This window comes from Pseudomonas fluorescens (assembly GCF_001902145.1).
Taxonomy (GTDB): Bacteria; Pseudomonadota; Gammaproteobacteria; order Pseudomonadales; family Pseudomonadaceae; genus Aquipseudomonas; species Aquipseudomonas fluorescens_BV.
On sequence record NZ_MRST01000027.1, the window covers coordinates 504,106 to 558,662 of the forward strand.

Annotated in this window: 58 protein-coding genes, 4 tRNA genes, 2 pseudogenes and 1 riboswitch (1 of these 65 running past the window's edge); of the genes and pseudogenes, 32 read left to right on the plus strand and 32 right to left on the minus strand. The window is 59.1% G+C overall.

Annotated elements, in window-relative coordinates; all coding sequences use genetic code 11:
- A protein-coding gene (locus tag BUE92_RS25330) for an EAL domain-containing protein (RefSeq protein WP_073526919.1) crosses the window boundary here: on the plus strand, positions 1–938 show its end. 2,362 nt of this gene lie to the left of the window's left edge; only the last 938 of its 3,300 coding nucleotides appear in the window; its start codon lies beyond the left edge, outside the window; its stop codon occupies positions 936–938.
- Here the strand turns inward: BUE92_RS25330 and BUE92_RS25335 are convergent.
- The 10 genes from BUE92_RS25335 to uvrB all read right to left on the minus strand — a co-directional run bounded on the left by BUE92_RS25335 (position 898) and on the right by uvrB (position 8,303).
- A complete protein-coding gene (locus tag BUE92_RS25335; RefSeq protein WP_073526920.1) occupies positions 898–1,857 on the minus strand; it encodes a tRNA dihydrouridine synthase in 960 nt (319 codons plus the stop codon). The two genes, BUE92_RS25330 and BUE92_RS25335, sit on opposite strands and share 41 nt — an antisense overlap.
- 55 nt (positions 1,858–1,912) lie before the next feature.
- The gene (locus BUE92_RS25340; protein WP_020300953.1) at positions 1,913–2,347 is read right to left on the minus strand and encodes an acyl-CoA thioesterase; all 435 of its coding nucleotides are present in this window, start codon (positions 2,345–2,347) and stop codon (positions 1,913–1,915) included.
- Positions 2,348–2,385: 38 nt separating this feature from the next.
- Positions 2,386–3,219, minus strand: a complete 834-nt coding sequence (locus tag BUE92_RS25345; RefSeq protein WP_073526921.1) for an alpha/beta hydrolase — start codon at positions 3,217–3,219, stop codon at positions 2,386–2,388.
- Between the two features lie 15 nt (positions 3,220–3,234).
- A complete protein-coding gene (locus tag BUE92_RS25350; RefSeq protein WP_073526922.1) occupies positions 3,235–3,774 on the minus strand; it encodes a TetR/AcrR family transcriptional regulator in 540 nt (179 codons plus the stop codon).
- Between the two features lie 184 nt (positions 3,775–3,958).
- Positions 3,959–4,034: transfer RNA gene (locus BUE92_RS25355), tRNA-Glu, on the minus strand.
- An 81-nt stretch (positions 4,035–4,115) separates the two neighbouring features.
- Positions 4,116–4,191: transfer RNA gene (locus BUE92_RS25360), tRNA-Ala, on the minus strand.
- A gap of 50 nt (positions 4,192–4,241) precedes the next feature.
- Positions 4,242–4,317 (minus strand) — tRNA-Glu (locus tag BUE92_RS25365).
- Positions 4,318–4,396: 79 nt separating this feature from the next.
- Positions 4,397–4,472, minus strand: a tRNA-Ala gene (locus BUE92_RS25370).
- A gap of 147 nt (positions 4,473–4,619) precedes the next feature.
- Complete coding sequence (gene gltX / locus BUE92_RS25375; protein WP_032896132.1) at positions 4,620–6,101, minus strand: glutamate--tRNA ligase; 1,482 nt, start codon at positions 6,099–6,101, stop codon at positions 4,620–4,622.
- Between the two features lie 186 nt (positions 6,102–6,287).
- Positions 6,288–8,303 carry an excinuclease ABC subunit UvrB gene (gene uvrB / locus BUE92_RS25380; protein WP_005789781.1) on the minus strand — a complete coding sequence of 672 codons (2,016 nt, stop codon included), beginning with the start codon at positions 8,301–8,303 and terminating at the stop codon, positions 6,288–6,290.
- 343 nt (positions 8,304–8,646) lie between these two features.
- Here uvrB and BUE92_RS25385 point away from each other — a divergent pair, with 343 nt between their 5' ends.
- Both BUE92_RS25385 and BUE92_RS25390 read left to right on the plus strand, forming a co-directional pair.
- Complete coding sequence (locus BUE92_RS25385; protein ID WP_034116881.1) at positions 8,647–9,843, plus strand: amino acid aminotransferase; 1,197 nt, start codon at positions 8,647–8,649, stop codon at positions 9,841–9,843.
- A 100-nt stretch (positions 9,844–9,943) separates the two neighbouring features.
- The gene (locus BUE92_RS25390; RefSeq protein ID WP_005789784.1) at positions 9,944–10,153 is read left to right on the plus strand and encodes a hypothetical protein; all 210 of its coding nucleotides are present in this window, start codon (positions 9,944–9,946) and stop codon (positions 10,151–10,153) included.
- A gap of 79 nt (positions 10,154–10,232) precedes the next feature.
- Here the strand turns inward: BUE92_RS25390 and ptrR are convergent, their stop codons facing one another.
- Positions 10,233–11,126, minus strand: coding sequence for a putrescine utilization regulator PtrR (ptrR, locus tag BUE92_RS25395; RefSeq protein WP_073526923.1), 894 nt, complete (start codon positions 11,124–11,126; stop codon positions 10,233–10,235).
- Positions 11,127–11,229: 103 nt separating this feature from the next.
- Between ptrR and BUE92_RS25400 the strand changes: the two genes are divergently transcribed.
- The gene (locus BUE92_RS25400) at positions 11,230–12,624 is read left to right on the plus strand and encodes an aldehyde dehydrogenase family protein (RefSeq protein WP_073526924.1); all 1,395 of its coding nucleotides are present in this window, start codon (positions 11,230–11,232) and stop codon (positions 12,622–12,624) included.
- Positions 12,625–12,635: 11 nt separating this feature from the next.
- Here BUE92_RS25400 and BUE92_RS25405 read toward each other — a convergent pair whose 3' ends face one another.
- Complete coding sequence (locus tag BUE92_RS25405) at positions 12,636–13,037, minus strand: winged helix-turn-helix transcriptional regulator (RefSeq protein ID WP_073526925.1); 402 nt, start codon at positions 13,035–13,037, stop codon at positions 12,636–12,638.
- A 99-nt stretch (positions 13,038–13,136) separates the two neighbouring features.
- Between BUE92_RS25405 and BUE92_RS25410 the strand changes: the two genes are divergently transcribed.
- Positions 13,137–14,258: an NADH:flavin oxidoreductase gene (locus BUE92_RS25410; RefSeq protein ID WP_073526926.1), complete on the plus strand. Its 1,122-nt coding sequence runs from the start codon at positions 13,137–13,139 to the stop codon at positions 14,256–14,258.
- Positions 14,259–14,272: 14 nt separating this feature from the next.
- Here BUE92_RS25410 and BUE92_RS25415 read toward each other — a convergent pair whose 3' ends face one another.
- Both BUE92_RS25415 and BUE92_RS25420 read right to left on the minus strand, forming a co-directional pair.
- Positions 14,273–14,578 carry a protealysin inhibitor emfourin gene (locus BUE92_RS25415; protein ID WP_073526927.1) on the minus strand — a complete coding sequence of 102 codons (306 nt, stop codon included), beginning with the start codon at positions 14,576–14,578 and terminating at the stop codon, positions 14,273–14,275.
- Between the two features lie 29 nt (positions 14,579–14,607).
- Positions 14,608–15,669 (minus strand): M4 family metallopeptidase, encoded by a 1,062-nt coding sequence (locus BUE92_RS25420; RefSeq protein ID WP_073526928.1) that lies wholly within the window; start codon positions 15,667–15,669, stop codon positions 14,608–14,610.
- A gap of 136 nt (positions 15,670–15,805) precedes the next feature.
- On the opposite strand from BUE92_RS25420, the gene BUE92_RS25425 reads away from it, so the two are divergent.
- The 4 genes from BUE92_RS25425 to BUE92_RS25440 all read left to right on the plus strand — a co-directional run bounded on the left by BUE92_RS25425 (position 15,806) and on the right by BUE92_RS25440 (position 19,935).
- Positions 15,806–16,735: a DNA/RNA non-specific endonuclease gene (locus tag BUE92_RS25425; RefSeq protein WP_073526929.1), complete on the plus strand. Its 930-nt coding sequence runs from the start codon at positions 15,806–15,808 to the stop codon at positions 16,733–16,735.
- Between the two features lie 119 nt (positions 16,736–16,854).
- Positions 16,855–17,047: riboswitch (cobalamin riboswitch) on the plus strand.
- A gap of 115 nt (positions 17,048–17,162) precedes the next feature.
- Positions 17,163–18,173 carry an ABC transporter substrate-binding protein gene (locus BUE92_RS25430; RefSeq protein WP_073526930.1) on the plus strand — a complete coding sequence of 337 codons (1,011 nt, stop codon included), beginning with the start codon at positions 17,163–17,165 and terminating at the stop codon, positions 18,171–18,173.
- The gene (locus BUE92_RS25435) at positions 18,170–19,174 is read left to right on the plus strand and encodes a FecCD family ABC transporter permease (protein ID WP_073526931.1); all 1,005 of its coding nucleotides are present in this window, start codon (positions 18,170–18,172) and stop codon (positions 19,172–19,174) included. The genes BUE92_RS25430 and BUE92_RS25435 overlap by 4 nt, the downstream gene beginning before the upstream one ends.
- On the plus strand, positions 19,171–19,935 hold the full coding sequence (locus tag BUE92_RS25440; protein WP_073526932.1) for an ABC transporter ATP-binding protein: 765 nt from the start codon (positions 19,171–19,173) through the stop codon (positions 19,933–19,935). The genes BUE92_RS25435 and BUE92_RS25440 overlap by 4 nt, the downstream gene beginning before the upstream one ends.
- A 152-nt stretch (positions 19,936–20,087) precedes the next feature.
- Here BUE92_RS25440 and BUE92_RS25445 read toward each other — a convergent pair whose 3' ends face one another.
- Genes BUE92_RS25445 through tspO form a run of 3 tightly spaced genes read right to left on the minus strand, consistent with a single transcriptional unit; the run spans position 20,088 to position 21,938 of the window.
- Positions 20,088–20,579: a GNAT family N-acetyltransferase gene (locus tag BUE92_RS25445; RefSeq protein WP_073526933.1), complete on the minus strand. Its 492-nt coding sequence runs from the start codon at positions 20,577–20,579 to the stop codon at positions 20,088–20,090.
- Positions 20,569–21,498 carry an alpha/beta hydrolase gene (locus BUE92_RS25450; protein ID WP_073526934.1) on the minus strand — a complete coding sequence of 310 codons (930 nt, stop codon included), beginning with the start codon at positions 21,496–21,498 and terminating at the stop codon, positions 20,569–20,571. Before BUE92_RS25450 ends, BUE92_RS25445 begins: the two co-directional genes overlap by 11 nt.
- Positions 21,498–21,938: a tryptophan-rich sensory protein TspO gene (gene tspO, locus BUE92_RS25455; protein ID WP_073526935.1), complete on the minus strand. Its 441-nt coding sequence runs from the start codon at positions 21,936–21,938 to the stop codon at positions 21,498–21,500. The genes BUE92_RS25450 and tspO overlap by 1 nt, the downstream gene beginning before the upstream one ends.
- A gap of 163 nt (positions 21,939–22,101) precedes the next feature.
- Here tspO and chrA point away from each other — a divergent pair, with 163 nt between their 5' ends.
- A complete protein-coding gene (gene chrA / locus BUE92_RS25460) occupies positions 22,102–23,298 on the plus strand; it encodes a chromate efflux transporter (RefSeq protein ID WP_073526936.1) in 1,197 nt (398 codons plus the stop codon).
- A gap of 105 nt (positions 23,299–23,403) precedes the next feature.
- Here the strand turns inward: chrA and BUE92_RS25465 are convergent, their stop codons facing one another.
- Positions 23,404–23,967 (minus strand): nucleotidyltransferase family protein, encoded by a 564-nt coding sequence (locus BUE92_RS25465; RefSeq protein ID WP_073526937.1) that lies wholly within the window; start codon positions 23,965–23,967, stop codon positions 23,404–23,406.
- Between the two features lie 489 nt (positions 23,968–24,456).
- On the opposite strand from BUE92_RS25465, the gene BUE92_RS25470 reads away from it, so the two are divergent.
- From BUE92_RS25470 to BUE92_RS25510, 9 genes are all read left to right on the plus strand, one after another.
- The gene (locus tag BUE92_RS25470) at positions 24,457–25,158 is read left to right on the plus strand and encodes a LuxR family transcriptional regulator (protein ID WP_256674008.1); all 702 of its coding nucleotides are present in this window, start codon (positions 24,457–24,459) and stop codon (positions 25,156–25,158) included.
- 159 nt (positions 25,159–25,317) lie between these two features.
- Entirely contained in the window at positions 25,318–25,893 is a 576-nt protein-coding gene (locus BUE92_RS25475; RefSeq protein ID WP_073526939.1) for an acyl-homoserine-lactone synthase, read from the plus strand.
- 139 nt (positions 25,894–26,032) lie between these two features.
- Positions 26,033–26,626, plus strand: coding sequence for an NAD(P)H-dependent oxidoreductase (locus tag BUE92_RS25480; RefSeq protein ID WP_073526940.1), 594 nt, complete (start codon positions 26,033–26,035; stop codon positions 26,624–26,626).
- Positions 26,627–26,639: 13 nt separating this feature from the next.
- Positions 26,640–27,170 (plus strand): DUF2867 domain-containing protein, encoded by a 531-nt coding sequence (locus tag BUE92_RS25485; RefSeq protein WP_073526941.1) that lies wholly within the window; start codon positions 26,640–26,642, stop codon positions 27,168–27,170.
- Entirely contained in the window at positions 27,167–28,366 is a 1,200-nt protein-coding gene (locus BUE92_RS25490; protein WP_073526942.1) for an AfsA-related hotdog domain-containing protein, read from the plus strand. Before BUE92_RS25485 ends, BUE92_RS25490 begins: the two co-directional genes overlap by 4 nt.
- Positions 28,367–28,379: 13 nt before the next feature.
- Complete coding sequence (locus tag BUE92_RS25495) at positions 28,380–29,525, plus strand: oxidoreductase (protein WP_073526943.1); 1,146 nt, start codon at positions 28,380–28,382, stop codon at positions 29,523–29,525.
- A gap of 1 nt (position 29,526) precedes the next feature.
- Positions 29,527–30,297 carry an SDR family NAD(P)-dependent oxidoreductase gene (locus BUE92_RS25500; protein ID WP_073526944.1) on the plus strand — a complete coding sequence of 257 codons (771 nt, stop codon included), beginning with the start codon at positions 29,527–29,529 and terminating at the stop codon, positions 30,295–30,297.
- An 8-nt stretch (positions 30,298–30,305) separates the two neighbouring features.
- Positions 30,306–31,073, plus strand: coding sequence for an SDR family NAD(P)-dependent oxidoreductase (locus BUE92_RS25505; RefSeq protein ID WP_073526945.1), 768 nt, complete (start codon positions 30,306–30,308; stop codon positions 31,071–31,073).
- Entirely contained in the window at positions 31,054–31,491 is a 438-nt protein-coding gene (locus tag BUE92_RS25510) for a hypothetical protein (protein ID WP_073526946.1), read from the plus strand. The genes BUE92_RS25505 and BUE92_RS25510 overlap by 20 nt, the downstream gene beginning before the upstream one ends.
- Before the next feature lie 162 nt (positions 31,492–31,653).
- On the opposite strand, the gene BUE92_RS25515 is transcribed toward BUE92_RS25510, so the two are convergent.
- Both BUE92_RS25515 and BUE92_RS25520 read right to left on the minus strand, forming a co-directional pair.
- Positions 31,654–32,172, minus strand: a complete 519-nt coding sequence (locus BUE92_RS25515; RefSeq protein WP_073526947.1) for a DUF2846 domain-containing protein — start codon at positions 32,170–32,172, stop codon at positions 31,654–31,656.
- A gap of 65 nt (positions 32,173–32,237) precedes the next feature.
- Entirely contained in the window at positions 32,238–32,840 is a 603-nt protein-coding gene (locus BUE92_RS25520; RefSeq protein WP_073526948.1) for a hypothetical protein, read from the minus strand.
- Between the two features lie 368 nt (positions 32,841–33,208).
- On the opposite strand from BUE92_RS25520, the gene BUE92_RS25525 reads away from it, so the two are divergent.
- Positions 33,209–33,583, plus strand: a complete 375-nt coding sequence (locus tag BUE92_RS25525) for a GFA family protein (protein ID WP_073526949.1) — start codon at positions 33,209–33,211, stop codon at positions 33,581–33,583.
- 57 nt (positions 33,584–33,640) lie between these two features.
- Here the strand turns inward: BUE92_RS25525 and BUE92_RS25530 are convergent, their stop codons facing one another.
- A complete protein-coding gene (locus tag BUE92_RS25530; protein ID WP_073527223.1) occupies positions 33,641–34,087 on the minus strand; it encodes a GNAT family N-acetyltransferase in 447 nt (148 codons plus the stop codon).
- A 455-nt stretch (positions 34,088–34,542) separates the two neighbouring features.
- On the opposite strand from BUE92_RS25530, the gene BUE92_RS25535 reads away from it, so the two are divergent.
- Entirely contained in the window at positions 34,543–34,776 is a 234-nt protein-coding gene (locus tag BUE92_RS25535; protein ID WP_073526950.1) for a DUF6124 family protein, read from the plus strand.
- Between the two features lie 180 nt (positions 34,777–34,956).
- Here BUE92_RS25535 and BUE92_RS25540 read toward each other — a convergent pair.
- Positions 34,957–35,481 (minus strand): annotated as a pseudogene (locus BUE92_RS25540) (tyrosine-type recombinase/integrase); the annotation flags it as partial.
- 163 nt (positions 35,482–35,644) lie between these two features.
- A complete protein-coding gene (locus BUE92_RS25545; protein WP_073526952.1) occupies positions 35,645–35,974 on the minus strand; it encodes a DHCW motif cupin fold protein in 330 nt (109 codons plus the stop codon).
- 426 nt (positions 35,975–36,400) lie between these two features.
- Between BUE92_RS25545 and BUE92_RS25550 the strand changes: the two genes are divergently transcribed.
- From BUE92_RS25550 to BUE92_RS25560, 3 genes are all read left to right on the plus strand, one after another.
- Positions 36,401–37,261, plus strand: coding sequence for a hypothetical protein (locus tag BUE92_RS25550; protein ID WP_073526953.1), 861 nt, complete (start codon positions 36,401–36,403; stop codon positions 37,259–37,261).
- Between the two features lie 302 nt (positions 37,262–37,563).
- Positions 37,564–37,869 (plus strand): hypothetical protein, encoded by a 306-nt coding sequence (locus tag BUE92_RS25555; protein ID WP_073526954.1) that lies wholly within the window; start codon positions 37,564–37,566, stop codon positions 37,867–37,869.
- Between the two features lie 459 nt (positions 37,870–38,328).
- Positions 38,329–39,879: a TIGR04141 family sporadically distributed protein gene (locus BUE92_RS25560; protein ID WP_073526955.1), complete on the plus strand. Its 1,551-nt coding sequence runs from the start codon at positions 38,329–38,331 to the stop codon at positions 39,877–39,879.
- 73 nt (positions 39,880–39,952) lie between these two features.
- On the opposite strand, the pseudogene BUE92_RS29360 reads toward BUE92_RS25560, so the two are convergent.
- Positions 39,953–40,090: pseudogene (locus BUE92_RS29360) on the minus strand (serine--tRNA ligase); the annotation flags it as partial.
- Positions 40,091–40,405: 315 nt separating this feature from the next.
- On the opposite strand from BUE92_RS29360, the gene BUE92_RS29130 reads away from it, so the two are divergent.
- From BUE92_RS29130 to BUE92_RS25570, 3 genes are all read left to right on the plus strand, one after another.
- Positions 40,406–40,534, plus strand: a complete 129-nt coding sequence (locus BUE92_RS29130) for a hypothetical protein (RefSeq protein WP_256674009.1) — start codon at positions 40,406–40,408, stop codon at positions 40,532–40,534.
- A 140-nt stretch (positions 40,535–40,674) separates the two neighbouring features.
- The gene (locus tag BUE92_RS25565) at positions 40,675–42,336 is read left to right on the plus strand and encodes an ATP-dependent nuclease (RefSeq protein ID WP_073526956.1); all 1,662 of its coding nucleotides are present in this window, start codon (positions 40,675–40,677) and stop codon (positions 42,334–42,336) included.
- Positions 42,329–43,486, plus strand: coding sequence for a UvrD-helicase domain-containing protein (locus BUE92_RS25570; RefSeq protein WP_073526957.1), 1,158 nt, complete (start codon positions 42,329–42,331; stop codon positions 43,484–43,486). The genes BUE92_RS25565 and BUE92_RS25570 overlap by 8 nt, the downstream gene beginning before the upstream one ends.
- Positions 43,487–43,695: 209 nt before the next feature.
- Here BUE92_RS25570 and BUE92_RS25575 read toward each other — a convergent pair whose 3' ends face one another.
- Entirely contained in the window at positions 43,696–44,211 is a 516-nt protein-coding gene (locus tag BUE92_RS25575; protein ID WP_073526958.1) for a GNAT family N-acetyltransferase, read from the minus strand.
- 117 nt (positions 44,212–44,328) lie between these two features.
- Here BUE92_RS25575 and BUE92_RS25580 point away from each other — a divergent pair, with 117 nt between their 5' ends.
- The gene (locus BUE92_RS25580; protein ID WP_073526959.1) at positions 44,329–44,823 is read left to right on the plus strand and encodes a GNAT family N-acetyltransferase; all 495 of its coding nucleotides are present in this window, start codon (positions 44,329–44,331) and stop codon (positions 44,821–44,823) included.
- Positions 44,824–44,829: 6 nt separating this feature from the next.
- Here BUE92_RS25580 and BUE92_RS25585 read toward each other — a convergent pair whose 3' ends face one another.
- A complete protein-coding gene (locus BUE92_RS25585; protein ID WP_073526960.1) occupies positions 44,830–45,063 on the minus strand; it encodes a hypothetical protein in 234 nt (77 codons plus the stop codon).
- A 160-nt stretch (positions 45,064–45,223) separates the two neighbouring features.
- Here BUE92_RS25585 and BUE92_RS25590 point away from each other — a divergent pair, with 160 nt between their 5' ends.
- Both BUE92_RS25590 and BUE92_RS25595 read left to right on the plus strand, forming a co-directional pair.
- Positions 45,224–45,766: a GNAT family N-acetyltransferase gene (locus BUE92_RS25590; RefSeq protein WP_073526961.1), complete on the plus strand. Its 543-nt coding sequence runs from the start codon at positions 45,224–45,226 to the stop codon at positions 45,764–45,766.
- 612 nt (positions 45,767–46,378) lie between these two features.
- Positions 46,379–46,744 carry a hypothetical protein gene (locus tag BUE92_RS25595; RefSeq protein WP_057700788.1) on the plus strand — a complete coding sequence of 122 codons (366 nt, stop codon included), beginning with the start codon at positions 46,379–46,381 and terminating at the stop codon, positions 46,742–46,744.
- A gap of 25 nt (positions 46,745–46,769) precedes the next feature.
- Here BUE92_RS25595 and BUE92_RS25600 read toward each other — a convergent pair whose 3' ends face one another.
- Entirely contained in the window at positions 46,770–47,489 is a 720-nt protein-coding gene (locus tag BUE92_RS25600) for a class I SAM-dependent methyltransferase (protein ID WP_073526962.1), read from the minus strand.
- A 184-nt stretch (positions 47,490–47,673) separates the two neighbouring features.
- Between BUE92_RS25600 and BUE92_RS25605 the strand changes: the two genes are divergently transcribed.
- On the plus strand, positions 47,674–48,054 hold the full coding sequence (locus tag BUE92_RS25605) for a cupin domain-containing protein (RefSeq protein ID WP_073526963.1): 381 nt from the start codon (positions 47,674–47,676) through the stop codon (positions 48,052–48,054).
- Positions 48,055–48,246: 192 nt separating this feature from the next.
- Here BUE92_RS25605 and BUE92_RS25610 read toward each other — a convergent pair whose 3' ends face one another.
- The 4 genes from BUE92_RS25610 to BUE92_RS25625 all read right to left on the minus strand — a co-directional run bounded on the left by BUE92_RS25610 (position 48,247) and on the right by BUE92_RS25625 (position 53,448).
- Positions 48,247–49,332: a GlxA family transcriptional regulator gene (locus tag BUE92_RS25610; protein ID WP_073526964.1), complete on the minus strand. Its 1,086-nt coding sequence runs from the start codon at positions 49,330–49,332 to the stop codon at positions 48,247–48,249.
- A gap of 22 nt (positions 49,333–49,354) precedes the next feature.
- Positions 49,355–50,761, minus strand: a complete 1,407-nt coding sequence (locus tag BUE92_RS25615) for an amino acid permease (protein ID WP_073526965.1) — start codon at positions 50,759–50,761, stop codon at positions 49,355–49,357.
- Between the two features lie 125 nt (positions 50,762–50,886).
- A complete protein-coding gene (locus BUE92_RS25620; protein WP_073526966.1) occupies positions 50,887–52,617 on the minus strand; it encodes an OPT family oligopeptide transporter in 1,731 nt (576 codons plus the stop codon).
- A 204-nt stretch (positions 52,618–52,821) separates the two neighbouring features.
- Positions 52,822–53,448, minus strand: coding sequence for a glutathione S-transferase family protein (locus BUE92_RS25625; RefSeq protein WP_073526967.1), 627 nt, complete (start codon positions 53,446–53,448; stop codon positions 52,822–52,824).
- Between the two features lie 130 nt (positions 53,449–53,578).
- On the opposite strand from BUE92_RS25625, the gene BUE92_RS25630 reads away from it, so the two are divergent.
- Positions 53,579–54,118: an AAA family ATPase gene (locus BUE92_RS25630; protein ID WP_073526968.1), complete on the plus strand. Its 540-nt coding sequence runs from the start codon at positions 53,579–53,581 to the stop codon at positions 54,116–54,118.
- Here the strand turns inward: BUE92_RS25630 and BUE92_RS25635 are convergent.
- Positions 54,088–54,387, minus strand: a complete 300-nt coding sequence (locus BUE92_RS25635; protein WP_073526969.1) for a DUF3144 domain-containing protein — start codon at positions 54,385–54,387, stop codon at positions 54,088–54,090. The two genes, BUE92_RS25630 and BUE92_RS25635, sit on opposite strands and share 31 nt — an antisense overlap.
- Between the last annotated feature and the right edge of the window lie 170 nt (positions 54,388–54,557).

The window sequence follows — 54,557 nt, forward strand, 5'->3', positions numbered from 1 at the left end:
CCAGCATCGGCGTGGCGCTGATCCCCGACCATGGCACCACCCCCGCCGATCTGCTCAAGCGTGCCGACATCGCCCTGTACCGCGCCAAGGACTCCGGGCGCAACACCACGCAGATGTTCCATAACAGCATGCAAAAAACCGCCAGCGAGCGCCTGCGCATGGAAACCGACTTGCGCCTGGCCTTGTCACGCGGCGAATTCAGCGTGCATTACCAGCCCCAGGTGGATGCGCGGGGCAACAGGATAGTCGGCGCCGAGGCCCTGGTGCGCTGGCAGCATCCACAATTGGGTGCGCAGTCACCGGCGGAATTTATCAAGGTATTGGAAGACAGCGGCCTGATCCTGGAGGTCGGCACCTGGATTCTCGATGAAGCCTGCGGCGCCTTTGCCCAGTTGATTGCCGAGGGCCTGGTGGACCCGCTCAATTTCAGCCTGTGCGTGAATATCAGCCCCCGGCAGTTTCGCCAGAACGACTTTGTGGAACGGGTGGAGCACAGCCTCAAGCAGCACGGCCTGCCGTTCAGCCTGCTGAAACTGGAAATCACCGAAGGCATCGTGATCCAGAACCTGGACGATACCGTGGCGAAGATGCGCCGCCTGAAAAAACTCGGCGTGAGCTTTGCGATGGATGATTTCGGCACAGGCTACTCATCCCTGACCTACCTCAAGCGCCTGCCGGTGGACGCGCTGAAGATCGATCAGTCGTTCGTGCGCGATGCGACCCACGACCCCAATGATGCAGAAATCATCCGCGCCATTGTGGCCATGGCGCGCAGCCTGAACCTGGAAGTCATCGCCGAGGGGGTGGAAACCCTGGAGCAGCTGGCGTTCCTGCAAAAGCTCGGCTGCCATTTATTCCAGGGGTATTTGCACAGCCGACCGTTGCCGATCGAGGGGTTCAGGCGGCTGCTGGATGCGGCATACCCAGCAGGCGGCTGACTTGGCTCAAGTCCGTCTCGCGGCGCAGGGCCGTGAACAACTCCACCGCTTGCGGGTAGTTGCGCGTGAGCATCGCCAGCCACTGCTTCAAGCGGCCGGGCGCCTGCTTTTCCGTCAGTTGCGCCACCGACTGGCGCCAGAATTCCTGAAGCATCGGCTGCATCTGCGCCCAGGTCATCTCGACCACTTCTTCGCCGGCCTTGGCCGCCACAATCTGCCGCGCCAGGTCGGGCCGCGCCACCAGGCCACGGCCCAGCATGATGTCTTCGGCACCGCTGATTTCGCGGCAGCGCTTCCAGTCTTCGACGCTCCAGATATCGCCATTGGCAAACACCGGCACCTTGACCACGTCCTGCACCCGCGGGATCCATTCCCAATGGGCCGGCGGCTTGTAGCCATCGGCCTTGGTGCGCGCATGCACCACAATATGCGCCGCGCCGCCCTCGGCCAGGGCCGTGGCACACACCAATGCGCCATCCGGGCTGTCGAAGCCCAGGCGCATCTTCGCGGTAACCGGAATATGGGCGGGTACGGCGCGGCGCACGTGCTCGACGATCTGGTTGAGCAACTCCGGCTCTTTGAGCAGCACCGCGCCACCTCGGGATTTATTCACGGTCTTGGCCGGGCAACCGAAGTTCAGGTCGATCACTTCAGACCCCAACTCACAGGCCAGGGCGGCATTTTCCGCCAGGCACACCGGATCGGAGCCGAGCAACTGCACCCGCAGCGGCACACCCGCCGCCGTGTGGGCACCGTGCAGCAGCTCAGGCGCGAGCTTGTGGAAATAGGCAGGCGTGAGCAGGCGGTCGTTGACACGGATGAACTCGGTCACGCACCAGTCGATACCGCCCACGTGGGTCAACACGTCCCGCAGGATGTTGTCGACCAACCCCTCCATGGGCGCCAAAGCAATTTGCATGGAAAACACTCAACAAAAATCGTGGCGCAGTTTACTGGGTTTCCTGCGGCAACCGTTAACCCCCTGTCAGGGCGGGGCCGTAACCTTCAATAAACTCGGCGGGCATGCGCTTGGGCTTGCCGCTGGACAACTCGATACATACGAAGGTTGTTTGCGCACGCAGCAGGGTCGCGCCGTCACGGGGGCGTACCAGTTGGAAGCGACGGGTCATTTTCAGGCGTTGGTCCCAATCGACGATCCAGGTGGCCAGTTGTAACTCATCGCCCTCATAGCCAGCCGCCAGGTAGTCGATCTCATGGCGCACCACGGCCATGGCGCGGTCCAGGCGGCGGTATTCGGTGAGGTCCAGCCCCAGGCGCTGGGAATGGCGCCAGGCACAGCGCTCCAGCCATGAGACATACACCGCATTATTGGCGTGCCCCAGGCCGTCGATGTCCTCAGCCGCAACCTGCAGATCGATGATGAACGGCGTTGCCAAATCCCAGCCCATGCCTTGCTCCAGTCGATTGATGTCGGCGGGGCAGTGTATCAGGCGCTCTGGCGCTCCTGTAGACGACAGCCGGCCAATAGGGCGAGTACCGCGTCGATGACCTGCGGGTCGGCGAGCACTTTCTGGTGGCCGCCCTGCTCCAGGCGCAGCAGGCGGCTGTCGAACCAGGCTTCGTGAATGGCTTGAGCCGCCCTGACCGGAACGAAGGTGTCGTCTTCGGCGTGCACGATCAGGCCGGGAATATTCAGTTGGTAGTGGGCCACGTCCAGATGCTTGAGCGGCATGCCCATGCTCAACTCCACCTCTTGGATAAAGGCTGAGCGCGCCCGTGGCGGCAACCCGACCATGCGGGTGAACCCGCGCAGCACATCCAGAAAGCGCGACGGTGCGGCAATGCTGGCCAGTGCCTGCGTACGCAACCCCAACTGCACCGCCAACATCGCACTGGCGCCGCCCATGGAATGGCCGACCACCGCATACAGAGGTGGCAGCTCGGCCGCCGCCTCAAGCATGGCGCGGGCAAACAGCAGCACATGGGCTTCACGCCCTGGCGAACGGCCGTGGGCGGGACCGTCCAGGGCTATTACCGAATAGCCGTTGTCGACCAACGCCGTGATCAAGCTGGCGAATTGAGTCGGGCGGCCTTCCCAGCCATGCATCACCAGCACCGCCGGGCCATGCCCCCAACGCAATGCCGACAGGCCGAAACGCAGAGTGATGCGCTCCGACAGGGCCAACAGCGGCAACTCCCAGTCACGCGGCGGCAGATCGCGCGGGGTCATGAAGGTGCGACGCATCTTGCTGGCGACCGCATGCGGCGCAAGGCGCCCCACCGTGCCATTGAAACCACGTACCCAGGTCAATGCGCCCATCTTGCGTCCCCTTTTTCAGCGTACCGCCGACTTGGCCGCACGTATCACCCGATCTGATAACTCGCCGGGCCCGAGCGCTCGCGCCAGGGTCAGCCCCCCTACCATCAAGGCCATGTCCGCCAGGGCCTTGTCGATGTCTTCGGGGCTGCCGGCCAATTGCGCGGCCATCAACTCGACGTGCTCGCTCAAGACCTCGCGAAAAGCGTCCGGCAAGCGCCCCATCTCCCCCACCGTCGCGGGCAACGGGCAGGCCTGGGTCGTGGAGTCGCGGTGCTTGCGCGACAGATAAAACGCCGCGACCAAGGTGCGGCGCTCTTCGCCGGTCAGCTGTTCGTCCAAGTCATCGATAGAGGCGCGACGCTGCGCCAGCAACTGGCTGAACGCTTCCAGCATCAGCGCGTCCTTGCTTTCAAAGTGCGCGTAGAAGCCGCCGACCGTCAGCCCCGCCGCCCCCATCACTTCGCCCACACTGGGCTCAGCCGGGCCACGCTGGATCAACGCCGCGCTGGCAGCCTGCAAAATACGTTCGCGGGTTTGCGCTTTTTTATCGCTCATCGAAGCCTCCGTCTCTCATGGGTTGAATATTATTACCATAATAATATTTGGCAAGCGACAAGCACGACCGCCGGTCAGAACAGAAAAATGGGTAATAAAGGAGGGAATTGGCCAAACGCCAGACAAACAAAAGGGCCATTCAATAATTGAATGACCCTTAAAAATCCCGCAGAGCGGGTAATCGTGGCGTCCCCTAGGGGACTCGAACCCCTGTTACCGCCGTGAAAGGGCGGTGTCCTAGGCCACTAGACGAAGGGGACACAAACCTTCTATACAACAGATCAGCGCTGAGAACTGATCGATTCAAGGACGGTGTGGCCGGAACCTTGAACCTGTAAAATTGGTGGAGCTAAACGGGATCGAACCGTTGACCTCTTGCATGCCATGCAAGCGCTCTCCCAGCTGAGCTATAGCCCCGGATTTTTCGTCTCGCGACGCAGCAGACCTTTCGAGCTGCTTGTTGAAACTGGCGTCCCCTAGGGGACTCGAACCCCTGTTACCGCCGTGAAAGGGCGGTGTCCTAGGCCACTAGACGAAGGGGACAAAACCTTCTGTACATCTGATCAGAGCTGAGACCTGATCAATTCAAGGACGGTGTGGCCGGAACCTTGAACCTGTAAATTGGTGGAGCTAAACGGGATCGAACCGTTGACCTCTTGCATGCCATGCAAGCGCTCTCCCAGCTGAGCTATAGCCCCTCATCGGTGAGGACGGGGCGAATCTTAATGGCGGTTTGGAAACGTGTCAAATTTATTTTCAACAATTTCCAAAAATTTTTGCCGGGATAACAATCACTTACCGACGAAACCCCGGAAAACCGGGGTTTCGTGCCCTGAGCGGCCTGCTTAGGCGATAGCGCCCAGCAGCTTTTCCCATTCCTTGTTTTCTTTCTTCGACACACCACCAAGCAAATCAAGGGCTTGGCGCAGACGGAAACGGGTCAGGTCCGGGCCGAGAATTTCCATCGCATCGAGCACCGACACCGAACTGGCCTGCCCGGTAATCGCGGCAAACATCAGCGGCATGGCGTCACGCAGCTTGAGCTCAAGGGATTCCACCACCGCCTGGATGGTCGCCGTGATCGCATCCTTCTCCCACTGACGCAGGCTTTCAAGCTTCCACAGGATCAACTGCATCAGCTGGCGAACCTGGTCACCGGAGAGCTTCTTGGACTCGAACAGCTTGGGATCGGGATTCACGCCGCCGGCAAAGAAGAAACTGGCCAAGGGTGCGACCTGGCTGAAAGTCTCCACCCTGCCCTGCACCAGTGGCGCGATCTTCATCATGTACTCGGGGTTCAATGCCCACTGCTGCACACGGCTGGCGAACTCTTGCACCGGCAGGTCACGCAGCCACTGGCCGTTGAGCCACGAAAGTTTCTCGATGTCGAAGATCGGGCCGCCGAGGGAAACACGGGACAGGTCGAAGTTGTCGACCATTTCCTGCAGCGAAAACTTCTCGCGCTCATCCGGCATCGACCAGCCCATGCGGCCCAGGTAGTTGAGCATCGCCTCGGGCATGAAGCCCATGCGCTCGTAGAAGGTCACCGAAGTGGGGTTCTTGCGCTTGGACAGCTTGCTCTTGTCCGGGTTACGCAGCAGAGGCATGTAGCACAGCTGCGGTTGCTCCCAGCCGAAGTATTCGTACAGCAGGATCAGTTTCGGCGCCGATGGCAGCCACTCTTCGCCACGCAGCACATGGGTGATACCCATCAGGTGATCATCAACCACGTTGGCCAGGAAGTACGTCGGCAAGCCGTCGGTCTTCATCAGCACCTGCATGTCCATGCGGTCCCACGGGATCTCGACATCACCGCGCAGCATGTCCGGCACCACGCACACGCCTTCGCTTGGCACTTTCATACGGATGACGTGAGGCTCACCGGCCGCCAGGCGCGCAGCCACTTCTTCCTTGGACAACAGCAACGCGCGGCCATCATAGCGCGGGGTCTCGCCACGGGCCTGTTGCTCGGCGCGCATCTGGTCCAGCTCTTCAGCCGTGCAGAAGCACGGGAAGGCATGGCCCATATCGACCAGTTGCTGGGTGTACTGCTTGTAGATGTCGCTGCGCTCGCTCTGGCGATACGGGCCGTGAGGGCCGCCCACGTCCGGGCCTTCAGCCCAGGTAATGCCCAACCAGCGCAAGGCATCGAAAATCTGCTGTTCGGACTCACGGGTGGAACGCAGTTGATCGGTGTCTTCGATCCGCAGGATGAACTCACCGCCATGCTGCTTGGCAAAGCAGTAGTTGAACAGGGCGATGTAAGCAGTACCGACGTGGGGATCCCCAGTGGGCGATGGCGCAATGCGCGTGCGGACGGTGGTCATGGCAGGTCTCGAATGGGCGATAAAACTGAAAATTGAAACAAGGGGCGAATGGTAACAGCCTGGGGGATATCTGGAAAACCGAGGCGCGGCCATCGCAGGCAAGCCAGCTCCCACATTTTGACCGCATTCACAGACCAATGTGGGAGCCGGGCTTGCCCGCGATGGGGCCAGCCCAATCAACGCAAATCAAACAGCCAGGAGGCGCTCACGCAACTTGCCAATCTCATCGCGCGTCTGCGCCGCCGCTTCAAACTCCAGGTCCCGCGCCAGCTGGTACATCTTCTCTTCCAGCTGTCGAATCCGCTTGGTGATCTCACTCGGTGAGCGCAGTTCGTTCTCGTACTTGGCGCTCTCCTCGGCCGCCTTGGCCATGCCCTTGCGCTTCTTGCTGCGCGAGCCAGGCACGGTGGCGCCTTCCATGATGTCGGCAACGTCCTTGAACACGCCTTTGGGGGTGATGCCGTGTTCCAGGTTGAACGCGATCTGCTTGTCGCGACGACGCTGGGTCTCGCCAATCGCCCGCTCCATGGAGCCGGTGATGCGGTCGGCATAGAGGATTGCCCGGCCATTGAGGTTACGCGCCGCTCGGCCGATGGTCTGGATCAATGAACGCTCGGAACGCAGGAAGCCCTCCTTGTCTGCATCCAGGATCGCCACCAGCGACACTTCCGGCATGTCCAGGCCTTCACGCAGCAGGTTGATCCCCACCAGCACATCGAAGGTGCCCAGGCGCAGGTCGCGGATGATTTCCACGCGTTCCACGGTATCGATGTCCGAGTGCAGGTAACGCACGCGCACGCCGTGGTCGGCGAGGTAGTCGGTCAAGTCTTCGGACATGCGCTTGGTCAGCGTGGTGACCAGCACCCGCTCTTCCAGGGCCACACGCTTATTGATCTCCGACAGCAGGTCGTCGACCTGGGTCAGCGCCGGGCGAATTTCGATTTCCGGGTCCACCAGGCCGGTCGGCCGCACCAGTTGCTCGATGACGCGGCCCGCGTGCTCGGCTTCATAGTTGCCGGGCGTAGCGGAGACAAAGATGGTCTGCGGGCTGATGGCTTCCCACTCATCAAAGCGCATGGGCCGGTTGTCCAGCGCCGACGGCAGGCGGAAACCGTATTCCACCAGGGTTTCCTTACGCGAGCGGTCGCCCTTATACATGGCGCCCACCTGCGGCACGCTGACGTGGGATTCGTCGATCACCAGCAAGGCGTCCGGCGGCAGGTAGTCATAGAGGGTCGGTGGCGGCGCGCCGGATTCGCGACCCGACAGGTAGCGCGAGTAGTTTTCGATGCCGTTGCAATAGCCCAGCTCCAGAATCATCTCCAGGTCGAAGCGGGTGCGCTGCTCCAGGCGCTGGGCTTCCACCAGCTTATTGTTGGAGCGCAAGTATTCCAGGCGCTCGGCCAGCTCGACCTTGATGCCCTCGATGGCGCCCATCAGGGTTTCGCGCGGGGTCACATAGTGGCTTTTGGGGTAGAAGGTAAAACGTGGCAGCTTGCGGATCACCTCGCCGGTCAACGGATCGAAGGCTGACAGGCTTTCGACCTCATCATCGAACAGTTCGATGCGGATGGCTTCCAGGTCGGATTCGGCCGGGTAGATGTCGATCACATCGCCGCGCACCCTGAAGGTGGCTCGGGCAAAATCCATGTCGTTACGGGTGTACTGCAGGCTCGCCAGGCGGCGCAGCAATTCGCGCTGGTCGAGTTTGTCACCACGGTCAACGTGCAGCACCATCTTCAGATAGGTTTCCGGGCTGCCCAAGCCGTAGATGCACGACACCGTGGTGACGATGATCGCGTCTTTGCGCTCCAGCAGTGCCTTGGTGGCCGACAGCCGCATCTGCTCGATGTGGTCGTTGATCGACGCATCCTTCTCGATAAAGGTATCGGAGGATGGCACATAGGCTTCGGGCTGGTAGTAGTCGTAGTAGGAAACGAAATACTCCACCGCGTTGTTCGGAAAGAACGCCTTGAATTCGCCGTAGAGCTGCGCCGCCAGGGTTTTGTTCGGCGCCAGCACCAGGGTCGGGCGGTTGGTCTGGGCGATCACGTTGGCGATGCTGAAGGTCTTGCCGGAACCGGTCACCCCAAGCAGCGTCTGGTGCGCCAGGCCGGCCTCGATGCCTTCGACCATCTGACGAATGGCTTCCGGTTGATCGCCGGCGGGTTCAAAACGGGTAACGAGCTGGAAATCCGACATAACGTACCTCGTGAAGTCACCCCAGACTCGACACCGCCAGGGACGAAATAGCTCAGCAACCCGCGAATAACCATCGCAGGTTGCAGGAAAAAACCATGATAGCTGTAGAAGTGGTGTCGAATGTGACGGGTTTCAAGGCCGTCGTCCTACACGACCTTTCTCGTCAATGTTGCAATAAGACTAACGGTCAGCAAATAAACCGAAAAACTTGGCCGAAAAGCCGTTTCCGTTGTCGCTCTCAGCCGTGATGGCCTCTATACTAGCTCCCCGTTTGTGCACCGCTCTAGTGCATTCGGCTGGAGCGCGACACGTCCCTCCCTTCCCCCATAGAGCTGCCGCAAAAATGAGCCTGTTCTCCGCTGTCGAAATGGCACCACGCGATCCAATCCTGGGCCTCAACGAAGCATTCAACGCCGACACACGAACCACCAAGGTGAACCTTGGCGTGGGCGTTTACTGCAACGAGGAGGGGAAGATTCCACTCTTGCGTGCCGTTGCCGAAGCGGAAGCCATTCGTGTGGCGCAACATGCCGCCCGTGGCTACTTGCCAATCGACGGCATCGTGGCGTACGACCAGGCCGTGCAAAAGTTGCTGTTTGGCGCTGAGTCGCCACTGTTGAGCGCCGGCCGCGTGATTACCGCCCAGGCCGTGGGCGGCACGGGCGCGCTGAAAATCGGCGCCGACTTCCTCAAGCAACTGCTGCCCAACGCCGTCGTCGCCATCAGTGACCCGAGCTGGGAAAACCACCAGGCGTTGTTTGAAAAAGCCGGTTTCCCGGTGCAGACCTACCGCTACTACGACGCCGCCACCCACGACGTAAACCGTGCCGGCCTGCTCGAAGACCTCAACGCCCTGCCACCACAGTCCATCGTGGTGCTGCACGCCTGCTGCCATAACCCGACCGGCGTCGACCTCAGCCCGGCCGACTGGCAAAACGTGCTGGACGTGGTCAAGGCCAAGAACCTGGTGCCGTTCCTCGACATGGCCTACCAGGGCTTCGGCGATGGCATCCACGAAGACGCCGCCGCGGTACGCCTGTTTGCTGAGTCGGGCCTGACTTTCTTTGTATCCAGCTCGTTCTCCAAGTCGTTCTCGCTGTATGGCGAACGCGTAGGCGCGCTGTCGATCGTCAGCGAGTCCAAGGAAGAAAGCGCGCGCATCCTGTCCCAGGTCAAGCGTGTGATCCGCACCAACTATTCCAACCCGCCCACCCACGGCGCAGCCATCGTCGCCGCCGTACTCAACAACCCGGAACTGCGCGCCCAGTGGGAAGCCGAACTGGCCGAGATGCGCCTGCGCATCCGGGGCATGCGCGAGCAGATGGTCGCCGAACTGGCCAAGGCAGCTCCAGGCCATGACTTCAGCTTCGTCGGTCGCCAGCGCGGGATGTTCTCCTACTCCGGCCTGACCGTTGAGCAAGTCACCCGCCTGCGCACCGAGTTCGGTATCTACGCACTCGATACAGGGCGTATCTGTGTGGCGGCGTTGAACCAGTCGAACATTGGTGCGGTGACCAAGGCGATTGTCCAGGTGCTGTAAGCGGGCACACGTTATACGAAGGGGGAAGCCAATGGCTTCCCCCTTTTTATTGGCGAACACACTAGACTGAACACCGACTGCCCCTTGCTGTGAGAGTTTTATGAGAAACGACGACCTGGACCTGCGCGCCGACCGCGACGAATTGCACGACTATGCCCCACGCGCACCGCAAGCCAAGCGACAGAAGAGCTTGGTGCTGCAGGTAGCGCTGGGAGTATTCCTCGGTGGGTTGGCGTTATGGCTGGTACAACTGGGCGCGACGGCAATCATGGCCAAACTGGCCATGGGCACCCTGCAATTTGGCGGCTGACCCCGCCTCTCCTGTAGGAGCGAGCTTGCTCGCGAAAAAACCAAAGGCACCGCGTTCATCCAGAATGCCCGCGTTATCGTTAACGGTCTTCGCGAGCAAGCTCGCTCCTACAAAACCCGCGTTCTTCCAGCAGTTTTACGAAACTGTTCAAACTCTGCGACACCGTGCCCCGCCGCCAGATCAGCCAGGTATTCAAAATACGGAACGTGTCGGGCAGCGGCCACACGCTCACCGCCGCACACCCCGGCATACTCTCCAGCATACTTCGCGGCATCAGCGCCAGCCCGGCCCCGGCGCTGACACAAGCCAACATGCCGTGGTACGACTCGATCTCGAAGATCCTGCCCGGTACCGCGCCATCCTGTGAGAACCAGCGCTCGAAATGATGCCGGTACGAGCAGTTGGAGCGAAACGTATAGATGTTCTCGCCATTCACCTCCTGCCCCCGGGTGATCGGCGCGTGATGCAGCGGCGCAATCACCACCATCTCCTCTTCGAACACTGCCACGCCTTCCAGCGTGGGATGCAGCACCGGCCCATCGACAAAGGCCGCCGTCAGTCGGCCCGACAGCACGCCTTCGATCATAGTGCCCGAAGGGCCCGTGCTCAGGTCCAGCTCGACCTTGGTGTATTGCTGGTTATACGCCGCCAGTAACGCCGGGATACGCACGGCCGCCGTGCTCTCCAGCGAGCCAAGGGCAAACGCGCCCTGGGGCTCCTCCCCCGCCACCGTCGCACGGGCTTCTTGCACCAGGTCGAGAATGCGCCGCGTATAGCCGAGGAAATTCCACCCCGCCGGTGACAGGCGCAGCCGGCTTTTCTCGCGGATAAACAACTCCACGCCCAGGTCCTGCTCCAGTTGTTTGATGCGCGTGGTGAGGTTCGATGGCACGCGATGAATCAACTGCGCGGCGGCGCTGATGCTGCCTTGCTCGGCAACGGCCTTGAAGATTTCCAGCTGCACCAGATCCAAATCATTCTCCAATCGTGAACGTATTACTTAATATTATTCAGTTTCCAGAAAACATACAGCCCCGTACGCTGGCCCCATTCCACTTATTCAGCCGGACGGTGCCATGAACAATGCTATCTCCCACCAGACCCACGCCCTGTCGATCAACCCCGCCAATGGCGAAACAGTCGGCAGCTATCCCTATGAAAGCGCAGAACAGCTGAACGCAGCCCTCGCCCGCTCGACCGATGCCTTCCGCACCTGGCGCCGCACGCCTGTGAGCCAGCGCGCCGAATACCTGCTGGCCCTGGCTGCCGCCCTGCGAGAGCAAGCTGAAGACATGGCGCAAATGATCACCCTGGAAATGGGCAAACCCATCGTCCAGGCCCGGGCCGAAATCGAAAAGTGCGCCCAACTGAGCGAATGGTATGCCGCCCACGGCCCGGCCATGCTTGCCCCGGAGCCTACCTTGGTGGACAACGGCAGCGCCCGGATCGAATACCGCCCACTGGGCCCGATCCTCGCGGTAATGCCGTGGAACTTCCCGGTATGGCAAGTGCTGCGCGGCGCGGTGCCGACCCTGCTTGCCGGCAACACCTACGTGCTCAAACACGCGCCAAACGTGATGGGCAGCGCCTATCTGATCCAGCAAGCGCTGCGTAAAGCCGGTTTCGCTGAAGGCGTGTTCGAAGTGATCAACGTCACCCAGGAGGGCGTGTCCGCTGCTATCGCCGACCCGCGCATCGCCGCCGTGACCCTCACCGGCAGCGTGCGCGCCGGCATCGCCATCGGCTCCCAGGCCGGGGCCGCATTGAAGAAATGCGTGCTGGAACTGGGCGGCTCCGACCCGTTTATCGTGCTCAACGACGCCGACCTCGACGCTGCCGTGCAAGCCGCCGTGATCGGCCGTTTCCAGAACAGCGGCCAAGTCTGCGCCGCCGCCAAGCGCTTGATCATCGAAGCGGGCGTGGTTGAAGCCTTCACCGCCAAATTCCTTGACGCCAGCCGCGCCCTGGTAATGGGCGAGCCCACCTCGGACACCACCTATATCGGCCCCATGGCGCGCTTTGATCTGCGCGACGAACTGCACGGCCAGGTCCAGACGACCCTGGAAGAAGGCGCCACGCTGCTGCTGGGCGGCCATAAAGTCGCGGGCACGGGCAATTACTACGAACCGACCGTCCTGGCTGACGTCACCGATCAAATGACGTCGTTCAAACAGGAACTGTTCGGCCCCGTGGCCTCGATCATCACCGCCCGCGACGCCGAGCACGCCGTGGCGCTGGCCAATGACAGTGAATTCGGCCTGACCGCGAGCATCTTCACAGCCGACTCGGCAAAGGCGCGGGCGATTGCCGACCAGCTGGAAACCGGCGGGATCTTCGTCAACGCGTTCAGCGTGTCGGACCCGCGGGTGGCGTTTGGCGGCGTGAAGAAGAGCGGGTTTGGCCGCGAGCTGTCGCACTTCGGCGTACGCGAGTTCTGCAACGCCCAAACGGTGTGGCTGGACCGCAAATAAAGCGGCAACGGCTAGGCGTCGTCGGCACGCGCATCAAACGCCGCCTGCGCCTGCAGCACCGTTTCCGAATGGCTGAGCGTCCAGGCGTAGAGTGCCTTGAACGGCTCCTTCAGCGTCCCCCCCAGCGGCGTAATGCTGTATTCCACCGCCACCTGGGAAGACGGAATGACCCGGCGCGCCAGGATGCCACTGCGTTCAAGACGGCGCAGGCTCTGGGTCAACGCCTTTTGCGTAATGCCGTCCAGGCGACGCCGGATTTCATTGAAACGCAGCGGTTTCTCGCACAGCGCGCCAAGTATCAAGACCGACCACTTATCGGCGATCTGATCAAGCAATAATCGGCTGGTGCAATCGGCCTTGAACACCTCGGGCACCGTACCGTGTTGAGTCGGCGCCAGGTCATGATCGAGCATGTGGTTTCCTCTGGGATACCTGATAGCTTTGAAGTGCCTAATTGATATTAGGTATACGCAATATACTATGAAGACTCCTTTCAAATGGAGTCTCTCGCAATGAGCCTTGCACATCCAGATGCCCTGTTTCAGCCCTTTGCGCTGAAATCCCTGGCCCTGAAAAATCGCATCGTCATGGCACCCATGACCCGTTCATTTTCCCCCACCGGTGTACCGAAAGAAAACGTCGCCGCCTATTATCGCCGACGTGCCGAACACGACGTCGGGCTGATTCTCTCAGAAGGCACCGCCATTGATCGCCCCGGCGCACGTAACGACCCCGGCGTCCCGCTGTTCCATGGCGACGAGGCTCTGGCGGGCTGGAAACAGGTCATCGACGGCGTGCATGCGGCAGGCGGCAAAATGGGGCCGCAAATCTGGCATGTGGGATCGGTGGGCAATCCCTTCAACGATTGGGCGCCCGAGACAGGTATCGAAGGCCCTTCCGGCCTCGCCGCACCCAGTACGCCACGCGGTGACGCGATGAGTGATGAAGCCATCGCCGACACCATCGCGGCTTACGCCAAGGCTGCCGCCGACTCCAAACGGTTAGGGTTTGATACCGTTGAAATACACGGTGCGCACGGTTACTTACTCGATCAGTTCTTCTGGGAAGGCACCAATCAGCGTCCCGACCAGTTCAATGGCGCATCGATCAAGGAGCGCTCGCGTTTCGCGGCAGAGGTGGTCAAGGCGATACGTGCAGCAGTAGGCCCGGCGTTCCCAGTGATATTGCGAGTGAGCCAGTGGAAGCAGCAGGATTACAGCGCGCGCCTGGCGACCACGCCGGACGCCATGTCGGACTGGCTGGTGCCGTTGGTGGAAGCGGGTGTCGATATCCTGCATTGCTCACAACGGCGTTTCTGGGAAGCCGAATTTCCCGAACTGGATGGCGAGCAGGGGCTGAACTTCGCCGGCTGGGCCAAGAAACTCACCGGCGCGGCGACCATCAGTGTGGGCTCGGTCGGCCTGTCCGGGGACTTTCTTGCCTCCTTCGGAGGCGAAAGCTCTCAACCCGCCAGCCTGGATAACCTGGTGCACAGGCTGGAGCGCGAGGAGTTCGACCTTATCGCCGTTGGCCGCGCATTGCTGAGCGACCCACAGTGGGCCAGCAAGATTCGCACGGGAGAGACCGCCAGCCTGAAAGCCTTCAGCCCCTCGGACCTTGCTGAGCTCATCTAGCCAATAGGCCCAAGTCAGCCCCGACTATGCCGTCGCACGCACTGCACCAACCCCTCCAGTGCCGGAGAATTCACCGGCGCGAGCACACAGACCGTGTGCTCGCGCTTGCCCTCCGCCACGGTCAGGGTGTAATGCACCCGGCCTGGGTTGCCAGGCTCGGGATCGGTGCTTTGCGGCAACTTGAAAAAATCGGACGCTTCAATCAGTTGCCGCAACTCCTGCTGATCAGGCTCGGGCAGCGCGTCCAACTCTACCGTGCGCGGCTTGGCCAACCCCGGAAAAAACGCCGGTCCGCCGCTTTCCTTGATTGAAATTCGCATGGCTGTTCCTCGCCGCACAGGCGGCTTCGTCAAACGTTTATGCCCACCGCTTTCCAGCCTTCCTTGACTGCCTTCTGCTCAGCTTTGTTCACACCATAAAGCTGGCCGGCAATATCGTGGGTGATGCGCGCAAAACGCAAAAACCCGGAGTTGGGTCGCAACCGCGAATCGCGCAGTGCGTCATACCAGATACGCCCGGCACGCTCCCAGGCGAACCCGCCAATCCGGGTGGCCACCTGATAGAACGCGTGGTTGGGAATGCCGGAATTGATATGCACCCCGCCATTGTCCTCGTAAGTTTGCACAAAATCATCCATGTGCCCAGGCTGTGGGTCTTTGCCCAGCAGCTTGTCATCAAACGCAGTGCCTGGCGCCTTCATCGAGCGCAGCGCCGTGCCCTTGATCTTTTTGGTAAACAACCCCTTGCCGATCAACCAGTCGGCGTCCTCGGCCGTTTGCTTCAGCGCGTACTGCTTGATCAACGAGCCGAATACGTCCGACAACGACTCGTTCAGCGCGCCGGACTGGTTGAAGTACATGAGCTTGGCCTCATCCTCGGTCACGCCATGGGCCAACTCATGGCCAATGACGTCGAGTGCCACGGTGAAGCGGTTGAACAACTGCTGGTCGCCATCGCCGAACACCATCTGGGTCGAATTCCAGAAGGCATTGTTGTAGTCCTGGCCGAAGTGCACCGTGGCGTCCAGCGCCATACCCGCATCGTCGATGGAATTGCGATCAAATACCTGGTCAAAAAAATCGAAGGTCGCGCCCAGGCCGTCATAGGCTTCGTCTACTGCGGCATCGCCACTGGCAGGCTGCCCTTCGCCGCGAATCAGCTTGCCGGGCAGGCTGTCGGTGTTTTCGGCACTGTAGATCGAGCGTTGCTTCTCGGCGCCCACGGCCAGTGCCATGCGGGCCGGGCCTTTGGCGGGTACTGCGAGCATACGCAGCGAGCGGAACGTGCTGTCCTTGGCGCGCGTGCGTAGTGCGACCTCCCGTTGGGCTTTATCCCCGTGGCGGGCGATCTGGTCGAGCATGTACGGTGGGATCAGGCAGAAAATCGGGTTGCGCGGCTGGCGAACACACATGAGCTGGCTCCTTTTTGGCGCGTGATGAACGTCCGGGTAACGGTTTTCAGGATAGCCCTGAGTTCGCCACCTGGGCCAAATTGTCATGGGTTTGTGTTTCAGTGGTGTTTATTCCAGGCCCATAAGGAACATGCCCATGCCCGCCCGCACAGCCAACATCGACCTTTCCCACCGCCCAAGGCTTGCCGACCTGCGCCCATTGGTCGCGCTCAGCCCCACCCTGCTGGAAGCCAGGGCTGCGACGCCGCGCGTCACCGCGGCCAAGGACCTCAAAAACCGCGCTGGCTATGCCGACGACTTCCTCAGCGACTTCGTGGTGCCATGGCCCACGGTTGACCAGCCACTGGCGGGCGATGTGCAACCCAAGCGCCTGGACTACACGCATTTCTCCATCACCATGTCACGCTCCCGACGACTGGCGCTGTACGTGGGGGTGAATATCGACGGCGCCAAGCATGTGGACATCACGCGTAGCAACGACACCTGGGCCTACGATGGTCGTCTGCCCCTGGAGGCGCAGGCAGGTGAAGACCTCTATGCCGGCAATGGCCTGGACCGCGGCCACCTGGTACGGCGCCAGGACCCCAACTGGGGCGACGAGGCGGCCACCGCCAACTTCGACACCTTTCACTTCACCAACTGCTCGCCACAGATGAGCGGCTTCAACCAGAAGACCTGGCTGGAGCTCGAAGACTACATCCTCGACAATACCCAGCGCTGGAAAGCCCGGGCCACGGTGTTTACCGGGCCAGTGTTCGCCGATGACGACCGGCTTTACCGTGGCGTAAAAATCCCCAAGGCGTTCTGGAAAGTAGTGGCCTACCTCAGCGACGATGGCAAGCCGTCCGCCAGCGCCTACATGATTGACCAAAGCCGCGAGCTGGGCCAACTCGACCTGGTATTCGGCCCGCTTCGAACCTACCAGCGCAGCGTGATTGCAATCGAACAATTGACCGGCATCCGCTTCGCCAACCTGGCCGACTACGACGGGTTCAGCAACGAAGAGCGCGCCACAGGCACCCGGATCGAAGCGCTGATCCGCGGCCCCCAGGATATTCGGCTCTGACGATCCCTTTGTAGGAGCGAGCTTGCTCGCGAAGAACATGAAAGCGCCGCGGCGCACCAGGCTCCCCGCGTTATCGTTGACGACCTTCGCGAGCAAGCTCGCTCCTACAGGGTGTGATCGCTTACCATACCGGCGCCGGTTCCCGTATGGGACTAACAGGGAATTCGAAACGCCGCACGCGACGTGAACCGAAACTGCCCCCGCAACTGTAGATGCCGAGCCTGCCCTTGAATGCCACTGGACCACGTCCGGGAAGGCGGGGCATGGCGACGACGCATCAGTCAGGAGACCTGCCGGCCCAGCTAATTCACTAACCGGCGGGGTGTCCGGGAAGGACATCCTGGCCCTGCGCATCAGCAGCCTCCATGGGCGTATTTCCGAGCCGTACCTCCCCTGCTGCACCTACGGCTCACAAGGAGATCGCCTCATGCTGCCACGCGTTACCGCCCTGATCGCAGGCTTGAGTGCCTGTGCCCTGGCTCACGCCACGCCAAGCCACTACCCGCTGACCGTGGAAAACTGCGGCAGCACCCTGACCTTCCAGCACGCCCCGGCCCGCAGCGTCACCATCGGCCAGGCCGCCACCGAGATGCTTTACGCCCTGGGCGTGGGCGACAAGGTGGTCGGCACTTCGCTGTGGTTCAACAACGTGGCAGCGCAGTACAAGGCCCAGGACGACCGCATCGAGCGCCTGGCCAACAACGAGCCCAGCTTCGAAGCCGTACTCGCCAAGCGCCCGCAGCTGGTGGCCGCCGAGCTGGAATGGGTGGTGGGCCCCCAAGGCGTGGTCGGCACCCGTGAGCAGTTTCATGAACTGAAGATCCCCACCTACCTGTTGCCGTCCGATTGCGAAGGCAAGGACAACCTGGTCGGGGCCGATGGCACGCGACTGGAGCCCTTTCGCATCGAGACGATCTACCAGAGCCTCCACCAACTGGCGCAGATTTTCGACGTGCAGGATCGTGGCCAACAACTGACCGACGAACTCAAGGCGCGCCTGGCCAAGTCCGTCGCCACGGCGCAGGGCAAGGGCTTGCAGCAAGCCAGCGCACTGGTGTGGTTCTCCAGCGCCGACATGGCCAGCGACCCTTACGTAGCCGGCCATAAGGGCGTGCCGCAATTCATGCTGCAAACCCTTGGCCTGCGTAACGTGGTGCAGTCCGATGAAGAATGGCCCGCAGTCGGCTGGGAAACCATCGCCAAGGCCAACCCCACCTTCCTGGTGATCGCACGCATGGATCGCCGTCGCTACCCGGCCGACGACCATGAAAAGAAGCTCGCCTTCCTGCGCAGCGACCCCGTGACCCGCAACATGGACGCGGTGAAGAACAACCGCATCATCATCCTCGACGCCCTGGCGTTGCAGGCGAGCCTGCGCACCTTCGAGGGCCTTGAACAACTGGCGGCCGCCATCGACGGCTACGACCTGGGCCAATGATGCGCACCCTACTCGCCCTGGCGCTGCTGCTGCTCGCCCTGCTCGCTGGCGTCGCCATCGGTGAAACCGCCATCGAACCGCAGGTGGTGCTGCAGGTGCTCGCCAATAAACTCTGGGGCGCCGGCTATACACTGGACCCCATCGACGAAGGCGTGGTGTGGAACTACCGCCTCACCCGTGCCCTAGTGGCTGCGGCCTGCGGCGCAGGGTTGGCAACATGCGGCGTGATCCTGCAATCGCTGCTGCGTAACCCGCTGGCCGACCCGTACCTGCTGGGCATCAGCGCCGGCGCGTCAACCGGCGCGGTGCTCGTTGCCTTGATTGGCGTGGGCGGTGGCCTGGTGTCGTTGTCCGCGGGCGCGTTTGTGGGGGCGATGGCGGCCTTTGCGCTGGTGACTCTGCTCGCGCGGGCCAGCGGTTCGTCCAGCGGCACCGGGCAGATCATCCTCGCGGGTATCGCTGGCTCGCAGCTGTTTAATGCCCTGACCGCGTTCCTGATCACCAAGTCCGCCAGTTCCGAGCAAGCCCGCGGCATTATGTTCTGGCTGCTGGGTAACCTCAGCGGTGTGCGCTGGCCATCGGTGTGGTTGGCGGTGCCGGTGGCGGTCGTGGGGCTGGCGGTGTGCCTGTGGCACCGGCGCGCACTGGATGCGTTCACCTTCGGCAGCGACTCGGCAGCCTCCCTCGGCATCCCGGTGCGCCGCGTACAATTTGTGCTGGTGGCCTGCGCCGCGTTGGTGACGGCGGTGATGGTGTCCATCGTCGGCTCCATCGGGTTTGTCGGCTTGGTGATTCCCCATGCGGTGCGCCTGTTGCTTGGCACCGGGCATTCGCGCTTGCTGCCGGCCAGTGCCTTGGGGGGCGCGCTGTTTTTGATCGCTGCGGACGTGCTGTCGCGCACCTTGATCAAGGGCCAGGTGATTCCCGTGGGTGTGGTGACGGCATTGGTGGGCGCTCCAGTGTTTGCGCTGATCCTGATTGGCCGGAGGAATGCGCGATGAGCGTGCTCAGTTGCCGCGGCCTGGGCTTCAAAGTGCGTGACGCACAGCTGCTGCGTGACATTGACCTGGACGTGCAATTGGGTGAAACCCTCGGCATCGTCGGGCCCAATGGTTCAGGCAAATCCACCCTGCTCAAATTGCTGGCTGGATTACGTGTGCCGGCCATCGGTGAGGTTCGCCTGGGTGACAAGCGGCTGGGTGAGTTGCCGCGCCGCACCATCGCGCAACAGCTGGCGGTGGTGGAGCAACAGGCCGACACCGACGACGCCATCCGCGTGTTCGACGCCGTGGCCCTCGGCCGCACGCCGTGGCTGTCGGCGCTGAGCCCGTGGTCGCGCGAGGACGACGCCATCGTGCACCAGGCCCTGCATGACGTAGACGCTACCCACCTGAGCCACCGCGCCTGGCGCAGCCTCTCGGGTGGCGAGCGCCAGCGCGTGCACATCGCCCGCGCCCTGGCGCAACGGCCGCAGATTTTGTTGCTGGACGAGCCGACCAATCACCTGGATATCCAGCATCAACTGGCGATCCTCAAAGGTGTGCAAGGCTTGCCGGTGACCACCCTGATTGCCCTGCATGATCTGAACCAGGCGCTGACCTGTGATCGCCTGGCCGTACTGGATCGCGGGCAACTGGTGGCGCTGGGCGCGCCGCTGCAAGTGCTGACACCGCAGCGCTTGCAAGAGACCTTCGGGGTACAGGGGCATTACCTGACAGACCCGTTCGACGGCGCGCAAATCCTGCGCCTGCGCTCCAACTGAACCTGTACGTTGGGGCAGCTTGCTCTGGTGACGGTCTGACTGCCAACTGTGGTCCAAATGTGGGAGGGGCTTGCCCCCGATGAGGGAGTGTCAGCAAATACATCGGTGACTGACCCACCGCCATCGGGGGCAAGCCCCCTCCCACATTGGTTCTACAGAGGCAGGTGCATGTGGGTTGTCTGCCAGATCGGGTCGGCCTCGACATCCACCACCTCGAACCCCTGCCGCCGCCAGAAATCAATCGCGCCGGGCAGAAACGGATGGGTATGCAGGTACATCATCTCCACGCCATCGGCCCGCGCCAGCGCTTCCAGCGAGCGGTATAACCGGCCTGCCAGGCCCAAGCGTCGTACTGCTGGGAGCACATAAAGGCGCACCACTTCCACCGTCTTGCGACCCTGGTAGTTCAACTGCGGGAAGCGGCCGTCGTAGGGCCGATAAGCCACCGCGGCAACGATCCGGCCTTCGGCACGAGCAATCAAAAAACGCCCGCCGCCCTCAAGGTAGATGGCTTCAAACTGCGCCAGATCGTGGGGGACACCGGTGGCACTGAGCGTGGGAAACAGTTCATCACGCGCCTGCAAAGCAAAGCTCAGCACCTCGGAAATGTCAGCGGCCTGCACCGCCTCGATACTAACGCTCATCGCCAAGGATCCGGCTCGTTATCCACTGGCGAGCGTAAGCCAACACGCGATCGGCCATCGCCACCGGAAAGTGAATAAACCCATGGGCCGCTTCCGGCAACAGATGGGCCTCAACCGTCGCCCATCGCTCGACAATCAGCAGGGTGTCATCTTTGAGCGGGTCCAGTTCACCCACAAACATCAACGCGGGTGGCAGCCCTTCAAAGTCCCCATACAAGGGCGACAACGGTGGCTGCCGGCGCGTCTCGTCGCTGATCCCCGGCGTCAGCAGACGCAGCGCCTGGACCATGCCCGGCCCGTCCAGCAACAAGGTGTCCGGCCCGGCCGTGCGCACACTGGGCGTGCCGGTCAAATCGTAGACGCCGTAATACAACACCGCGCCGCTCACCCGCTGGAGCAACTCTGGCCATTGCTTGAGCGCCAACAAAGTGGCCGCCGCCAGGTGCCCGCCGGCCGATTCACCGACAAAAAACACCGGCAGGCCGGCAAACTCCGGGCAGTCCGCCAGGAGCCAGCGCGCAGCCGTCAGGCAGTCGTCCAGCAGCCCTTCGATCGGCGTATCCACCGCCAGCCGATAATCCACCGACACCACCGCCACATCGCACGCGTTGACCATGCCGAGGTTAAGGTCGTCATCCATTTGCGCATTGCCGATCACCCAGCCACCGCCGTGGATGTCCAGCACTACGCCTCTGGGCGGGCCAGCGGGCCGCAGGATGCGCAAGGGGATCGCCCCGAGCATTCTGCGTTCCGCCAGAGGCGCCTTCTTGAAGGTCTGGCTGGCACGCAGCAGCGCCTGGATCAGACGCGGCATCACGCGGTTGCGGACCTTAAAGCGCGGCATCCACGCCAGTTTGCGATTGAATCGACGCATCTGGGCCAGCTCGGGCTCGCTGGCAGGCCAGTGTTGGACGCCCATCAGCGGTTATTGCGCAGGATCGAGAAATTCAACGCCGCGGCCACGCACAGCCACGCCAGGTACGGGAACAGAATCAGGCCGGTAATCAAATCCAGGCGCACGGCCAGCACCACCATCGCTGCTACGGTGAGCCACAAGAGCACGATAATCACCATCCCGGCGAACAACCGATGGGCACCGAAGAACACCGGCGTCCACAGCGTGTTCAACGCAATCTGCGCTGCCCACAGGGCCAACACCCTTTCGCTGCCGGGGATCAGGGTCAAGCGGTAACCGGCCCAGGCCAGCAGCAGGTAGATGATCGTCCATGCCACCGGGAACAGCCAATTGGGCGGGGTAAAGCTGGGCTTGACCAGGGATTCGTACCAGGCGCCGGGTTTGAAGATCACGCCAGTGCTGGCGGCGGCGGCGCAGGCAAGCAGGAAGACGAAAAAGGTCATGGTCGGTCCTTGAGGTCCAGTGGATGGAAAACAGTACACTGCTTTTAAGTGACTCGAACAACTGCGGATAAATTCAATGGGGCGGCAAAACACCCGCGCTTCTACGCGTCATGAAAATTGGTTATGGTCAGCAAAATCCAGCACCGTTGCCCGAGACATCCCCTTGCCCCAGCTTGCCGATCACCGCAGCAACCCCTGGTCAGTGTTCCTGATCTTCCTGCGCCTGGGCCTCACCTCCTTCGGCGGGCCGATTGCACACCTGGGCTATTTTCGCCAAGAGTTCGTCGCCCGCCGCCGCTGGCTCAGCGAGCGCAGCTATGCCGAACTGGTCGCCCTGTGCCAATTCCTCCCCGGCCCGGCCAGCAGCCAGGTCGGTATCGCGCTGGGCCTCTCCCGTGCGGGCTACAGCGGCGCGGTGGCGGCCTGGGCCGGGTTCACTTTGCCGTCGGCCATCGCCCTGATCCTGTTTGCCCTGGGGCTGGCCCACTACGGCAGCGCCCTCCCCCATGGCGCGCTGCATGGCCTCAAGGTCGTCGCCGTGGCCGTAGTGGCCCAGGCCGTGTGGGGCATGGCACGCAACCTGTGCCGAGGCGTTCTACGGGTGGCGTTGATGTTGATCGCCGCCTGCGTGGTGCTGCTGCAACCCTCCGCCTGGGCTCAAGTCGGGGTCATGGTGGTCGCAGGCGTGGCCGGCCTGTTGCTGTTCAAGCCCGAGAGCAGCGCCGAGCCCGACGCCCTGCCCATCGCCATCAGCCGCCGCGCCGGAGCCCTGTGGTTGATGCTGTTTTTACTGTTATTGGCGGGTTTGCCACTCCTCGCCACATGGGCGCTCAACCCCACGCTGGCGCTGATAGACGCCTTCTACCGCAGCGGCGCGCTGGTATTCGGCGGCGGCCACGTGGTGTTGCCGCTACTGCAAGCCGAAGTGGTGCCCAGCCACTGGGTAAACAACGACGTATTCCTCGCCGGTTACGGCGCCACACAAGCCGTGCCCGGCCCGCTATTCACCTTCGCCGCCTTCCTCGGCGCCTCGATGACCCACGCCCCGAGCGGCTGGCTTGGCGGGGTGATCGCGCTGCTGGCGATCTTCGCCCCGTCGTTTCTGCTGATCTTCGGCGCCTTGCCTTTCTGGGCCAACCTGCGCAGCAGCCCGCGTACCCAGGCGGCGCTCGCCGGGGTGAACGCGGCAGTGGTTGGCCTGTTGTTGGCGGCGCTGTACCAGCCGGTATGGACCAGCGCGATTTTCAATGTGTATGACGTGGCGTTGGCGCTACTCGCACTGGTCGCGTTGATGGTGTGGAAGCTGCCGCCTTGGCTGGTAGTAATAGGTTGCGGCGTACTCGGCGCGGCACTTTTGTAGGAGCGAGCTTGCTCGCGAAAAACTTACAGGCGCCGCGTTTAATCTGAAGGCACGCGTTATCGTTAACGATTTTCGCGAGCAAGCTCGCTCCTACAGCTATGGGGCTCAGCCCGGCTCGACAATCTTGAGCCACGGCCAACGCGCCTGATAACTCCTGGCCTTGTGCAAAAACAGCTCCGGCTCCGGATGCAAAGGGTTGATACGCAACACCCCCTGCTCCACATCCTCCAAACCATAAGGCGCATACACCTCACCGGAAGCGATATCCAACGCAATGCACGTGCCCGCCACCAGGTAACGGTCAACCCCCTGCCGAGCCGAATGCAACTGCGGGTAAGGCCGGCCAAACCGCTGACCATACCAAAGGTGCACCCGCGCCTGATTCCTGACCTCCACATTCACGCCCAGGTCTTGGAATAGCACCTGCGCCGCACGAATTACCGCGTCTTCCGCCTCGTAGGACAGGTCCTCGTCAAAGTAAAAAACGTCGTAGTCCTTCACGCCCTGAGCCGCCGGCAGATTCGCCTGATGGTTCCACACCGCCTGGAACAAACAGCCCGCCGTGAGCATGCACTGCTGCACACCAAGATCCGGCAGGCGCGCGGTGATTTGCGCATTGATAGGGTTGGCCATGGCCAATTCGAGCAGGGTGTCGACAGTCAATGTCATGTTCAGTCCTCCATAATCTGGCGCAACAATACCACCCCAACATGTCACTTCTGTAGGCGCGGGCTTTTAACACCGAAACGAATCAGAAGTTTGACGAAATCACCTCGCGCCCTGCGTACAACTCAGCGCGAAGCCGAACAAATGAAACCAACATGAAGAATGCCCCCGCCTGCTTGTAAAGCAGCTTTACGCAGCACTACCCTTACACGCCTTACCTCAGCTTGCCCTCCGCTGAAATTGATCAGGACACCGGCTAAATGGAGTTCGCCCCTTGCACGCGCCACTGCTCACTCCCCAAGGTGCGTATCGCGATACCTGCAAAGCCTTCTCGCGCCTGAAGTGTGAAGGCCGAGTGCGCTGCATAAATGTGTCTAACTTTAACGCCGAGCATCTAAACCCACACCGTTGATGACACCGGCGTAGTGCCATCATCGTTTTCGGCGCAGATAGAGCGTAAAGGTCAATTCAAGGAGAATGACAGTGAAGTGGATGGATGATGTGCTGGACACGATCGACAATGCCCGAACCGAAGCTGAATTGTTGGCTCGGATCGTCAGCACGGCAAAACACCTGGGGTTCGACTATTGCGCCTATGGAATCCGAATCCCTATCCCCGTCACCCGCCCCAAAATCGTGATGAGCAGTAATTTTTTGCCTTCATGGCGACAACGCTACGCCCACTGCAAATACATCGCCGTGGACCCGACGGTACAACACTGCACAAAATCGACGATACCGATTGTCTGGGACGAGCAAATGACCCGGCAAAACCCGCAGATGTGGGAAGAAGCCCGCGGCGCCGGGCTGGCCCATGGTTGGGCGCAATCCTGCCTGGACAGCCGCGGCAGCGGCGGCATGCTGACACTGGCGCGCTCCAATGACTCTATTACGGCCCAAGAGCTTGCCGCCAATCAAAAATACATGCGGTTTTTGGTGCATGTCGCTCATCAGGGGTTCTTGCGCGTGCTGATGCCGCACTGGCAGTTACCGCAGGAAAAAACCCTGTCGCAGCGTGAATGTGAAGTGCTCAAGTGGGCAGCCGATGGCAAGACCGCCCACGAGATCGGTTTGATCCTCTCGCTATCGCGGGAAACCATCAAGTTTCACCTGCGCAATGCAGGCTCGAAACTGGGCGTGCATAACTGCACCGCTACCGTAGTGCGCGCCACTTCACTGGGCTTGCTCGTCTGACACACACCTGATTGGCGCACCCCTGATGCGTTAATGTCGCTCAGTGTGAACAACAACAATAATACGCGCGCCCTCACGACACACCTGCCCAAAAGAGCAGTACCTAAGTGTTCGATTATTCTGCCGAATGGCCCCTCGATTTTTTGCCGAGGGTTCCTCATGTATATAACCACGGGTACGCGCCTGACATTACCGACCGAACTGTGGCAGGCCCTGTTGCTGTATCGCTATCGCGTATTTGTCGAAAAACTTGGGTGGCATCTGGACTGCGCGGTCGATAAGGAACTGGACCAATTTGACCGCGACGACACGGTATACGTGATCGCCCGTCAAGGCCCGCACATCGTCGGTGTGGCGCGGCTGCTGCCCACGCACAAGCCCTATCTGCTCAAGGAAGTGTTCCCCCAGGTGCTGGGTGGCCAGGCACTCCCTCATTCTGCGCACATCTGGGAAATCTCCCGGTTTGCCGCCGTCGACCTGCAACAGCAGACCTTCACGGGCCACTCACTGTCATCGCCCAACGCCGTAGCGCTGCTGCATGAAGTGCTCAAGGTCGCCGCTTGCCACAAGGTTCGCCAATTGATCACGGTATCTCCGCCGGGAATTACCCGCTTGTTGCGCAACGCGGGTTTCGATGCTCATTGCGAGGGCAAGCTGACCGTGATCGACGGGCACAAGATCATGGCCAACTGGATCAGTGTGCCGCCCTGCCTGGCTGATCGAGAAGTGGCCTGAAGCCGCGAAAATGGCCTGCCGCTGCGGGCAAGTCGGCCGAGCCGACTCCCCAAAAGGTTAGGTTACAACCTCAGGCGCCTGCTCTTAAATAACGCTGCATCGGCATTCCAACCGACTATAAATGGGACACACGATCTACATGAAAAAAGTCATTGTCATTTCTGGCCATCCTGATCTTTCGGTTTCCCGCGTCAATACCGCGATCATGGGCAAGATCAGCCAGCGTGGCGTCAAGGTCCATAGTCTGGCCAGCGCGGTGACGCCCACCGGGTTCGATATTGGTGCAGAGCAGGCATTGCTCAATGCCCATGACCGCATCGTGTTGCTGTTTCCGTTGTACTGGTATTCCTGCCCGGCAATCATGAAACAGTGGATCGATGAAGTCTTCACCCCCGGCTATGCCTACGCACGCGGCGGCGACAAGCTCAAAGACAAGGAATTCATGATCATCACCACGGTCGGTGCGCCCTCCACCGGCTACCGCGCTGGCGGGTTCAACCGTTACACCCTGGATGAATTGCTCAGGCCTTTGCAGCAGACGGTGGCGTACGTCAAAGGCATCTACCTGCCTGTAGTCGGGATTTACGAATCGGTGTTCATCGATGACGAATCAATCGACGTCACCGCTCGGAATGTCGCCGCACAAGTGATTGAGGACCAGGCCAGCGCCGACCAACTCTACGAGAACATGCTGTTGCAGGCCGAGCAGGCACAAATCGCCCTGCTGCAATAAGGTGCCCTCACGCATGAAGACGTCAAATAACCAGATCCCACCGTGCGCCAGCCTGGTGGCCGCGCGCAACGAGCTGGGTTTTCTGCACTCTGCCAGCGCACTCATCGACACCCAAGCCACGCCACTGGAACTGTACTGCCAGATGACCGCCGCGACGCCCGCCTGGCTGAGAGGCGCGTTCAGGTTGCGCGACAGCATCTCACAGCACTTTCACGTCGAGCGGATCGGCGGGTTCTCGGGTGTCACACCACAGTGCGCCCCGGTGGTCGGCGAAAAACTCGACTTCTTCACCATCGAAGCCATCAGCGCACAGAAGCTGGTACTGACCTCACGCGATACCCACCTGGCGGTCATGGTCTCGATCGATACACCTCTCACGCAACCGCGTTGCCTGCATATCACCACCTCCGTCAAGACCTTCAACACGTTCGGCCGCCTGTACATGCTACCGGTGGCGCCGGTACATGGGCTCATCATCAAGCGTTTGCTGTCCCGTCTCCCCCTACATTCCCCAACTCGCTCACCTGGAGATCGCAACTCATGAACAGCGCAGACTCAATTGACCCTCATCTGTTGCACAAAGACACACCCAGGGATGTATTGATCGGTCGACCCAGGCTGATTCTGCCCAGCTTTCTCAATGCTTCGATCGGTGCCGACATACTGGCTGGCAACCCCCAGGGTCAGGACCTGTTCAAACAGCTGTACCGTGCCCAAGACGGCCGGTATGTGCTGCGCCATCTGCCCCTGACCCTCAGTGCGGAACAGGCCGGCACTCTCTCCACCTTCGAGATCCGCCTGGCTGACTTCTATACCGAGTGCGACGACCACTTCATCCTCACGGCTGAATTCATCCCCCACCAGGCCCAACGCTACCTGGCCCAGCATTTTCAGGGCGGTGATGCCCACATACCGCCCGACCAGGTAATACGCATGATCGAATGCCTTGAGGCGCTCGCGCAGTGGGACAAGGCCAGGCAGGGCTCTTACCTGTTGATCAACGACACCAAGAATTACTACTTCTACAACAAGCAGCACGAACATGTACCGGGCCTGATGTTGATCGAAGTGGCCAGGCAAGCCATGTACCACTACGTCTACAACTACTTGGGCCATCAGCGCGGTGCGGTTTCCATTTCCATCGAAGACTTGCGCATTTCCTTCAATGCCTACACCGAATCGGCTTACGAGGTCGAAGTCGTGGTGCAACAAACCCACGGCCTGAAGCGATCGCAACCCAAGTCCATCGACAAGTGCGCAAACTTCTATCAGAACGGCCGGCTGGTATCGCGTCTCTGGCTGCAAGGCGCAGTGATCAAGTTACCGCTGTTCAAACGCATGCGTTCGTTGAACTACCCTCAGGACCACTGGTTCACCCCTTCTGATCGCTTGCCCAAGAATATCCTCGTGCATCACGCCGACAGTGCGCTGCAAGCCAGGCTGAGCCTGCTCTCGGTACTGGGCGTGCTGGTGACTCACCAGGCCGAAGGCATCAATTGGAGCACGGTCACGACCGTATCGCTGTATATCGAAGGGGGCGGCTTCCTCAGCCTGCCCGTTGCCTCGACTTGCTCCACCGGCGAACCCGACCAGCGCGTGCTGGTGTTCGACAAGCTGTCCAAGAGCCAGGCCAGCGAACTGCGTGAAACGATCAAGTGCCACTGCTTCTTTGCCGGGCAGATGCAATGGAACGCTGGCTCTTCACCTGACCCTCTGGCCCCCGAGCAAATCGTGGCATGAGGATCCTGCGCCCATGAGCTATGAGTTATCACAGCGCCCACTGATGATCGGTCAGGGCGTTTCGCTGAAAAACCGCCTGTATTTCGCGCCGATGGGCATCGACCTGGCCACTTCGGACGGTTCGCTGTCCGAGGAAATGCTCAGTTTCTATCAACATGTGATCGACGGTGGCTGCGCCATGGTGGTGCTGGGCAACTCCTCCATAGCGCCCTCCACGCGCCTGCATGCGCGAGGCCTGTGCCTGCACAGCAATGCCAACGTGGAAAAGCTCGCGCCGCTGGTGGAGTACGGTCGCCAGCGGGACTGTCCAGTGGTGGTACAACTTCAGCATTACGGCGCCCAAGGGGGCACACAGATCAGCGGCCAACCGCTGCTTTGCCCGAGCCGCAGTGCGTTATCCGGCAGCCGCGGCGCCGAGGCATTGGAGATGAGTGTCGAGGACATCGACGTCGTTTGCGATCAATTTGCTCAAGCGGCTCTGCGAGCCAGACAGGCCGGCGCCAGGATGGTCCAGCTTCAGGCCTCCAATGGCTACCTGCTGAGCAGTTTTCTATCGCCCTGGACCAACCATCGCAATGACGCTTACGGCGCAAGCCCGCTCAAGCGAGCGCGGTTTCTGTTGGAAGTCATCGACCGCATTCACAGGGTTACCGCAGGAGAACTGGAGGTTTCCGTGCGCCTGGGCATTGATGATTGCGTAGGCGCCAACGGGCAGCAACCGGAACTGCTCCAGGATGTGGTGGCTGCCCTGGAAAACGCCGGGACCTCGGCAATCATGTGCTCGATCACCATCAAGGAAACCTTCCGCTACATGCTGTCTGCCCATCCGACGATTCAGCAACAGTTCGTCGAAGGGGTACGCCTGATCAAGTCGTTCACCTCGCTGCCGGTCGGCTATGCCGGTTTCATTGGCTCCCTGCAGGAAGCAGAAAATCAACTGCGGTTGGGTCACTGTGACCTGATCGGTATGAGCCGAGCTCTTTTTGCCGATAACGACCTGATCAGCAAGTCGCTCGCCGGCCATGCAGACAAGGTTCAGCAATGCCGGTTTGACGGTAACTGCTTTCGGGACAAGAGCAACCCGCAACTCGACCGGGTGTATTGCTGCGTGAATGAGCGCTACAAGCGTCCCGCTCACATCCATTACGGGAATCAATAACATGGAATTTCAAGACAAGAACATCGTCATTACCGGCGGTGCCAGCGGCATCGGCCTGGCGGTGGCAAAACAGTTAGCCAAAGCGGGCGCACACCTGTTCCTGATGAGCAGGAACCAGCAGAAGGCCGACGCCGCTCTAGAGATACTGGGGGCTTCGGCGCAGTTCATCTTTTGCGATGTGGCGTCGCACACGTCGGTAGCCGAGGCATTCGCGACGGTGGCTGGCGAGGTGGATCAGTTGCACTTTGCAATCAACAACGCAGGCATTACCGCCCCCTACGCGCCAATCGCGACCAGCGCACCGCAGGACTGGGACAGGGTCATCCACACCAACCTGAACGGCCCCTTTTACTGCCTGCAAAAAGAACTGGAACTGATCAGCCGGTACCCCGATGGAGCGATCGTCAATGTGTCTTCGTGCGCGGGCGTGATGCCTATGGCCAATCAGGCGGCCTACGTCGCCAGCAAGACCGCGCTCAATGCCTTGACGCAGGTCGCCGCCATAGAGAATGCCTGCGACAGCGAATCCGGTTTTGCCGTACGCGTCAACGCCGTAGCGCCCGGGCCGACACTGGGCGGTATGAACTCTGCGGAACGGCTCGCGGCCCATCCGGAAAACACCCAGCGCAAGCGTGACGTGACCGCCATGAAACGTTTTGCCCATCCAGAGGAAATCGCCGACGCGATCGTGTTTTTGTTGAGCCGCAGATCCAGTTACATCACCGGCTCGGTGCTCAGCGCCGATGGCGGCTATCACATCGGCAAATTCTAGGGGCAATCATGGCTAGCATATTGATCACCGGTGTGAGCACCGGTATCGGCAACGCTCTGGCACGTTATCACTTGGCCAGGGGCGACGAGGTGCTCGCGGTATCACGCAATCCTGCGGCCAATATCCCGTCACAGGAGCGCTTTCACTTCCTCAGGTGCGATTTGACCGATATCGACCGCGCCCCGGCAACCTTGCAGGCGTTGCTATCGCGCTCCCCTGCCCCGGTAGACACCGTCTACCTGAATGCGGGTCGGTTCGGCAGCCCTCCACAACTGGCCACGCAAACTTCGATGCAGGAGTTCAACAGCGTCCTGGCGCTTAACCTGGGCGCGGTGAAAATGGTCCTGGATATCCTGCTGAGTGCGACGCAGCCTCCCAGCACCGTGGTGTTTTCATCATCGATTTCGGCACTGCGCCAACGTGCCGGGATGCTCTCATATTCGGTCTCCAAGGCGGCGCTGAACGCTCTGGCAAAAATCTATCACCTGGAAAACCCACACACATTCTTTGCCGTGCTGGGGCTCTGCAACGTCCAGACGACGGTGGCGAAGACCATCATGGCGGCGGATGAACGCTTCAGTGACCTTGTCGCACTCCGCCAACGGGCGGCAGTGCCCGGCTACATCGTCGACGCAGAATCCCGCGCTGCGCATATCGTTCAGGTCTTGGCCGAGCGCCATCATCTTGGGCTGAAATCGGGTGAGTTCCAGGAAATCCGCGACTTGTTGAACCAGCCACTCCAGGAGGAGACCCGCAATGACCCAATCCACCCATGAAAAAATCGTACGTGTCGGCGCTGCATACGACATTCTCGCGATGGCTCCCTTCGCCTTGCCGATCGTGTCCATCTGGGCCTATGCACTGATCCAATGGGTTGATCTGCAACTGGGCTTCGACAGCCACTTCTCGGCGCTAGACCCCACGGCTATGTTCCTGCTCAACATCGGCGCCTGGGCATACCTTGTGTGGGGCGTTGTACGTTGGCGAGCCCCCACACGCGAACATGCCCGTCTCAGCGCCCTGCTACGCGTGATCGTAGTAGTAGTGCAGGTAGTGGCCGTCAGCAGTGGCGCTTCACCTTTCCTGCTGGTGCTGGGTGCCGTTCAATTGTTGCTGGCGGTGCTGGAGTTTTCGCATAGGTTATTCGAGCGCAGCGGTGCACCATCCAGCCGAGAAGAGGCACGCGCTTACTGATCCTGCCGGGGGCCATCCACCCACTGAGCGTTCCTGCTTACCCCTAGCTTTAGTCGGATATTTCAGGGGGCTCAAGCGCAACGGCTAACAACCCCACAATGCCGCAGTGTTGTGGGGTTGCTCTCTGTCGGCAAGTTGGCTTTGGATGATGTAGGACGCGGATTACCGTGCGGTTGCCGGCAGCTCCTGACACCACTTGATAGAACGCAGCGCTTCCTCGGCAGGCACAAGCGCGTAGCGCGAGTAAAACATTGTTCCGCTGAAACGACGGCCGTCGACTTCACCCAAGGTCTGCCCATCCTTGTAGTCAGAGGTGCTGAGTTGGTCGGCGATGTAATACACCTTGCCATTCTCGACGGTGATATCGAAACGCTGGTTAACCATACCGCTGATGATAGGTGGCGAGGTGGAGGCGACGCTGTGCTTGCCGGCGGGAATGCCGGCCTTGAAAAAACTACCGGAAGGCAAGCTGCCGATGGTGCGGCCATCGACCTGAATAGTCGGAGCGACCCCGCTACCGATGCTCGCCGCCGTGCGATAAAAGTAAACCGTGGCCTCATCCGCACGGGGCTCTGCCGGTGATGTGAAGAATGGTTGGCCTTTGAGGTCCGGACCGCTGATGCAGCCGGTCAGTGAGACCAGGCCTGCGAACAGGCTGGCCCAGAGTAGCGTACAGCGCATGGCATGAAACTCCTTGAACGTGGATCAATGGGCGGCGGGTTCAATGACCGTCACCGTTACCGGATTCAGATCGTGCACAACCCTTTACCGAAGTCAGTGGCATCAGAACTCGGCCAAGGCGCAAAACCACTCTTCGGCGTCAGATTGACGATGTTCCGGTCCTTGAGCATCGGGTACTTGCGCTTGAGCGCCTGCACCGTGTCCTCGGCATTGTTCACGTTGGACAGGCAAAAGCGCAGCGCATCGACGCGCAGATCGCCGATATAGAGAGTTTCCCCGGCCTTCACCGAGAAAACCGCAGGCACCGGGCGCGGCATCGACTTACCCGCGTAATACACGTAATGCCACTGCGTGTACTCATACTCACCCGGCGGCACTTCATACATGAAGTAATGGCCCAGCACAGAGGGAGATGGCTGATCATCTTCATTGCCCAGCGTCGTCAGCCGTAATGCGGTGCCGGGGGCTCCCTGTTGCTTGATCTCAACCACCAGCCCATGGGGCTGCATCATCGGAAAGCTCTCACCAATCGAACCCACGATGATTGCCTTACTCGGGTCCGGTGCGTGCTTGCCGTCGTAGCGTGGCGTCGCGCACCCGAACAGAAGGGTCGCGCAGAGCACGCCCGTGGCCCAGAAGAGATACTTACTGCTGACTTTCCCTAGCATTGGTTTTTTTCCGATCAATAATCTTGCAGTTTGTAGATCCCACCCGAGCAAACCAAGAGTTCGCACATCTGGTGCTTGGTTGCTGGCTCGTCGGCCTCTATTGTCCAGCTACCCGCACCTTGATAACAACCCACTCCTGTAGGAGCGAGCTTGCTCGCGAAAAACTCAAACGATAACGCAGCGCCTGAAGGCAAAATCCGATTCCCCTGCCGCACCTTGCTCCATTGCCTACGCCTGCGTCAGAATCCGCCGGTTTGTGCGCTGGGGTAGCCGTCTCTAAGGTGGCTCGGTCGCTGAATTGTTCAGTGATTCGGGTTTAGTAGCCTGAGCTTGGGTACGCTGACGTTTTCGCATGACGGGGAAAGCGAATGGCAACGGTGTACCAGGGAAGCTGCTTATGCGCAGCCGTCACTTACGAACTATCCGCCACGCCCAAATCAGTGAGCCACTGCCATTGCCGCCAGTGCCGCAAAGGTCACGGGGCTGCATTCGCTTCTTACGGCAGTGTTCCTCGTAACGCGCTACGGATACTTTCCGGCGCCAACAGCATCAAAACCTATGCATCCTCAGAGGCGGTGTCACGCGAATTTTGCACGCACTGTGGCTCGGCATTGTTCTGGTCACGGTCTCAAGGCGAGTTTGCCGACTGGGTGTCGATAGCGCTGGGCACGCTCGATACGCCCTTCATAGCTGAAAAGCAAAAACACATTCATGTCGACTCCGCAGTCCACTGGTGCGGCTGACTGCTTCGAGTCATTCAAGCTGGTTATGACCGGCTGAAACCGGCCAAGCTGCCCGCCTCAGAAACCGCCAAGCCGCATGATATGAGTCGCCTGAGCATCATCTGTCCGCTTGAAGCCGCAGCGCTCATAAAAGGCGCTTCCTTCAGCCGTATCCGTGAAAAGACGCACGACCTGAAACCTGAGAGCGGCACGTTCAACAAGCGCCTTTACCAGCGCCTGCCCGACGTGTTGCCCCCTTGACGAAGCTGCGACGTACACCCGCCGTAGTCTGGCCACATTGTTTTCAGCATAGGGATCAACTGAAAGACCTCCGATGCCTATCAGTTGCTGATTCAAATAAGCCGCCATCAGACACTCGCCTGGTGCATCAAAGCGGTTTGCTCCAGAGTGCCATTCGTTAATCAGACGAGTGAGGAATCTGAAACCCTCCCCAACGGCTTCCTCTTCCAGCGCTTGTATCTGGCGCGGAAGGTGGGTGATCCGTTGAACCTCATATCGTTTCATCCATCCCTGCCTCCAATATGAAACTCGTTCAATGCTAACAATTTCGTTTGAGGTGATGAACACTGCAAGGTCACTCCTGTAGGAGCGAGCTTGCTCGCGAAAACCCCAAACGATCACGCAGCGCCTGAAGGCAAAATCCGATTCCCCTGCTGCACCTTGCTCCATTGCCTACGCCTGCGTCAGAATCCGCCGGCTTGTGCGCTGAGGTGGCCGTCTCTAAGGTGGCTCGGTCGCTGAATTGTTCAGTGATCGGGTTTAGTAGCCTGAAGGTTAATCCAGACAACGTGCACAAGCTTCACCGATCAGACATTACGTCTGTGTTTGATGGTGGCTGTGCGCAGGGCACCTTCGGGTGCGCCGGCTTTGTTTGGATTCCCCGGTCTACTAACCTGCGCACAGCCGCCACCCTTATGTTTAGTAGCTAAAGGATGATGGCCCTAAACGGGAATTCAAACATGCTCAAACCAGATTCAACCACCCTCTTCACCGTCGCCCCCAACGCCAGCAACGAAACCCTCATCACCAACAGCTACGAAACCTTCACCAGCGTCAGCACCCTGCTGCTCGACCTGTCCGAAGACCTCAACGGCAAACACCGCGACATCGCCCTGGCGATCCACCAACTGAGCGAACTGGGCGTACTCCTCACCGCCAGACTCCTGGACCGCGAAGCGGCCTGCCCTGGTTGATGATTAACCCTTCAATTCAATAGCTCGATAACTCGTCGCGTCGTTATAAGCCACGTACAACGACTCGGCGAGTTGGCGCTTGGTGGCCTTGATGGATCAGCCTCGGCACAAAGCCCTCTGCGATGACGAGAGCGGCGACTGCGTTCGGCCGGTTAGCGACGGTCTGACTTCGACCGTCGACTGAACCGCCCGCAGGTTCTTCGTCCTGCGATAGATCAGTGATGCCTCCGTGCGTCTCATTGTGTGTGTGCCATACATGACTGGATCAAGGCCCACGGCTTTCACCCAACCTTTGACGATACGAGCGTATTGACGAGTAGATAGATGGTCTGAAGTATGCAGCCGGCTAGGAAAAAGGTAGTCCTCGCTGCGTAGCTGGGCCCGATGTATCCAGGCCCCGAGAGCAGATCGTGTTTGATCAGTGATCTCAAACTGCACAGGCCGCTGCGTTTTCTGCTGCATCACCATGGCTCGTGATGATAAGTGCTCGCCATGAGCAACATCGCGTACGCGGAACTTGGTTAAGTCGCAGGCTCGAAGCTTGCTGTCGATGGCCAGATCGAAGAGAGCCAGATCTCGGGTTCTTTCCGCAATTTGAAGCCTTACTCGGATGGCCCAGATATATCTAAGTCGGAGTGGGGTTTTCTGCCCGACCAGTTTTCCTTTGTTCCAGGACTGACATCTGCAGGTAGCGATGATGTTCATGACAAGTCCTCCACGTGTGGAAGGACAAGGATGGCTAATCGGAGCAACGGTCGCTAACCGGCCAGGAGCAGTCATCCGCACAGTAGTATTTTTTCCGACCCCAGATTGCGGACGCATCAGCTGCCAACGGATTTGGGGGGCGTTTTACAGGTTGCTCCCACGACTAATCCACAATGAACAACTTCGCCCCGATCGTAGTGAATGACCGATGTCCCTCAGCATTATTGCCCACCTGATAGCTCATGCCTGGTGTCAGTGTGAACTGACGACCATCTTCCAGTTCTGTATGCAACTGACCCTCCAGGCACAACAGGATGTGCCCTCTCCAACACCAGTGATCGGCCAGATATCCAGGGCTGTATTCGACCATCCGCACACGCTCTGAACCAAACTGGCAGGTACGCCAATAGGCTGTGCCTGTCTGACCGGCATGTGCCACCGGCTCTATCGTTGACCAATCGGTGGTACCAAATGGGATTGCAGTGAGATCCATTGTTGCCTCATCGAAATGCAATAAATGCAGACCGTATCATTCGGGCGATGGTGCCGATAGACACAGAAGGCCCGCATTTATGGGATACAGGCGCGGTGAGAGAAACTGCCTTCACCCTGTCAATGGATAGCCATTTGGTGCTGCTATCGCAGGTAACTCATAGACCGCTTTGGGTCGAAAGCGAGCATTCAACGAGACATACTATCCTCCGCGCAACTCTGCCGGTCAGTGCGTGGTTCCACCACCAAAGTGCATCCTTCGCTGCTTACACGCGCATTGGCGTTCTAAGCAGCAGCCGCCAGAAGGGGTCACGAGCTATGAGCAGCGATACGCTTAAGCGTTTTGTGCGCAACTACTCCCCAAAATCAGGGGAATTACGTAGTCTACGTCGATCGTAAACTCTGTTTAAATTAAGAAGGACCAGCAGTGATTGACTTGAAGAAGGACACCTACACAATCTTGAACTTCAATTCGGATTTAGAAGAGCTGATCAAAAAACACAAAGATCCGCTTTTGGCTGCTCTAACAGACGACACTCAACGATTAATCATACGACACTACCTACGCATAATTGGTGAGTTTTGCCGTCAAGCTTGCGAATGCCTTAAGAACAAATCATATTCGACGCTTGAAGCCCTATCGCGCGTAGTGATGGAGCAATCTGCCAATAAGCTCTACGTGGGTATGGATGAAGGAGATAATGGCCGTGCCCTACTGCGTAGCAGCAATCAACTGATCGAAAGCAACGGAAAAGCTTGGGCAGCATATCTTGAGTCGCAAGATGCTAAAAACCCTGCGGCCCAAGCGAGGCAGAAAAATGGTTCTTCTATGTTATCGCATTTCAATGAAAAATGGGCCGATGTCGCTAGATATCCTGGTGGCAAAGGTTTATTCAAGGCTTTGGGATGGGAGAATACTTACTACGCTTATTATGCGCCGTTGTGTGATTCCGTTCATAGCTTTTCAGATGAAATGTCGGCCTTAGTAGGAATTGGCGAAATATTTGAGCACTCTGAAGCAGAGGGTGTAAAAACACTGCAATATTGGGACAAGGAACGTCGGCGCCTTGCTGTTTATCATTTTGCGGTAGCTCTTGGACTTCGAGCAGAAGCTTTTGCACGCTTATGCGAATTACAATTAGGTGAGTTCATAGACGAAAAAGCGGATAAGCTTTTCACAAAGCTGAGAAATCTGATCGAAAGTCACGACAGATTCGACCACGCCAGGCTAGACGCAATGAGTAAGGGGTCAGTGGCGTATCAAAAGTTTCCTATAAAAGTATTGTAGTTAAATAATTCAAACCGAAGCTGAGCACGGTTGACTATAAATCAGTGAGGACGGCTAGAAGTGGCCGTGTATAAAAATTTTCGAAACCCACGGGCCTCAAGTAATGTTTTGCATGCGAGGCAGACGCTTTCGTCCACCATTAATCTGAGTCGTCACTGTTTCGTTAGTACTTCAATCGGCCGTTTTGAGTGATCGGCCAATGGCCGCTACAGGTCGAAAGGTGTCCGTCGTAGAGTCAGCGCTGCGACTCTTAGGCAAATAGTGGTACAAAACTGAGGCTATGACGACATGGATAGAGCCGAATGAATCAGCTGAGTCCCGATGTGCGTGAAGACCTCCTCGAAGTGCTGGATGAGGTCTCTACACTGATGTCCGCTGCATATGCGCAGCTTAGCCCCGTGCCTGATGATCATCCACTGGCACAGTCTGGTCTTGAGAATGGGGCAGAGATCGTTCTGGACTACATCGCGCACGGCGAGGCAGGTGTCGCACTTGATCATCTGCTCTATATGATCAAAGAGCCTTCTCTCGCTATCTCTGCCAGATCTGCCGAGAAACTGGCTCGGGTTGCCAAAGTGTTCGAAATACCCTTGAATTGGGGGGCATGAGGTCTGATCGGACATGAGAACAGGACGCGCCACTGTCGGAGCGGAAGACGTCTATCGGCCAGAAGCAGCCTCTCACAAGCGACCGTTTTCGACCCAAAACGGACGTCGAGAGCGACCATATGAGAAGCATCGCTGATCTATCGCAGAACGAAAAACCGGAGAGCAGCGCAACTGCTGCTTGGCCATACGAAGCTTGAGAGCACCGTTAGGTACTTAGGTACTTAGGTTGATGATGCCCTAAGCGGGGCGCCAGGCATGAACATCGCCGCCAGGTTCCGTTTATTGCCGCTCCTAGTGCATTACTTGGGTGATACGAAAGTGTAATGCGTCCTCGCTCATAAACCTCGAAATTCGCAGGGGGAAGGTTTTATCGATGATTTTCAACCACATCGTGCGTGCTTGACGGAAACAGAGGCAGATGTCAATTTAACATCAAAGCGAGAGGTCAAGGAGTGACGTGTGAAGATCACCATCAACGTGTTCCTGCTCAAGGAAGGGCGAACCGTTCAGGACGCACTTTCCGATGAGGTCAACTTGCGACCTATCGCTTTTTCATTGGGCGATGTTGAGTGCCTCTTTTACCATCAGAAAAACCCTTCCCATCCGAAGTGGACGCAACTATTCGGTGCCATCCCAGATGTGGCTGGCCTCGACCTTACCGGCAGATCGCTCAAAGCCCTCCTCGTCCTGGCAGTCAGCGGCAGGGTCTTTTGCTTCACTTTTGGCCACGCCAGGCACCTGATCGATCCGCTAGCCATTGAACGTTATTTCGGGCTGCGCACGGCGCTTAGCTTGACTGATCCATTACTAATCAAGTCCGTGGAAAAGTCCAATATTGACCGCACACCGCTGCGCTCAAAGGCGCAGTCATCGAGGCTGCTGTCGATTTCGGAGTTCGATTTCAAGTTTGACTCGGAGATCCTGAAATCGCTAACCGGCATCGTGGAGAACGATCAGGATGAGGGCGAGTACGTCAGCGGTTCGGACTCATTGGCGCTGCATTCCGATGTAAAGCTCGAAGACTTCCCGGAGATCGCGCTTCGACTGTTGACGGCGTACGAAGACGAGCACTGCAAGGAAAAATACCCTTGGATGGACTTCATCGTTCCAGTACGCGACTCCACACTCATGGGCCAACTGGATGAGCTTTTAGTGGCTGCGATAAATATAGAGCAGTTCGATCGCGTCCGTGCGGCGCCACCCGAGCTACTTGGTAATGACATCAGCGGCTTCGGCTATGTGAAACACAGCGCTCGATCTCGCAACGGCCCGACGATTACATTCGATCTGGATCTGCGGCAGGCGCTACTCGCCAAGCACCTTCTGCGAGATCTCACCCGCCAGGCGCTGGCATCCGAACGTATCTACCTTTACGGTGCAGACGAGCAACGACTTGCTGCGTGGCCTCTGTATACGTGCCTTGAGGCGGAGATCGAACACGAAGGAAAAATCTATCTGCTCAGCGAGGGTGATTGGTACCAGATTGACCGCGATTACACCGAGCAAGTGAACCGCTTCTTTGACGCCGCAGTTCCATGCAACCTGGTGTTTCCTCCGTATGGCACCGACCACGAGGGCGCTTACCTTAGACGCATCGCAGACAACATAAATTTCTATCTGCTGGACCAGAAATTGGTGAGGTTAACGGGTGCTGGTGCCCCATTCGAATTTTGTGACCTGCTCACGCCGGATCACCACATCATCCATGTCAAGAAGTACTCATCGTCGAGCGTGCTGAGCCATCTCTTTTCTCAGGCCTATGTGTCCGCTGAAGCTCTGATCAACACCCCCGATGTCGTTACTCAGGTGAACGCCCATCTGGCGGAGTTGGGTAATTTTCAGTTCGCCTTCAACCCTGTTGCGCAACCGCGCAACAGAATCGTGTTCGCTATCATGCAACCCAACGATACGTTGCACATGCCGTTTTTCTCGAAGGTGAACTTCCGGCAGTTCGCCCAGCGGCTCGGTGCAATGGGCTACCAGGTTGAGGTTTGTAGAATCGGTAATTGACCCATCAGGCCACGGTCAATCAGACCGGCCAGCACATTTCATTGGGCGAGCAGTGATGCTCTAGGTTGAAAAGTCAGAGGACCTCGACGCCACACATGTAGGGCCTCAGCACGTCTGCACACGGATCGATCCATCAGTCTTGGTAGTTCTCCAAGACGGCCACCAGGGTACGTTCAACTGCGAGGCCCATTCCGCTGAGTGTATGTAACAGCGCTGTACGAAATCCCGAGAAACCCAATCGACGCTCCTAGCAAGCTTAAATTTTATAGAGTTTCCGGCCATCTACGGAAAGGTATTCTGTGATGACAAGCCCAAGGCGCAAGCGGGCCTGACGGGATGACTTTGGCGTCGTCCAAACCAGCGAAGGCGAGTAAGGCGCAAATCAGCGCGGACAACAAATTTTTATCTGATAAAGGATCGTCCAGCGCATAACCTGGCGATTGCAAGGTGGGCTGGATCAGTCGTGTAACGTTACTCTCCCCGAAACCGGAATACGACCGACCACCAGGTCATTGGCCGCTGCAGCTTGATCGACGTGGCCGAACGAGATTCCGAAGAGCATCTCATTGATGCTGCGCTGCCGATCGCCGGTGCTGCTGAAAAGCCCAAGGCCCAAGTATCAGGACTAATTGTCTATGCCAGCCGCGTGTGCTGAAGGGCACCCACTTACTCTGCCTCGCAAGGCCGCCGTCGCAGCTTCGTCTTCTCACTGGACAGGTTGCCCACGTCCCTATAGCGTGAACCGCAATGGCCTTACGCCACACCGGTCGCCGCTACTTCATAAGGATTTGAAACGTGCTTATAGAATCGCTACGCCTGATCAACTTCAAAAAGTTCAAAGATCAGACTTTTGACTTCAACGAAGATGTGAATATTTTCGTAGGTGATAATAACGCAGGCAAAAGTACGATTCTGGAGGCTTTGGAGATCGTGCTCAATTTTCAGTATCGCGGTCGGCCATTCAATAGCGAATTTTCCCCGGATCTGTTCAACGCAGAGACAGTCGCTGTGTTCCGCGCCTCGCCAAAAGAGCCTGCAGACTTACCGATCCTCGTGATCGAGGCGTATATGAAGAACGTGCCCGACTACCGCGGTGCGAACAACAGCCTGAAGAAAGATGCTCAGGGGGTTCAGATCAAAGCCAGCTTTGATCCAGATTTTACTGATGCCTATAACGATTACCTAGCCTCCGGTGCCGCGATAACCAGCATCCCAGTGGAATTCTACCAAGTCGAATGGATGGATTTTGCCTGGAATGTTATCAAACCGATGACCAAGCAATTTAGAGCGCTCTACATCGACCCCACTCGCATTCATCCCACCTTCGGCAAAAATCAGTACATCTCGAATGTGCTGAGCACCGCACTCAGAAAGGACGAAGAGTACCGTCTGAGCCTGAACTACCGTGAGACCCTCCAATCCTTCAACAACACAGATGAGGTCACCACCGTCAATAAGGATTTGGATTCCGATAACAGGATCACGGAGAAGAAGCTGACCATCGCCGCCAACACCATGCCCGCTGGCGCTCTCCAGAACGCTCTGCAACTTGAAGTAAATGCCGTTCCGTTCCACATGATCGGCAAGGGTGAGCAGAGCAAGGTGCAAATCAAACTGGCACTGCACAACAAGTCAAAAGACATCGACCTGGTGATGATGGAAGAGCCGGAAAATCACCTGTCGCATGTCGAGCTGAGCAAGTTGGTGCAAGACATCGAGGACCAGCGAGACGGCAAGCAGCTATTCTTGACGACCCACAGCTCTTATGTGCTGAACAAACTGAGCATCAATAAAATTTGCTTGCTGCATGACGCATATAAGCGACTACACCTCCTGGACAAGGGGGTGGTCAAGACGCTGAAGCGGCTACCAGGCTACGACACACTGCGTGTCGCACTTTCCAAGAAGGTAGTGTTGGTCGAAGGCCCATCTGATGAGTTGATCCTCAAAAAGATCTACAAAGACACTCACAAGGGGCGACTGCCAGAGCAGGACGGGATCGATATCATTGTGGTGCGCGGCGTCGGGTTCAAGACGTTCATTGCGATCGGCAAAGAAATCGGTACCGCGATTAATGTCTTGCGGGATAACGATGGCAATTACGAAAAGAACGTCGTTGAAGCACGCAAGGAATACGCGGCTTTCCCAAACATAAAGCTGGTTTCGTCAAAGAACAAAGATGAATTTTCGCTTGAGCCAGCGATGATTTTAGCCAATGCCGCATCGGAAAAAGAGTTGCAGGCATTTGCAGAAGTTGTCCTCTCCGCCGAGACCTTCAAACTACTCGCTGCCAAACCTACTTTTGCTGAAAAGCTCGAGTTCATCGTGGAGTGGTTCCGAAGCAGTGACGGCGACGGCAAAGGCAAAAAGAAAGTCGATTCTGCCATCAGGGTTTTTGAGACTGATAAGCCTTTCAAATATCCGGCCTTCCTCGCTGAGGTACTGAACTTTGCCTAATAAACTCTGCATCGCGGGTGCCGGTTCAGGCAAGACTCACAAGGTCATTACCGAATCAATCGCCGAAATCGAGCGCGGGGGAAAGGTTCTGGTGGTGACCTATACGACCAGTAATCAGCAGGAACTGAGACGTCGATTTCTGGAGGTCTTTGGTACGCACAGTGATCGGTTCGTGGTCAAAGGTCTGTTCTCTTTTTACTTGGAAGACATGGTGAGGCCGTATCAGCAGGCATTGTTCCAGCGACGGATCGATGGCATCTGCTTCAACCAGCGCAATCCTCATATGAGGCCAGATTCAACGTTTATGCTGCCGGGGCGCGCCGAGCAGCTGGACGATAAGAGCTACAACCCAAAACACTTCCTGACTCCATGCGAGACCAAGGCTCACACCGGCTTTCTCGCAAAACTGGCGAGCCGGATCATGAAGGCCACGAAAAACTCTGCTGCAGTACGACTAGGGGAGATTTATACCCAGTTGTTCTTTGATGAGGTTCAAGATCTGGTTGGGTGGGACTATGAGGTGCTCAAGGGGCTGAGCAAAGTGATGCCGATCCCCATCACGTGTGTGGGAGATTTCCGGCAGACGGTGTACGAGACGACGTTTGGCCAAAAAGCACCTAAAACGGCCGCTGAGAAGGTCGCAGCTTTTAAGTCTATGGGTTTTGTGGGGGAGGCATTGGTGCTCAACCGTCGGTGCATTCAGCCGATTTGTGACGTCGCTGACGCAGTACACAAGGGCGCTTATGAAGCGACGGAGTCGGCGGTGAAAGAGGCCCCACCTGAGTTTGCCCATCACCTCGGCACCTTCATCGTCAGGGAGTCGGACGTCGCCGAATATATCAAGGTGTTCGACCCTATGGTGTTGCGCTGGAGTGTAACGTCCGGGACGAAGCTTCTTCCTGTCCAGGCGCGATGCTACAACTTTGGAGGGAGCAAAGGTCTGGGTTTTGAACGGGTGTTGGTGCTTCCCGCGGAAAGCCAACTGCATTTCGTCTTAGACGGCCAAAAGCCGTTTCCAGCGAAGGACGAAACAGCTCAAAACAAGCTGTACGTCGCCATCACGCGCGCGCGATACAGTTTGGGATTCATCGTGCCAGACAAGAAGGCCGCTGGCTTACGGTTCCCGATCTGGGAAAAAGCTCCTGCTTGAAGGAAGTTTGTGACTTCACGCAGTGATGGCTTCAAATGGATAACGTTTCTGATTAGCGCCTCAATTTTGGGTAGTGCTCACGTACTACCTGAGGAATAGGGGCATCAGATCTGCACTTTCCCCAAGAATCCGCGAACGTTTGCCCGTCCGCTTTTGGCCGATTTCTGCCGTTCGTGAAGGACAGCAATCGGCCAACCTGATACCCAGAGTTAAACCACCGGTATCCGGTACACAACCGAATCATATTTCTCCGCCATCCGCCTCTCGATGACCACTCCCCCCAAACCTTCGGCAATACGTCGACTCGCACGATTCTGCGTCGCAACAGGATAGATAAAGTACTTTGCCACCACCCACTGGCTAGCCCACTCAACAACCGCCCGCACCGCCTCACCACCAAACCCCAACCCATGTTTATCTTCACGGATCCAGATACCCAACTCCGGTGTTTCACTGCCGATATGGTGCAACCCAACCAAGCCGGCAAAACGAGCATTCACCCGCTCCCTGACCGTGAACACGATGTCGCTGCCATCCGCTATAGCAGGCAGCCACCGCCCCCAGACTTGCGCGTACTCTTCCAGCGAGGCAGGCGGTTCCCAGGACATGTAGCGAGTCAGAGACGCAGTGATACAAGAGAAGGACTCAGCAGCGTCGCGCTCGCAGAAGGGCTCAATGCTCAGGCGTTGCGAGAGAATACGGATTGGGTGGGTATCCACTGACATTGCACTTTCCTTCCTGGGGCCGTTACTCCATGTATGCCGTGAACATACCATGCAGGTCGCTTCATCAGTATCAGGCTCTCTATACTGAGCCCCCAGGATGGTAGTTGGAGCACCCATATGCCCGTCGCACCCAATCAAAATTCCCCGATCATTTTGGCCCCGGTTCAACAAAGCGACTTGGATAATCTGGTAGCCATTCGAATCGAGGCCATGCGCGAAAGTCTGGAGCGTGTTGGGCGATTTGATCCAGCCCGTGCGCGGGAGCGGTTTGTCGGCGGCTTTGAAGCTCGCGACACACGCTATATCGAGGCATCTGGAGAGCGGGTGGGTTTCGTAGTGGTGAAACGTCACCACCATGAACTCTTGCTCGACCACTTGTATGTAAGGCCGAGCGCGCAAGGGTCAGGGGTGGGGTCTGCTGTTCTCACGCAGATTTTCAAAGAGGCGGATGCGGCTGCGCTTCCTATCAAAGTGGGGGCTCTCAAAGAAAGCGCTTCGAATCGCTTTTATACCCGCCATGGCTTTCAATTCATCGAAAGCAGTGACTTCGACAATTATTATGTGCGCCAGCCTGTTCCGGCGATTGGCGCTCATTCCGGAACCATGGGCTGACGTGCACTAGCTCTTCAGTTCAGCAGCCCGATTGCTCGCCGCGTCGTCATACGCCACATACAGCGACTCTGCGATTTGGCTTTTGATCGCCTTGGTGGCCTCCAGCCCCAGCACAAAGCCCTCGGCTTTACCGCCAGCACGGTTAAGTTCTTCATGGGTGGAGGCGCCAGTAATAGCGTCAAGCAGCTTGGCGGCGTGGGGGCCGACGCCTTTGGGGAGGGAGATCTGGTCGATGGACATTATCGCTACCTTGAAAAATGGAGTACGGGAGCGAGTGGAACCACTGCCGGGGCTGGCATGGTAGACCTGTTTGCCATGAAAGGGGTCGCTTTACGCGCAGCGGCGCTATTCTTTGCGGCTACGCAGTCAGATGGGGCCATTGATCAATCTGGAGGGGCTTATGGAGTATTGCGTTGAGGGCTACTGCCTTCGGCCATTGTCGTGCGACGATTTCGAGAGGGTCAGCCGTTACGAACGCGTCAATCGCAGGCATCTGCAACCCTGGGAGCCGCTCAGGGAGGAGGAATACTTCACCACTGGCAACGCCAAGGCCAGGGTGGAGCAGCAGGTCAACAATATGCAGGCTGGCAACGCTCTGTGTTTCCTCTTGCTTGAACCCGAGAGCGGAGAGGTTCTAGCGCGGTGTAACTACACGAACATTGTGAGAGGCGTTTTTCAGGCCTGTCATCTCGGCTTCTCGCTAGCAGAATCTGCCCAGGGTCGCGGCCTGATGAAGAAAACACTTCAGGTCACTAACCAACACTGTTTTGAGCAACTGGGTCTTCACCGGATCATGGCCAATCATTTACCCCACAATGTGCGAAGTGAACGCCTTCTGGAGTCGCTGGGGTTTGAGAAGGAAGGACATGCGCGAGCCTATCTGAAAATTGCTGGTGTCTGGGAGGACCATACGTTGAGATCGTTGATCAACCCTGAACAATAAGCGCCCCACCCCACTCAGGAAAAAGCAGATGTCTACCGAGCCCCTCTGCCTGGTTTTTGTCCCCGCTCTGGCAGCCTTGCTGACAGCCGCCGAATCGAAAAAAGGCGCCCTCTCAGCGAAGTCGAAGTGTGCAATATCCGCGACCAGGCCACCTGCATTGCGGTAACCTTCTCCACCGCGCTGGCGATGGAACAAGAACGGGGTTACCTCCTAGGTGGCCGTTACTGCAGGAATGGATATGTACACGGTCCAACTGTGTTGACTGTTAGGCCGTCTTCGCAGGCAAGCCAGCTCCCACAGTTGGATCGTGGGGTGTCAGGTAGATTGGCGTGGGCTGGCAGGCCGCCATCGCAGGCAAGCCAGCTCCCACAGTTGGATCGCTGAGTGTCAGGTAGATTGGCGTCGGCTGGCAGGCCGCCATCGCAGGCAAGCCAGCTCCCACAGTTGATCGTGGGGTGTCAGGTAGATTGGCGTCGGCTGTCAGGCCGTCACGGGAGCAAGCTCCCTCGCCACAGATTTAGCGTCGTGCCGAAGTTGTGTAGATACCTATGCTCTGATCAGCCTCTCGCCTGACGCCCCAACCCACTCCCAGGATTCACGGACCTCCTTTTTATGCCGCCAGCCTCACGCGACCACGCCCGTATCGAACGCCGCCTCATCGCAGCCCTGACCGACGCCTGCGAGATCGCAAAAACCGAAATCCCGGGCTTCGACTGGTTGACCCACACCGTCGACTACCGCGCCTTCCCCCAAAGCCTGCGGGTGATCTGGGTGTTCGACAGCGTTGCGAGCAAGGCTCACGCCCTTGCGACCGGCGCGGACGCCCGTATGCGCGAGCTGACCACCGCCGCGCTGGATGACGCTGACGTACACGTCCCGAACATCGCCCGCTGCGTCAGTTTCGACTCTGAAGAGGAATGCCACCTTCGGCATGGCGGCGATTGGCGTCGACGGCTGGCTACTCTCCGGGCGATCTGAATCGTGCCACGGGTTGCTGACTTCGCTATTGCACCTTACAACACGTCAGCCAAGCCCCCCAGAACAGGCTGCTGAAGAAACGGGTGGTGTCGCCGAAGCCGGCGTCGTGCAACAGCCTCTGAACCGCGGCCTCGGAATGCGGCGGGTCAGCGCCTTGAAGGATTTTGCCGAGCTTGGCCTTCACTTCGTCCGGGGTGGCTCCATGCTGACGCCAGCGTTGGCCCCACGCCGCCAGCAGCAGCGGCTGGCTCGCATACGCGTAATGATTGCCCGCGACGATCAGCGGTGCCCCCGGTTTCAGGTGCGCCCGAATCGATCGCAGCATCCGGTCCTTGGCCTCATCACCCTCCAGATGGTGGAGCACACCGATCAAGGTGGCGGCGTCGTATGACGCGTCTGCTGCCAGGTCTTCAAGCGTCCCGAGATGCAGGGTTGTTCTATCCAGCAAGTGGTTGGCTTCCAACTGCTGCCTTGCCGCGTCCAGCATCGGCTGGGAGGGATCAACCGCCATGAAGCGCCAGCCCGGTTCAAGGCTGGCCATGGCGATGATCTCCTGCGCCGTACCGCCGGCGCCGACCACAAGTACCTTGGCCGAAGGGGCATCGCCAAGGCTCGCCGCGAGCATGCAGGCTGCCAGATCCTGGCACGCGTCATAGCCCGCCAATGCGATACGGCTTTGTCGCGCGTACTCGTTGGCTCTTGAGGTGTCGAATTTTTCAGCAGGGTTGGGTGAGGATGAGTTCAAGGCGGTTCTCCGTGGCCTTGAAGGAAATTACGTTAACCGTGGCAGCAAGAAAAATGCATTAATTTTATGTACTGCATTCCCATGGGGAATGCAGGGCCGTGCGAGTGGAGGGGTTGCAGGATCGTACAAGCCTCTGCGCCTGATGGCCGGATAGTCTGGCTTCTCACTGACAGGAAGGCTCAGCATGACTCACTTACAGCACCCTACCCAACCAATAAACCTCGCGCACAAAGCCTCGCTCATCGACCAGCAATGGAGCCCAAGAGTGGTTGCCGAAATGAACGACTACCAGTTCAAGGTCGTGCGCATCGAGGGCGAGTTCATCTGGCATTCGCACCCCGAAACCGATGAAGCGTTCCTGGTGCTTGAAGGCACGCTGCGTATCGACCTGCCTGATGGCCCGGTGTATGTGAAGCCGGGTGAGTTGTATGTGGTGCCGCGTGGCATTGAGCACAGGACGGCGGCCGAAGGTGAAGCCAGGCTGATGATGATCGAGCCAAGGGGCATTCTGAATACCGGGCATGAAGGCGGAGAGCGCACCGCGTTGAATGACCAGTGGATTTGAGCGCTGAGGCTTATTGCCCTCTGTAGGAGCGAGCTTGCTCGCGAAAAACGTCAACGATAACGCGTGCTTCCTGAATGAACGCGGCGCCTGTAAGTTTTTCGCGAGCAAGCTCGCTCCTACAGAGGGCAAGCCCCTCCCCGTCCAAGTTGTCGATATTTATGGCCAGGTGGGTGTCAAACAATGCCCCAAGCCCTATCGCCTTTGAATCTGCACCGTAGCAAACGTCGGCTCGTCACGCGCCTGCTCCAGTGCATTCCTGGGCTTTTGCGGCGCCCGGGATTGCCCCTCTGGCCGTAACGCAGGCGGCGGATGCAGGCGCATGTCCGAGCGCTCATCGCTGGGCGCCACGCCGAAGAAATCCCGGTAGCACTTGGAAAAATGCGGCGTGGACACAAAGCCGCAAATCACCGCCAGCTCGACAATCGAAATGGGCGTCTGCATCAGCAACTGGCGGGCACGGGTCAGGCGCAGCTTGAGGTAATAGCGCGATGGCGTGCAGTACAGGTGCTTCTGGAACATGCGCTCCAACTGGCGGCGGGACACGTGCACATAGGCGGCCAGTTCGTCGAGGTCGATGGGTTCTTCCAGGTTGGATTCCATCAGGGCGACCACTTCTTGCAGCTTGGGCTGTTGCGTGCCGAGCAGGTGCTTGAGCGGCACGCGTTGGTGGTCGCGCTCGTTGCGAATGCGCTCGTACACGAACATCTGGGAAATCGCCGCCGACAGCGTGTGCCCGTGATCGCGGCCGATCAGGTGCAGCATCATGTCCAACGGCGCAGTGCCGCCGGAGCTGGTAAAGCGGTTGCCATCGAGCGTGAATACGCTGGAGCTGACCTTGACGCGGGTAAACGCCTCCTGCATCGACGCCATCAGCTCCCAATGCACGCTGCACTGGAAGCCATCGAGCAACCCCGCCTGGGCCAGCGCCCAACTGCCGGTGCACACCGCGCCGAGACGTTTGCAGTACAGGCGCGCCTGGCTGCGCAACCAGGCGATGAGCGCAGGGCTGATAGCCTGTTGAATGCCCACGCCGCCGCACACGATCACTGCATCGAAGCCGCGCTGGTCCTGCGCGCACGCGTCCGGGGTCACCGACACGCCATCGCTGGCCCACACCGGCTGGCCGTCCAGGCTCAGGGTTTGCCAACGGTAGAGCTCTTCGCCCGCCAATTGGTTGGCCATGCGCAGCGGCTCGACCGCACACGACAGCGATATCAGGGTGAATTGGTCCAGCAGCAAAAAGCCGATGGTCTGACAAACAGGTGCCTCGGTTTCCATCACCGCTACCCCAGAGGCGTGATCAGGACTGTTCCAGCGCCACCGGCTTGGGTGCCCGGTTGTGCTGGCGCGCCGTGACCAGGCCGATGAAGGAAATCACCAACGCCAGGCCAATGGTCGAGGACACTTCGGTGCGGTGCTCGGGCGTCACCATCATCACCCCAAGGGCGAGGCAGATGAACACGATCACCAGGTAAGTCAGCCACGGAAACAGCCACATGCGAAAGGTCAGCTCGACGTTTTGCCGAAGCAGCAAGCGACGCATACGCAGTTGCGAGATAGCGATCACCAGGTACACCAACAACGCGATGGCCCCGGAGCTGGCGAGCAAGAACTGGAACAGACCGGCCGGCATGAAGTAGCTCAGCAACGTAACGCCCGCACCGATGATGGTGCTGGCGATCACCGCCGCCCGGGGCACGCCCGCCTTCGAGGTGATTTTAAGCGCCGGCGGCGCATCGCCGCGTTTGCCCAGGGAAAACAGCATGCGCGAAGAAATGTAGATCGAGGAGTTCATGCAACTGGCTACTGCGATCAACACCACCACATCGACCATGAACTTGGCATTGGGGATGTTCATCAGTTCCAGTGCGCGCTGATAGGAACCCACGGATGCCAGCAGCGGATCGTTCCACGGCACCACGGAGATAACGATGGAGATCGATAACAGGTAGAACACGCCGATGCGCCAGATCACCGAACGTGTGGCCTTGGCGATGTTCTGCGCCGGGTTGCTCGATTCCGCCGCGGCGATGGTCACCGCTTCGGTGCCGATGAAACTGAACATGATGGTAATGAACGCGCCCACCACCGCCGACAGGCCGTTGGGAGCAAACCCGCCGTGTTCCTCCATCAAGCGGCTCAAGCCGCTGGCTTCGCGATCCGGGATCCAGCCCATGAGTACGCTGAAGCCCAGGCCGATAAAGCCGACGATGGCAATCACTTTGGCCATGGCGAACCAGAATTCGAATTCGCCGTATTTGGCCACGCTGAATAGATTGGTGATCACCAGCAAAACGATTGAGATCAACGCAAACAGCCACGCATCAACCTGAGGGAACCACTGATTGAGCACATGCCCGGCGGCCAATGCCTCGATGGGAATGACCAGCACCCAGAACCACCAATACAACCAGCCGATGGTAAACCCCGCCCAGGGGCCAATGGCCTGGTCGGCGTAGGTGGAAAACGAGCCGGTGTCCGGGCGCGCCACCGCCATTTCCCCCAGCATACGCATGACCAGCACCACCAGCAGGCCGGAGAACAGATAGGCCAGCAACACCGCTGGCCCGGCGGCGGCGATCGCATGCCCGGAGCCGACAAACAACCCCGCGCCGATGATGCCAGCGATGGACAACATGGTCACATGGCGCGGCTTGAAGCCCTGCGCCAGCTGACCGTTGGAATCGTTGCAGTTGAGGCTAGTCATTGTTTTTGTTGTTCTCGGGCGGCCAATGACCCTCACCTTAAGTGCCCTAGGCCAGGCACAAGTAGCCTGGTTACGCCACCATCGTGCCTGATATCGACATTGGCGATGGCCCTCAACCGCGCCGCTCACCCGTTGCCCAGCATCTGCCACAACGACGCGCCCACACCGGTAATGCTCTCCCCGGCGATCAACCCCGCCGCCGCCGTGATCGCAAAGCGCTGGGTCACGCTTGGCCAGCGACGGCTCACCGCCCAGGTCATGATCGCGCCCAGGGCCATCATCAGCGACACCGACGCAGGCAAGACAAACGCCAGTCCCAAGGCTGCCGCACTCGGCAGGTAGCGGGCGCGATGGGTGGGTAATGTGCTGTCGAGTATGCCCAGCAGTACGCCGCACAGGCTTGCAACAGCAATGGCCCAGCGGATGCTGGGTGACAACGAATCCAGCCCGTGGGTCAGGGTTTGGGCCACAGCTTTCCAGGTGGCGACGGCCGGGGCTGGCCACTGTTCGGTGAGCAGCATGGTTTGAGGGTCGGGGATCAACGCCAGGTAAGCGAATACGCCGACGATGCTGCCGACAAAAATCCCGAGGATCTGGGCGATCACTTGTTTGTGCGGCGTCGCGCCAATCGCCTTGCCCACCTTGAAATCGTTCATCAAGTCCGTGCACTGCCCCGCCGAACCGCCAGCGGTGTTGGCGCTCATCAGGTTGATCGGCACCTGGCCCGGCGCAACGATGCCAAAACTCAGCTGGGACAGTTGCCCGATGGCGCCGATCGGCGGAATACCGGTTGCCCCCACCACCCGCGCCGCCACGGCGGCCAGGCAGATCGCCAGGGGAATGGTCAGCAGCGCCATCCCAAGGTTGATACCGAACAACAGCGCTTGCAGGCTCACCACCAACACTATCGCCAGGGCGAACCCCACGGCAGGCCCAGGCTTGGGAACCGTCCAAGACGTGCCGCCAGCCACTCGGGTTGAGCGATGCAACGCCCACAGGCGAATCGCCAGGGACGCCAGGGTGGAACACACCATCAGGCTCACCCCTGGCCAAAGCAGCCATTCCACCAGCGCGGCAAATTGCGGGCCGCTGCTGTCGGCGGGCAGGCTCACCAAGCCATTGGCCAACAGCCACGGCCCCAGCCCGCCCCATGCCAGCAAGGCGCCGAGCAGCAGGGTCAGGCCCACGCGAATGCCGATAATGCCGCCGAACCCCAGCAACAGCAGCGAAGGGTCTGCGGTGAAGGTCAGGCGCTCCAACGCAGGGCTCGGCGACCAGCGTGGGAAAACCCACATAAAGGTATCCACCCACTTGACCAGCCCCGACAACAGCGCCGCGCCGAGCAGCACTTTCAAGCGCGTTGCGGCTTCGCGCCCGTGGTTGTAAATGTGCAGCAGGGTCTCCAGGGTAGCCATGCCTTCGGGAAACTTCAGCGCCTTGTCATTGAGCAATGAAGGCCGCAGGTACCACGCGATCCAGATCCCCAGGAAACTCACCGAAAACACCCAGGCGATCATCGGCAGCGCTGCCAGTTGGTTGCCGGTGAGCAAGGTATAAGCCGGGATGGGCGCGACCAGCCCGCCGGAAATGATCGACGCCGCGGCAGAGGCCACGGTCTGGTTGATATTGCTCTCGTGCAGGGTCCACGGCAGGTGTTCAGCGGAACGCCGGGCCAGGCCTTGCCAGATGCCATAGCCGATCAGCAAGGCGATGATCGACATATTGAACGACCAGCCGATCTTCAAGCCTGCGTAAACATTGGATGGGGTCAGCAGGATGCCCAGCACGATCCCGGTGATGACTGCCCGCAGGCTCAGTTCGCGCTCTACGGGCGCGATTGACGAGGTGGGGTGCATGCAGATTCCTTTCGAGAAAAGCCAGTGCCACCTTTTAAGTGAGCGCTGGGAGACTCGAAGGTTCACCTGCCGAAATAGGTTCTGTAGGAGCGAGCTTGCTCGCGAAAAACCCAAAGGCGCCGCGTTCATCCAGGAAACACGCGTTATCGTTGACGTTTTTCGCGAGCAAGCTCGCTCCTACAGGAGGCGGTGTCGGTGGGCCCGCTATTTGGCGAACGCGTATTCCCCGCCCCGCTCCACCGCCTTGCGGTAAGCCGGACGCGCCTGAAGCTTTTGCAGCCATGCCGCCAGGTTCGGGTAAGCCTGCAATTTGCCCTGGGCCTGGGCGACTTCGCCGATAAAGCTCATCTGGATATCCGCGCCGCTGAGTGCGTCGCCCACCAGGTACGGCGTGTGCCCCAGCACATCATTCAGGTAGCCCAGGTAGTTGGCCAGCTCCGATTCGATCCGCGGATGCAGCGGTGCGCCTGCTTCACCCAGGCGTCCGACGTAGAGGTTGAGCATCAGCGGCAGCATGGCCGAGCCTTCGGCGAAGTGCATCCATTGCACATAGCTGTCATAGGCGTCGGTAGCCGGGTCGGGTTGCAGTTGGCCGTTGCCGTGGCGGCGGATGAGGTAGTCGATGATCGCAGCAGATTCGATCAGCACCTGGGAGCCGTCTTCGATCACCGGGGATTTGCCCAACGGGTGGATGGCCTTGAGTTCAGGCGGTGCCAGGTTGGTCTTGGCGTCGCGCTGGTAGCGCTTGATGTCGTAGGGCAGGCCCAGTTCTTCAAGTATCCAGAGAATGCGTTGTGAGCGGGAATTGTTGAGGTGGTGGACAGTGATCATCGAGGGCAGCTCCGTTAGGGTTAAGCAGAAGACTACACGACGGAGGTGGAGTGCCCTGAATGTTGTTCGCCTCAAGAGCAATCCCGTAATATCACTCAAGGCTCGACTGTTCCACAGCAAAGGATGGCACATGCAACGCATCGTGATACTTGGCAACGCAGGCAGCGGCAAATCGACCCTGGCCCGCGAACTTGGCACACGCTTGAATTTGTCCGTGGTGCATCTGGACAGATTGTTCTGGGAGCCTAATTGGATAGAGGCCGACAATGAGGTCTTCCGCGCACGGGTCCGGCAAGCGATTGCATCGGACAGTTGGGTCTGTGAAGGCAATTACGCCCGACGCACTTTCGATCTACGCCTGCCGCGCGCAGACCTCATCATCTGGCTCGACACCCCTCGCACCACCTGCTTGCGACGTGTGCTTATACGCAGTCTGCTGGACCGGCCGCGCGCGGATAAACCCGCAGGCTGCAAGGAGAAACTGGACAAGGAGTTTCTGAACTTCCTGAGCTTTTGCTGGAACTACGATCGGCTGAGCCGACCTGGCATTGAAGCGGCGCGCATGAATATCGGGCCGCAGATTCCAGTGATTCACTTGCGCAACGCACAGGAAGTAGACGAGCTTCTGAACTGCGAAGATCAACCCTGTGGATTCACCCGCATGTACTGACTGAAATTATTGATGTGATCATCCAGGTTATCCTCGAGCATCATCCGATACTGGTCGCAAAAATACTTCAACATCGCTTCCCGCGCATCCGCCATTTCGGTGCCGGACTTGAAGTTGCGCGCACTGGCCCAGGCATTGAAGCGTGTAGTGCCGAACATCATCGATGCGCTGATCTCGCCGAGATTTTCGCAGGTCTTGAGCTGTTCGTTGGACAGTTCGATATGGGCGTCTGCCCGGTCGTAGAAGGCTTGGTCAGTGGTGTCGGCCATGGCGGGTTCCTGGTGAGCTGATGATGCGGCTATTGGAGCATATCCGGCGATCACAGTTCTAATGTGGGAGATGTCGAGCTTTAGCGAGGCTTCGATAGCGGTGTATCAGGCAACATTTATGTCGCGAGTGCCGCCGCCTTCGAAGCCTCGCTAAAGCTCGACATCTCCCA

Bases quoted from the DNA above. Each gene is read 5' to 3' on its own strand.
- tspO (WP_073526935.1), bottom strand. From the start codon at position 21,938: ATGACCTTTTTCGTCTTCCTGCTTGCCTGCGCCGCCGCCGCCAGCACT.
- BUE92_RS25415 (WP_073526927.1), bottom strand. From the start codon at position 14,578: ATGCGAATTTCAATCAAGGAAAGCGGCGGACCGGCGTTTTTTCCGGGG.
- BUE92_RS25385 (WP_034116881.1), top strand. From the start codon at position 8,647: ATGAGCCTGTTCTCCGCTGTCGAAATGGCACCACGCGATCCAATCCTG.
- BUE92_RS25430 (WP_073526930.1), top strand. From the start codon at position 17,163: ATGCTGCCACGCGTTACCGCCCTGATCGCAGGCTTGAGTGCCTGTGCC.
- BUE92_RS25580 (WP_073526959.1), top strand. From the start codon at position 44,329: ATGCCCGTCGCACCCAATCAAAATTCCCCGATCATTTTGGCCCCGGTT.
- BUE92_RS25555 (WP_073526954.1), top strand. From the start codon at position 37,564: ATGAATCAGCTGAGTCCCGATGTGCGTGAAGACCTCCTCGAAGTGCTG.
- BUE92_RS25545 (WP_073526952.1), bottom strand. From the start codon at position 35,974: ATGGATCTCACTGCAATCCCATTTGGTACCACCGATTGGTCAACGATA.
- BUE92_RS25445 (WP_073526933.1), bottom strand. From the start codon at position 20,579: ATGAGCGTTAGTATCGAGGCGGTGCAGGCCGCTGACATTTCCGAGGTG.
- BUE92_RS25490 (WP_073526942.1), top strand. From the start codon at position 27,167: ATGAACAGCGCAGACTCAATTGACCCTCATCTGTTGCACAAAGACACA.
- gltX (WP_032896132.1), bottom strand. From the start codon at position 6,101: ATGACCACCGTCCGCACGCGCATTGCGCCATCGCCCACTGGGGATCCC.
- BUE92_RS25635 (WP_073526969.1), bottom strand. From the start codon at position 54,387: ATGGCCGACACCACTGACCAAGCCTTCTACGACCGGGCAGACGCCCAT.
- BUE92_RS25475 (WP_073526939.1), top strand. From the start codon at position 25,318: ATGTATATAACCACGGGTACGCGCCTGACATTACCGACCGAACTGTGG.
- BUE92_RS25585 (WP_073526960.1), bottom strand. From the start codon at position 45,063: ATGTCCATCGACCAGATCTCCCTCCCCAAAGGCGTCGGCCCCCACGCC.
- BUE92_RS25615 (WP_073526965.1), bottom strand. From the start codon at position 50,761: ATGACTAGCCTCAACTGCAACGATTCCAACGGTCAGCTGGCGCAGGGC.
- BUE92_RS25465 (WP_073526937.1), bottom strand. From the start codon at position 23,967: ATGACATTGACTGTCGACACCCTGCTCGAATTGGCCATGGCCAACCCT.
- BUE92_RS25450 (WP_073526934.1), bottom strand. From the start codon at position 21,498: ATGGGCGTCCAACACTGGCCTGCCAGCGAGCCCGAGCTGGCCCAGATG.
- BUE92_RS25480 (WP_073526940.1), top strand. From the start codon at position 26,033: ATGAAAAAAGTCATTGTCATTTCTGGCCATCCTGATCTTTCGGTTTCC.
- BUE92_RS25440 (WP_073526932.1), top strand. From the start codon at position 19,171: ATGAGCGTGCTCAGTTGCCGCGGCCTGGGCTTCAAAGTGCGTGACGCA.
- BUE92_RS25515 (WP_073526947.1), bottom strand. From the start codon at position 32,172: ATGCGCTGTACGCTACTCTGGGCCAGCCTGTTCGCAGGCCTGGTCTCA.
- BUE92_RS25335 (WP_073526920.1), bottom strand. From the start codon at position 1,857: ATGCAAATTGCTTTGGCGCCCATGGAGGGGTTGGTCGACAACATCCTG.
- BUE92_RS25350 (WP_073526922.1), bottom strand. From the start codon at position 3,774: ATGAGCGATAAAAAAGCGCAAACCCGCGAACGTATTTTGCAGGCTGCC.
- BUE92_RS25340 (WP_020300953.1), bottom strand. From the start codon at position 2,347: ATGGGCTGGGATTTGGCAACGCCGTTCATCATCGATCTGCAGGTTGCG.
- BUE92_RS25390 (WP_005789784.1), top strand. From the start codon at position 9,944: ATGAGAAACGACGACCTGGACCTGCGCGCCGACCGCGACGAATTGCAC.
- BUE92_RS25505 (WP_073526945.1), top strand. From the start codon at position 30,306: ATGGCTAGCATATTGATCACCGGTGTGAGCACCGGTATCGGCAACGCT.
- BUE92_RS25625 (WP_073526967.1), bottom strand. From the start codon at position 53,448: ATGATCACTGTCCACCACCTCAACAATTCCCGCTCACAACGCATTCTC.
- BUE92_RS25400 (WP_073526924.1), top strand. From the start codon at position 11,230: ATGAACAATGCTATCTCCCACCAGACCCACGCCCTGTCGATCAACCCC.
- BUE92_RS25530 (WP_073527223.1), bottom strand. From the start codon at position 34,087: ATGAAACGATATGAGGTTCAACGGATCACCCACCTTCCGCGCCAGATA.
- BUE92_RS25405 (WP_073526925.1), bottom strand. From the start codon at position 13,037: ATGCTCGATCATGACCTGGCGCCGACTCAACACGGTACGGTGCCCGAG.
- BUE92_RS25610 (WP_073526964.1), bottom strand. From the start codon at position 49,332: ATGGAAACCGAGGCACCTGTTTGTCAGACCATCGGCTTTTTGCTGCTG.
- BUE92_RS25605 (WP_073526963.1), top strand. From the start codon at position 47,674: ATGACTCACTTACAGCACCCTACCCAACCAATAAACCTCGCGCACAAA.
- uvrB (WP_005789781.1), bottom strand. From the start codon at position 8,303: ATGTCGGATTTCCAGCTCGTTACCCGTTTTGAACCCGCCGGCGATCAA.
- BUE92_RS25495 (WP_073526943.1), top strand. From the start codon at position 28,380: ATGAGCTATGAGTTATCACAGCGCCCACTGATGATCGGTCAGGGCGTT.
- BUE92_RS25620 (WP_073526966.1), bottom strand. From the start codon at position 52,617: ATGCACCCCACCTCGTCAATCGCGCCCGTAGAGCGCGAACTGAGCCTG.
- BUE92_RS25630 (WP_073526968.1), top strand. From the start codon at position 53,579: ATGCAACGCATCGTGATACTTGGCAACGCAGGCAGCGGCAAATCGACC.
- BUE92_RS25590 (WP_073526961.1), top strand. From the start codon at position 45,224: ATGGAGTATTGCGTTGAGGGCTACTGCCTTCGGCCATTGTCGTGCGAC.
- BUE92_RS25425 (WP_073526929.1), top strand. From the start codon at position 15,806: ATGCCCGCCCGCACAGCCAACATCGACCTTTCCCACCGCCCAAGGCTT.
- BUE92_RS25485 (WP_073526941.1), top strand. From the start codon at position 26,640: ATGAAGACGTCAAATAACCAGATCCCACCGTGCGCCAGCCTGGTGGCC.
- BUE92_RS25520 (WP_073526948.1), bottom strand. From the start codon at position 32,840: ATGCTAGGGAAAGTCAGCAGTAAGTATCTCTTCTGGGCCACGGGCGTG.
- BUE92_RS25595 (WP_057700788.1), top strand. From the start codon at position 46,379: ATGCCGCCAGCCTCACGCGACCACGCCCGTATCGAACGCCGCCTCATC.
- BUE92_RS25535 (WP_073526950.1), top strand. From the start codon at position 34,543: ATGCTCAAACCAGATTCAACCACCCTCTTCACCGTCGCCCCCAACGCC.
- BUE92_RS25420 (WP_073526928.1), bottom strand. From the start codon at position 15,669: ATGTGTGTTCGCCAGCCGCGCAACCCGATTTTCTGCCTGATCCCACCG.
- BUE92_RS25500 (WP_073526944.1), top strand. From the start codon at position 29,527: ATGGAATTTCAAGACAAGAACATCGTCATTACCGGCGGTGCCAGCGGC.
- BUE92_RS25575 (WP_073526958.1), bottom strand. From the start codon at position 44,211: ATGTCAGTGGATACCCACCCAATCCGTATTCTCTCGCAACGCCTGAGC.
- BUE92_RS25470 (WP_256674008.1), top strand. From the start codon at position 24,457: ATGGATGATGTGCTGGACACGATCGACAATGCCCGAACCGAAGCTGAA.
- BUE92_RS25345 (WP_073526921.1), bottom strand. From the start codon at position 3,219: ATGGGCGCATTGACCTGGGTACGTGGTTTCAATGGCACGGTGGGGCGC.
- BUE92_RS25525 (WP_073526949.1), top strand. From the start codon at position 33,209: ATGGCAACGGTGTACCAGGGAAGCTGCTTATGCGCAGCCGTCACTTAC.
- BUE92_RS25510 (WP_073526946.1), top strand. From the start codon at position 31,054: ATGACCCAATCCACCCATGAAAAAATCGTACGTGTCGGCGCTGCATAC.
- BUE92_RS25410 (WP_073526926.1), top strand. From the start codon at position 13,137: ATGAGCCTTGCACATCCAGATGCCCTGTTTCAGCCCTTTGCGCTGAAA.
- BUE92_RS25435 (WP_073526931.1), top strand. From the start codon at position 18,170: ATGATGCGCACCCTACTCGCCCTGGCGCTGCTGCTGCTCGCCCTGCTC.